50 protein-coding genes (1 of these 50 cut by a window edge) are annotated in these 57671 nt (G+C 61.9%); 18 read left to right on the plus strand and 32 right to left on the minus strand.

Features of this window, described 5'->3' with window-relative positions; all coding sequences use genetic code 11:
- From ACDZ94_RS09060 to phoB, 3 genes are all read right to left on the minus strand, one after another.
- A protein-coding gene (locus ACDZ94_RS09060) for a hemolysin family protein (RefSeq protein ID WP_053258701.1) crosses the window boundary here: on the minus strand, window positions 1–722 show its 5' portion. The gene continues 619 nt to the left of window position 1, outside the view; the window shows 722 of its 1341 coding nt (coding positions 1–722); its start codon is at window positions 720–722; its stop codon lies off the left edge, out of view.
- Window positions 723–990: 268 nt separating this feature from the next.
- Entirely contained in the window at window positions 991–2277 is a 1287-nt protein-coding gene (gene phoR / locus ACDZ94_RS09065) for a phosphate regulon sensor histidine kinase PhoR (protein WP_237140928.1), read from the minus strand.
- 135 nt (window positions 2278–2412) lie between these two features.
- Window positions 2413–3102: a phosphate regulon transcriptional regulator PhoB gene (gene phoB, locus ACDZ94_RS09070; RefSeq protein WP_003195617.1), complete on the minus strand. Its 690-nt coding sequence runs from the start codon at window positions 3100–3102 to the stop codon at window positions 2413–2415.
- A 153-nt stretch (window positions 3103–3255) separates the two neighbouring features.
- Between phoB and ACDZ94_RS09075 the strand changes: the two genes are divergently transcribed.
- Entirely contained in the window at window positions 3256–3636 is a 381-nt protein-coding gene (locus tag ACDZ94_RS09075) for a COG4315 family predicted lipoprotein (protein WP_221295915.1), read from the plus strand.
- Window positions 3637–3668: 32 nt separating this feature from the next.
- On the opposite strand, the gene ubiA is transcribed toward ACDZ94_RS09075, so the two are convergent.
- Window positions 3669–4559, minus strand: coding sequence for a 4-hydroxybenzoate octaprenyltransferase (ubiA, locus tag ACDZ94_RS09080; protein WP_064454757.1), 891 nt, complete (start codon window positions 4557–4559; stop codon window positions 3669–3671).
- Complete coding sequence (locus ACDZ94_RS09085; protein WP_432751362.1) at window positions 4559–5122, minus strand: chorismate--pyruvate lyase family protein; 564 nt, start codon at window positions 5120–5122, stop codon at window positions 4559–4561. The genes ubiA and ACDZ94_RS09085 overlap by 1 nt, the downstream gene beginning before the upstream one ends.
- A gap of 195 nt (window positions 5123–5317) precedes the next feature.
- Between ACDZ94_RS09085 and ACDZ94_RS09090 the strand changes: the two genes are divergently transcribed.
- From ACDZ94_RS09090 to ACDZ94_RS09100, 3 genes are all read left to right on the plus strand, one after another.
- Complete coding sequence (locus ACDZ94_RS09090) at window positions 5318–5485, plus strand: rubredoxin (RefSeq protein WP_003213373.1); 168 nt, start codon at window positions 5318–5320, stop codon at window positions 5483–5485.
- Between the two features lie 36 nt (window positions 5486–5521).
- A complete protein-coding gene (locus ACDZ94_RS09095) occupies window positions 5522–6670 on the plus strand; it encodes an NAD(P)/FAD-dependent oxidoreductase (protein WP_432751363.1) in 1149 nt (382 codons plus the stop codon).
- Window positions 6671–6861: 191 nt separating this feature from the next.
- Window positions 6862–7137, plus strand: a complete 276-nt coding sequence (locus ACDZ94_RS09100; protein WP_003213368.1) for an HU family DNA-binding protein — start codon at window positions 6862–6864, stop codon at window positions 7135–7137.
- An 86-nt stretch (window positions 7138–7223) separates the two neighbouring features.
- Here the strand turns inward: ACDZ94_RS09100 and ACDZ94_RS09105 are convergent, their stop codons facing one another.
- The 12 genes from ACDZ94_RS09105 to tssA form a co-directional block, all read right to left on the minus strand.
- Window positions 7224–7667, minus strand: coding sequence for a hypothetical protein (locus ACDZ94_RS09105; RefSeq protein WP_064454754.1), 444 nt, complete (start codon window positions 7665–7667; stop codon window positions 7224–7226).
- Between the two features lie 10 nt (window positions 7668–7677).
- Window positions 7678–12063, minus strand: coding sequence for an RHS repeat-associated core domain-containing protein (locus ACDZ94_RS09110; RefSeq protein ID WP_432751364.1), 4386 nt, complete (start codon window positions 12061–12063; stop codon window positions 7678–7680).
- A 12-nt stretch (window positions 12064–12075) separates the two neighbouring features.
- The gene (locus tag ACDZ94_RS09115; RefSeq protein ID WP_064454753.1) at window positions 12076–12510 is read right to left on the minus strand and encodes a DcrB-related protein; all 435 of its coding nucleotides are present in this window, start codon (window positions 12508–12510) and stop codon (window positions 12076–12078) included.
- Between the two features lie 14 nt (window positions 12511–12524).
- A complete protein-coding gene (locus ACDZ94_RS09120; protein ID WP_064454752.1) occupies window positions 12525–14465 on the minus strand; it encodes a type VI secretion system Vgr family protein in 1941 nt (646 codons plus the stop codon).
- Between the two features lie 186 nt (window positions 14466–14651).
- Complete coding sequence (tssH, locus tag ACDZ94_RS09125; protein ID WP_221295912.1) at window positions 14652–17315, minus strand: type VI secretion system ATPase TssH; 2664 nt, start codon at window positions 17313–17315, stop codon at window positions 14652–14654.
- Window positions 17308–18351, minus strand: coding sequence for a type VI secretion system baseplate subunit TssG (tssG, locus tag ACDZ94_RS09130; RefSeq protein ID WP_221295911.1), 1044 nt, complete (start codon window positions 18349–18351; stop codon window positions 17308–17310). The genes tssH and tssG overlap by 8 nt, the downstream gene beginning before the upstream one ends.
- Window positions 18315–20174 carry a type VI secretion system baseplate subunit TssF gene (gene tssF / locus ACDZ94_RS09135; protein ID WP_262666579.1) on the minus strand — a complete coding sequence of 620 codons (1860 nt, stop codon included), beginning with the start codon at window positions 20172–20174 and terminating at the stop codon, window positions 18315–18317. The genes tssG and tssF overlap by 37 nt, the downstream gene beginning before the upstream one ends.
- A complete protein-coding gene (tssE, locus tag ACDZ94_RS09140) occupies window positions 20171–20686 on the minus strand; it encodes a type VI secretion system baseplate subunit TssE (RefSeq protein ID WP_005792513.1) in 516 nt (171 codons plus the stop codon). The genes tssF and tssE overlap by 4 nt, the downstream gene beginning before the upstream one ends.
- 93 nt (window positions 20687–20779) lie before the next feature.
- The gene (locus ACDZ94_RS09145) at window positions 20780–21268 is read right to left on the minus strand and encodes an Hcp family type VI secretion system effector (protein ID WP_005792512.1); all 489 of its coding nucleotides are present in this window, start codon (window positions 21266–21268) and stop codon (window positions 20780–20782) included.
- A gap of 171 nt (window positions 21269–21439) precedes the next feature.
- Window positions 21440–22936 carry a type VI secretion system contractile sheath large subunit gene (tssC, locus tag ACDZ94_RS09150; RefSeq protein WP_064454748.1) on the minus strand — a complete coding sequence of 499 codons (1497 nt, stop codon included), beginning with the start codon at window positions 22934–22936 and terminating at the stop codon, window positions 21440–21442.
- Between the two features lie 2 nt (window positions 22937–22938).
- Entirely contained in the window at window positions 22939–23445 is a 507-nt protein-coding gene (gene tssB, locus ACDZ94_RS09155; protein WP_017135823.1) for a type VI secretion system contractile sheath small subunit, read from the minus strand.
- A gap of 54 nt (window positions 23446–23499) precedes the next feature.
- Window positions 23500–24519, minus strand: a complete 1020-nt coding sequence (tssA, locus tag ACDZ94_RS09160; protein WP_064454746.1) for a type VI secretion system protein TssA — start codon at window positions 24517–24519, stop codon at window positions 23500–23502.
- A gap of 406 nt (window positions 24520–24925) precedes the next feature.
- Here tssA and tagH point away from each other — a divergent pair, with 406 nt between their 5' ends.
- The 13 genes from tagH to ACDZ94_RS09225 all read left to right on the plus strand — a co-directional run bounded on the left by tagH (window position 24926) and on the right by ACDZ94_RS09225 (window position 42435).
- Window positions 24926–26245, plus strand: a complete 1320-nt coding sequence (gene tagH, locus ACDZ94_RS09165; RefSeq protein WP_221295909.1) for a type VI secretion system-associated FHA domain protein TagH — start codon at window positions 24926–24928, stop codon at window positions 26243–26245.
- A gap of 56 nt (window positions 26246–26301) precedes the next feature.
- Window positions 26302–26811 carry a type VI secretion system lipoprotein TssJ gene (tssJ, locus tag ACDZ94_RS09170; protein ID WP_064454744.1) on the plus strand — a complete coding sequence of 170 codons (510 nt, stop codon included), beginning with the start codon at window positions 26302–26304 and terminating at the stop codon, window positions 26809–26811.
- A gap of 18 nt (window positions 26812–26829) precedes the next feature.
- Window positions 26830–28164, plus strand: a complete 1335-nt coding sequence (gene tssK / locus ACDZ94_RS09175; protein WP_221295908.1) for a type VI secretion system baseplate subunit TssK — start codon at window positions 26830–26832, stop codon at window positions 28162–28164.
- 6 nt (window positions 28165–28170) lie between these two features.
- On the plus strand, window positions 28171–29460 hold the full coding sequence (locus ACDZ94_RS09180; RefSeq protein WP_432751365.1) for a DotU family type VI secretion system protein: 1290 nt from the start codon (window positions 28171–28173) through the stop codon (window positions 29458–29460).
- Complete coding sequence (tssM, locus tag ACDZ94_RS09185; RefSeq protein ID WP_432751366.1) at window positions 29457–32957, plus strand: type VI secretion system membrane subunit TssM; 3501 nt, start codon at window positions 29457–29459, stop codon at window positions 32955–32957. The genes ACDZ94_RS09180 and tssM overlap by 4 nt, the downstream gene beginning before the upstream one ends.
- On the plus strand, window positions 32954–33607 hold the full coding sequence (gene tagF / locus ACDZ94_RS09190) for a type VI secretion system-associated protein TagF (protein ID WP_064454740.1): 654 nt from the start codon (window positions 32954–32956) through the stop codon (window positions 33605–33607). Before tssM ends, tagF begins: the two co-directional genes overlap by 4 nt.
- Window positions 33608–34327, plus strand: coding sequence for a PP2C family protein-serine/threonine phosphatase (locus ACDZ94_RS09195; protein ID WP_064454739.1), 720 nt, complete (start codon window positions 33608–33610; stop codon window positions 34325–34327). It abuts the gene before it with no gap.
- Entirely contained in the window at window positions 34324–37326 is a 3003-nt protein-coding gene (locus ACDZ94_RS09200) for a serine/threonine-protein kinase (protein ID WP_262666574.1), read from the plus strand. Before ACDZ94_RS09195 ends, ACDZ94_RS09200 begins: the two co-directional genes overlap by 4 nt.
- Entirely contained in the window at window positions 37326–38030 is a 705-nt protein-coding gene (locus tag ACDZ94_RS09205) for an ABC transporter ATP-binding protein (RefSeq protein ID WP_221296160.1), read from the plus strand. The genes ACDZ94_RS09200 and ACDZ94_RS09205 overlap by 1 nt, the downstream gene beginning before the upstream one ends.
- Window positions 38030–39214 (plus strand): ABC transporter permease, encoded by a 1185-nt coding sequence (locus ACDZ94_RS09210; RefSeq protein WP_432751367.1) that lies wholly within the window; start codon window positions 38030–38032, stop codon window positions 39212–39214. Before ACDZ94_RS09205 ends, ACDZ94_RS09210 begins: the two co-directional genes overlap by 1 nt.
- Window positions 39207–40919: a formylglycine-generating enzyme family protein gene (locus ACDZ94_RS09215; RefSeq protein WP_432751368.1), complete on the plus strand. Its 1713-nt coding sequence runs from the start codon at window positions 39207–39209 to the stop codon at window positions 40917–40919. Before ACDZ94_RS09210 ends, ACDZ94_RS09215 begins: the two co-directional genes overlap by 8 nt.
- Before the next feature lie 84 nt (window positions 40920–41003).
- Window positions 41004–41930 (plus strand): type VI secretion system-associated lipoprotein TagQ, encoded by a 927-nt coding sequence (tagQ, locus tag ACDZ94_RS09220; protein ID WP_128589686.1) that lies wholly within the window; start codon window positions 41004–41006, stop codon window positions 41928–41930.
- A gap of 124 nt (window positions 41931–42054) precedes the next feature.
- Window positions 42055–42435 carry a helicase gene (locus tag ACDZ94_RS09225; RefSeq protein ID WP_432751369.1) on the plus strand — a complete coding sequence of 127 codons (381 nt, stop codon included), beginning with the start codon at window positions 42055–42057 and terminating at the stop codon, window positions 42433–42435.
- A 135-nt stretch (window positions 42436–42570) separates the two neighbouring features.
- Here ACDZ94_RS09225 and ACDZ94_RS09230 read toward each other — a convergent pair whose 3' ends face one another.
- The 9 genes from ACDZ94_RS09230 to exbB all read right to left on the minus strand — a co-directional run bounded on the left by ACDZ94_RS09230 (window position 42571) and on the right by exbB (window position 51183).
- Window positions 42571–43971 (minus strand): aminoacyl-tRNA deacylase and HDOD domain-containing protein, encoded by a 1401-nt coding sequence (locus tag ACDZ94_RS09230; protein WP_064454733.1) that lies wholly within the window; start codon window positions 43969–43971, stop codon window positions 42571–42573.
- A 77-nt stretch (window positions 43972–44048) separates the two neighbouring features.
- Complete coding sequence (gene recG / locus ACDZ94_RS09235) at window positions 44049–46124, minus strand: ATP-dependent DNA helicase RecG (RefSeq protein ID WP_221295902.1); 2076 nt, start codon at window positions 46122–46124, stop codon at window positions 44049–44051.
- A gap of 8 nt (window positions 46125–46132) precedes the next feature.
- Window positions 46133–47053, minus strand: coding sequence for a hydrogen peroxide-inducible genes activator (locus ACDZ94_RS09240; protein WP_407016394.1), 921 nt, complete (start codon window positions 47051–47053; stop codon window positions 46133–46135).
- A gap of 113 nt (window positions 47054–47166) precedes the next feature.
- The gene (locus ACDZ94_RS09245) at window positions 47167–47697 is read right to left on the minus strand and encodes an iron transporter (RefSeq protein ID WP_064454732.1); all 531 of its coding nucleotides are present in this window, start codon (window positions 47695–47697) and stop codon (window positions 47167–47169) included.
- Complete coding sequence (locus ACDZ94_RS09250) at window positions 47694–48521, minus strand: FTR1 family iron permease (protein WP_128589680.1); 828 nt, start codon at window positions 48519–48521, stop codon at window positions 47694–47696. Before ACDZ94_RS09250 ends, ACDZ94_RS09245 begins: the two co-directional genes overlap by 4 nt.
- Window positions 48522–48524: 3 nt before the next feature.
- On the minus strand, window positions 48525–48860 hold the full coding sequence (locus ACDZ94_RS09255) for a cupredoxin domain-containing protein (protein WP_064454730.1): 336 nt from the start codon (window positions 48858–48860) through the stop codon (window positions 48525–48527).
- Window positions 48861–49024: 164 nt separating this feature from the next.
- Window positions 49025–49774 carry an energy transducer TonB family protein gene (locus tag ACDZ94_RS09260; RefSeq protein ID WP_064454729.1) on the minus strand — a complete coding sequence of 250 codons (750 nt, stop codon included), beginning with the start codon at window positions 49772–49774 and terminating at the stop codon, window positions 49025–49027.
- Window positions 49771–50196, minus strand: coding sequence for a TonB system transport protein ExbD (gene exbD, locus ACDZ94_RS09265; RefSeq protein ID WP_017526806.1), 426 nt, complete (start codon window positions 50194–50196; stop codon window positions 49771–49773). Before exbD ends, ACDZ94_RS09260 begins: the two co-directional genes overlap by 4 nt.
- A gap of 6 nt (window positions 50197–50202) precedes the next feature.
- On the minus strand, window positions 50203–51183 hold the full coding sequence (gene exbB / locus ACDZ94_RS09270) for a tonB-system energizer ExbB (RefSeq protein ID WP_064454728.1): 981 nt from the start codon (window positions 51181–51183) through the stop codon (window positions 50203–50205).
- Window positions 51184–51372: 189 nt separating this feature from the next.
- Between exbB and ACDZ94_RS09275 the strand changes: the two genes are divergently transcribed.
- Complete coding sequence (locus tag ACDZ94_RS09275) at window positions 51373–52224, plus strand: SDR family oxidoreductase (RefSeq protein WP_064454727.1); 852 nt, start codon at window positions 51373–51375, stop codon at window positions 52222–52224.
- Window positions 52225–52351: 127 nt separating this feature from the next.
- Here the strand turns inward: ACDZ94_RS09275 and ACDZ94_RS09280 are convergent, their stop codons facing one another.
- The 6 genes from ACDZ94_RS09280 to ACDZ94_RS09305 all read right to left on the minus strand — a co-directional run bounded on the left by ACDZ94_RS09280 (window position 52352) and on the right by ACDZ94_RS09305 (window position 57645).
- Entirely contained in the window at window positions 52352–53092 is a 741-nt protein-coding gene (locus tag ACDZ94_RS09280) for a hypothetical protein (protein WP_064454726.1), read from the minus strand.
- 56 nt (window positions 53093–53148) lie between these two features.
- Window positions 53149–53529: a RidA family protein gene (locus ACDZ94_RS09285; RefSeq protein WP_003176922.1), complete on the minus strand. Its 381-nt coding sequence runs from the start codon at window positions 53527–53529 to the stop codon at window positions 53149–53151.
- Between the two features lie 24 nt (window positions 53530–53553).
- Complete coding sequence (gene spoT / locus ACDZ94_RS09290) at window positions 53554–55659, minus strand: bifunctional GTP diphosphokinase/guanosine-3',5'-bis pyrophosphate 3'-pyrophosphohydrolase (protein ID WP_053258667.1); 2106 nt, start codon at window positions 55657–55659, stop codon at window positions 53554–53556.
- A gap of 60 nt (window positions 55660–55719) precedes the next feature.
- Window positions 55720–55983 (minus strand): DNA-directed RNA polymerase subunit omega, encoded by a 264-nt coding sequence (gene rpoZ, locus ACDZ94_RS09295; RefSeq protein WP_003176920.1) that lies wholly within the window; start codon window positions 55981–55983, stop codon window positions 55720–55722.
- Window positions 55984–56150: 167 nt separating this feature from the next.
- Window positions 56151–56771, minus strand: a complete 621-nt coding sequence (gene gmk, locus ACDZ94_RS09300; protein ID WP_065931902.1) for a guanylate kinase — start codon at window positions 56769–56771, stop codon at window positions 56151–56153.
- Between the two features lie 10 nt (window positions 56772–56781).
- Complete coding sequence (locus tag ACDZ94_RS09305; protein WP_064454725.1) at window positions 56782–57645, minus strand: YicC/YloC family endoribonuclease; 864 nt, start codon at window positions 57643–57645, stop codon at window positions 56782–56784.
- Window positions 57646–57671: the final 26 nt, after the last annotated feature.

The following is a 57671-nucleotide window of genomic DNA, read 5'->3' on the forward strand; positions in this document are numbered from 1 at the left end:
ACCAGGTCTTCCCGGGAGTTGGCCCAGTCCACCACTTCCAGCTCGCCCATTTCCACCGCAGAGGCCAGCACGCGCATGCCTTGGTCGCTCGGGTCCTGGCCACGGCTGGAGTGCAGGATCAGCTTGAGTTCTTCGCGGCTGTAATGGTGCTCATGGTGTGGGCCGGGCTCGCCTTGGCCGGCGATACGCAAGATGGCGTTGGCGCTGGCGTTGAGCAGGTAGATCGCCGGGTACATCGCCCAGTAGAACAGGTACAACGGCACTGCCGTCCACAGCGACAGCAGCTCGGGTTTGCGAATCGCCCAGGATTTGGGTGCCAACTCACCGACCACGATGTGCAGATAGGAAATCACGAAGAAGGCGGCAAAGAACGAAACGCCCTTGATCACCTCAGGCGATTGCACGCCCACGGCGCCCAGCAACGGCTCGAGGATGTGCGCAAAGGCCGGCTCACCGACCCAGCCCAGGCCCAGGGAGGCGAGGGTGATACCCAGCTGGCAGGCCGACAGGTAGGCGTCGAGCTGGCTGTGCACGGTGCGCAGGATCTGTCCGCGCCAGCCGTTTTTATGGGCGATGGCCTCGACCCGGGTGGCGCGCAATTTGACCATGGCAAACTCCGCCGCAACGAAAAAACCGTTGAGCAGTACCAGGATCAGTGCAAAAAGAATCATGCCGAAGTCGGCGAAGAGTGTGGCGAGGGTGATACCAGGGGAAGGGTCCATGATGGGGTTTTGCAGGTTCCGTGTGTTCAATAAGGGGTGACAGGAGGGCCTGAAAAGCAGGCGCAAGTCGGCCAATGTAGCGGCTGAAAGGGCGCTTGCCTAGTGCCCGCTGCCGGGCGGGGCCTGGAATACATTCGTCCACACGCTGCATGTCCAATGTGGGAGCGGGCTTGCTCGCGAATGCGGTGGGTCAGCCAACACATTCATAGCTGACCCACCGCCTTCGCGAGCAAGCCCGCTCCCACCTTAGTCCAGCGTCGTTTTCGGGTTATTCATCTGTGCCGATCACCCGCGAGCGGGTCACCTGCACGGGTGGGAAATGACAGGTAAAAGTGCTGCCATGGCCCAGCACGCTGCTGATTTCCAGCCGTGCACGGTGGCGCAGCAGCACGTGTTTGACGATCGCCAGGCCAAGCCCGGTGCCGCCGGTGTTGGAGTTGCGGCTGGAGTCGACGCGGTAGAAGCGCTCGGTCAGGCGGGGCAGATGCTTGGCGTCGATGCCGATGCCGGAATCCTGCACGCTCAGGTGCGCGCCGTGCTCGTCGGCCCACCAGCGGATGCGGATATTGCCCTTGTCCTGGGTGTACTTCACGGCGTTGAACACGAGGTTGGAAAATGCGCTGCGCAACTCACCCTCGCTGCCTTTGAGCAGCACCAACGGGTCGGCTTCCAGGGTGATTTGTTGCTCGCGCTGGCCGGAAAGTGCCTGGGCATCGTTCTTGATAGTCTGCAACAGGCTTTGCACCGCCACGGGGTGGTTATCCGACGGGTAATCCGTGGCTTCCAGTTTGGCCAGTAACAACAGGTCGTTGAGCAGTGTTTGCATGCGTGAACCTTGCTGTTGCATCTGCTGCAGGGCACGGCTCCAGCGCGGGTTGATCTCGTCGACATTGTCCAGCAACGTCTCCAGGTAGCCGCAGATCACCGTCAACGGTGTGCGCAGCTCGTGGGACACATTGGCGACGAAGTCTTTGCGCATCTGTTCCAACTGGTGGATGCGGGTGACATCGCGCACCAGCATCAGGTGTTCGTTGTTGCCGTAGCGTGTCAGGTACAGTTGGATGCGCACGCGGTCGTTGGTGGGCGAAGGGATTTCCAGGGCTTCTTCGTAGTTTTCCTGCTCGAAATACTCTTTGAAGCGCGGGTGGCGCACCAGGTTGGTCACCGGCTGGCCGCTGTCCTGAGGCGTCTTGAGGCCCAGCAGGGTCTCGGCGGCGCGGTTCCACCATTCCAGGTTGCCGTCGCTGTCGAGCATGATCACCGCATCTTTGAGCGCGGCGGTGGACTCCTGCACACGGTCGATCACCGCTTGCAGGCGCCCGCGTACCCGTTGGTCGCGGCGTTGCAGGTGGTAGATGCTGTCGAACACCTCGCCCCACAGGCCGTAGCCATCGGGTGGTGCTTCATCGGGTTTGTGTTGGCGCAGCCATTCATGCAGGCGCAGCAGCTGTTTGAGCGTCCAGCCCAGATACAGGCCGATACCCACGGCCAGGCTCCAGCCGTAATAGCCGCTGACCAGGCCTACCACCAGGCAGCCGGTGATCAACAGCAGCATGTGGCGGATCAGGGTGCCATGCCAGTTTTGGTTCACAATCGGTCCTTCGGACAGTGAAAAGTTTCAAGCTGCAAGCTTCAAGTCAAAGCGGATGGGCTTCAACTTGCCGCTTGTAGCTAACTGCTTTAGCTGCTTTCAACCTTTAGTGGAAAAGCGGTAGCCGGTGCCGCGCACGGTTTGTACCAGATTCTCGTAGGCATCGCCCAAGGCTTTGCGCAGGCGGCGGATATGCACGTCCACGGTGCGCTCTTCCACGTACACATTGCCGCCCCACACTTGGTCGAGCAGTTGGCCACGGGTGTAGGCGCGCTCCTGGTGAGTCATGAAAAATTGCAGCAGGCGATATTCGGTCGGGCCCATCTCGGCCGGCTTGCCGTCGATGGTCACGCGGTGGCTGATCGGGTCCAGAATCAGGCCGTCGACTTCGATCGGCGCTTCGCCATCGGTAGGGCCGGCGCGGCGCAATACAGCTTTCAGACGGGCGACCAGTTCACGTGGGGAAAATGGCTTGGTGATGTAGTCATCAGCGCCGACTTCCAGGCCCTGGATCTTGTTGTCCTCTTCACCCTTGGCGGTGAGCATGATGATCGGGATATCCCCGGTCAGCTCGTCACGCTTGAGACGGCGGGCCAACTCGATACCGGAAGTGCCGGGCAGCATCCAGTCGAGCAGGATCAAGTCCGGCTTGCGGTCGACGATAATGGCATGGGCCTGCTGGGAGTTCTCCGCCTCCAGGCAGTCATAGCCGGCCATTTCCAACGCAACGGCGATCATCTCGCGAATGGGCGCTTCGTCGTCAACGATCAGAATGCTCCTGCCAACCATGCCTAAATCCTCTTGTCATTTAACTGTCTTGCGCCGCATTAGATAACGGAATTATTGCAGTCGTGTGACAGTAATTTAGTCGCTTGGGCAATTCTTGGCACTCTGGACTACCCTTTGGGTCCGAATCCTGACAACCACAAAAGGAAGGTTCCGATGACTCACAGTACTTTTTCCTGGAAAGCCCTGCTGGTAACGGCCGCGTTGACGCTGCCGACACTGGCGTTGGCGGCCGAGCCTGCGATGACCAAAGACGGCATGTTGGTGGACCACAAGGGTATGACGCTCTACACCTTTGCCAAGGACTCTGCTGACAAGTCCATGTGCAACGACAAGTGCGCCACCAACTGGCCGCCGTTGATGGCCGAATCCACCGACAAGCCGATGGGCAAATGGACCGTCATCACCCGTGACGATCAAAAGAGCCAGTGGGCCTACAGTGGCAAACCGCTCTACACCTTCGTCATGGACAAGACGGCCGGTGACATGACCGGTGAAGGCAAAATGGATGGCGCCTGGAAGGTCGCCAAGCCTTAGTTAAACCCGCTGGCGATGAGGGGCCTGGCCCCTCATCGAAACCCGTAATCCGCCACAATCCCGACAAAAATCGCCAACCCGGCCCAGTGGTTGTGCAAAAACGCCTTGAAGCATTTCATGCGGTCTTTGTCGCGGGTGTACCAGAACTCCCAGGCAAAACAGCCCGCCGCCGCCAGCAACCCCAGGTGGAACCAGCCTCCCAGCTCGAACCGCGCGCCCGCCAGCAACAGGCAGGCCAGCGACAGGCCTTGCAGAGTGAGGATGATCACGCGGTCGGCATCGCCAAACAGAATGGCCGTGGATTTCACCCCGATCTTCAAGTCATCGTCCCGATCGGTCATCGCGTAATACGTGTCGTAACCCACCGTCCACAGCAAATTGGCGATGTACAGCAGCCACGCAGTGGCCGGCAGATGGCCAGTCTCGGCGGTGAACGCCATCGGCATGCCCCACGAAAACGCCGCGCCCAACACCACTTGCGGGTAATAGGTGTAGCGCTTCATGAACGGGTAGCTCGCCGCCAGCGCCAAACCGCCGAGGGACAGCAGGATGGTGGTGGCGTTGGTCAGCAGCACCAGCAGGAAACTGATGCCCATCAGCACCGCAAAAAACACCAGCGCCTCTTTGGCGCTGATCTTGCCGCTCACCAGCGGGCGTTGCTCGGTGCGTTTCACATGGCCGTCGACCTTGCGGTCCGCCCAATCATTGATCACGCAGCCACCGGCACGGGTCAGCACCACGCCCAGTACAAAAATCACGATATTGATCAAGGACGGCGAGCCCTTGCCGGCGATCCACAGCGCCCACAGCGTTGGCCATAACAGCAGGTAGATGCCGATGGGCTTGTCCATGCGGGTCAACTGAATGAAATCCCAGGCCCTGGGGTTCAGGCGGTTCAAGGATTTGAGCAGGCGTTGATACATCAGCAGTTCTCCGGATGGTCATGCAACGCGTGCCAGAAGCTCGGCAAGAAAATTTCCGCCACCAGCACACTCAGCGGCCCGCGATCAAAGCGCGAGCGGCGCCCCCACAAGCCGTCGGCCTGGTCCACGGTCGGCAGCCATTGCCGTGGGTAATGGCACACCTCGATGGCCTGGCGGGTGAAGGCGTGATCGCAAAACAGCAACTCGCCCAGCGAACGGCTGCCCAGCTCGTCCATGTGCAACCCGTCGCCCTGCAAGGCACTGCGCGCCGCCACGCTGCGGGCGAACACCCATGGCTGGCCATGCCCGCGCAGATACACCTCGCGCACCCAGCCGACAGTGGCCGAGGCCAGGCCGAGCGCCGTACATTCATCCTCGCGCAACGGCTGCCAGCCTTCGAACAACGGCGTCACGCTGAACCCATCGTTGGACAGCCACGTGAGCCGGCGCGTCAGCGAGCCTTTGTCGAACAGCCAATCAAGGGTCAAGGGCGCGGGCAATGGGCTCAGGAGGCTCTGGGTCAGCCATTGGCAAGCATCGGGAAGGGCGATTGAGTGCGGCACGGTGAGTGAGTATTGGCAGCAAAAGAGGCGGCGAGCTTACCATGGCGTCCTGGGCTTTTGCCGCGCTGAACCGGCCCCATGCGTCGATCGCGCTTGCATCTGCCGGCCCCGATCAGTACAAAACGCCCTGAGCCGCACGGCAACGTAGGTCTATCGACCGTCGGCCAAGATGCCTGGACCCTGAGGAAGCAAGTAATGAAGAAGTGGCAATGTGTAGTCTGCGGCCTGATCTATGACGAAAAGGACGGCTGGCCGGATGACGGTATCGCACCGGGTACCCTGTGGCAGGACGTCCCTGAAGATTGGCTGTGCCCGGACTGTGGCGTGGGCAAAATGGATTTCGAAATGATCGAAATCGGTTAATCATCGATTTAAGAAACGTACTACAAGGAGAAAGGAATGAACGCACCTGTCGTGATCATCGGCACAGGATTGGCCGGTTACAACGTGGCCCGGGAGTTTCGCAAGCTCGACAGCGAGACCCCATTGCTGCTGATCACTGCGGATGATGGGCGCTCCTACTCCAAGCCCATGCTCTCCACCGGTTTTGGCAAGAACAAGGAAGCCGATGGCCTGAGCATGGCTGAACCGGGTGCCATGGCCGAGCAACTCAAGGCCGAAGTGCGCACCCACACCCGCATCAGCGGCATCGACCCTGGCCACAAGCGCCTGTGGATCGGCGAGGAAGCAGTGGCCTACCGTGACCTGATCCTGGCCTGGGGCGCAGAAACTGTGCGCGTTCCGGTTGAGGGTGATGCGGCTGAGCTGATTTTCCCGATCAACGACCTCGAAGACTACGCACGCTTTCGCGCCGCTGCCGCCTGCAAACGCCGCGTGCTGGTGCTGGGCGCGGGCCTGATCGGCTGCGAGTTCGCCAACGACCTGATCCTCGGTGGTTACGAAATCGACCTGGTGGCGCCGTGCGAGCAGGTCATGCCGACCCTGCTGCACCCAGCCGCTGCTGCAGCGGTACAAGCCGGGCTGGAAGGCCTTGGCGCGCGTTTCCACCTGGGTCCGGTGCTCAACCGCCTGCAGCGCACCGCTGACGGCCTGGAAGCGCACCTGTCGGACGGTCAAGTCATCCACTGCGACCTGGTGGTCTCGGCCATCGGCCTGCGCCCGCGCGTCGACCTCGCGGCTGCCGCCGGCCTGCAAATCAACCGTGGGATCATGGTGGACCGCCACCTCAAGACCTCCCACGCCAACATCTACGCCCTGGGCGACTGCGCCGAGGTTGATGGCCTGAACCTGCTCTACGTCATGCCACTGATGAGTTGCGCCCGCGCCCTGGCCCAGACCCTGGCCGGCAACGCTACGGCCGTCAGCTATGGGCCGATGCCGATCACCGTGAAAACCCCGATCTGCCCGCTGGTGGTCTCGCCCCCGCCACGCGGCACCGAAGGCGTGTGGAGCGTCGAAGGGCAGGGCGCCAACATCAAGGCCTTGTGCCGCGACGCCAGCGGCCGCCTGCTGGGTTACGCGCTGACCGGCAGTGCGGTTATGGAAAAACTGGCCCTGAACAAAGAACTTCCGCCGTTGCTGGCGTAAATACCGGTCGTTCTGTCGGAATAACCCTGTTTTTCGCTCTAGAAAGGTCGCCGCGAGACTGGCGGAGCGTGCGAGGGCATGCCATCCTCACTCCCGTCTGCCGCAGAGTAGAGCCTGCGGCGCCTTGGGCGTTGCTCCATAAGAGAGCAGCACGGACATAACAACAAAAAACCGTCAAAGAGGCTTCACTTATGCGTAAACCAGAACTCGCAGCCGCCATCGCTGAAAAAGCGGATCTCACCAAAGAACAGGCCAACCGCGTCCTCAACGCCGTTCTCGAAGAAATCACCGGCGCCCTGCACCGCAAGGACAGCGTCACACTGGTTGGCTTCGGCACCTTCCTGCAACGCCACCGCGGCGCCCGCACCGGCAAAAACCCGCAAACCGGTGAGCCTGTGAAGATCAAGGCGAGCAACACCGTTGCGTTCAAGCCGGGCAAGTCGCTCAAAGACAGCGTCAACCCGTAAGAGCGGTACCGTCTGAAGGGAGGCGGGTTAGAAAAAAATGGGCACGCCGACTGGGTCGGGTGCCCATTTTTTGTGGGGACGAGCAATCAATGCTTCTTTTTCTTTTCATCCAGATAGAAATTCAAATATTTCTTTGGTCTTTCTTGAAAGGCGCGTGCCTTACCGAATTTATAAGCTTCATCAAAGTATTTATACGCCTCGGCACTTCTTCCCAGTTCGAGAGATACCATCCCCACATTAATTAATGGACCAGTATCTATATCCGACTCTCGGCCCTCAAGAGTCTTTTGAGCCCATGGCTCGGCTGCGTTGAACTCGCCATTTTCGAAGTGAAGGTTGAAGAGGGAGCCAGTGACCCAAGACGATAAGGGGGTCCACTCAAGCTTTGGTTCCGGCAGTAAACTCCATGCCTTTTGGTATAGGGCGTGCGCTTCAGTTTTACGGTTTTGTTCATCGAGATCGTTGCCTGCCGCCATAGTGGCCATGATCTCATCTGCCAGTGTTGGATTCTCGTCCGCCAAATCTTTCATACAATAATCCTTAATAATATTTAGGCTTTTCTGCGGGGCCGATAAAGTCACCGGGGTCTTTGTACCTGTCAGTCAGCAGCGCGCCTTTGGATCGGTTGTGGGAATAATATTCCAGCTCGTAGTTATCAGGGTCACGCATCCAACCCCGTACTTCTTTTGTTTTAGCTCCGTGATAACCGCCTTTGCTGTTCCAATACTTAACGGCGTCGGTTTTATGAGCCATATCCGCGTCTTTGATCGAATACCATTTTTTATCAGTACTCTGGAACCGCATGTTTTTTCCGGAGCCAATTATTTTGCCTTCAGCTCTCATCCTAGCAATTACGGCTTTTCCTGTGCGGCTGCCTTTACCTGGTGTTCTACCCACTGAGTTCAGGCGGCAGGACAACCCTAGTGGGTCGTTCCAACCGAACGGGTTGAGCGCGTATGCGTAGAAATTCAATCCTCCGTTTAACCCAATCGGATCCGGCGTCGTAAACCGCCCCACATCCGGATCATAAAACCTGAACGTATTGAAATGCAGCCCCGTCTCCCGGTCCAGATACTGCCCCTGAAACCGTAGATTTTGTTCCTCGATGTAATAAGGCTCGCGCGCCTCTTCCAGCGTGCTGCCCCACACCCGATAAGTCGCCTGCCAGACGCTGTGTCCGTCAGCTTCGGTCAGTTGCTCCGGCAACCCGTTCAGGTCGTTGTGGTAATAACGAATCTTCTGCAACGGCCCGGCACCGTCGACGCGAGCCAAAGGTTGGTAGCCTTCGTCTTCATAGACGTAAAGGCTCGTCTGACTGTGCTTGTGCTCCTGCAACAACCGCAGCCCATCCCACATGAACCGGGTTTCCCCCAACGGATACCCATCGCTGCCATGCTCGGTTTTTTCAACCCGCCGCCCCAGCGGGTCGTAGACCATTCTGACCACGCTGCCGCTTTCATTACGCACCTCAACCAACCGGCTTTCTGCGTCATACATAAACCGCTGCACACCGCGCTTGGCGCTGCGTTTTTCGATCATCCGTCCAAACGCATCGTAGCGATAACGCTTGTCCTGATAGGTCAGCAGCTTGTTATGCACCACTAACCCGGCGCCCGTCTGCGGGCCGTCGAGCAGGTTGGCGGCGGCGTCGTAGGCGAAGGTTTCGCGCTGGCCGTGCAGGCTGTCCTGGCTGGCGATGATGCGGCCGGTGGCGTCGTAGTGCAGCAGTTGGCGGTGTTGTGCCGCGGGTTGCTGGTCGAGTTTGCCGATCAGGTTGTCGGCGGGGTCGTATTCGAACTGCTTTTGCGTCGCCGCAGGCATCAGCGACGGCTGGCTGTTAAGGCGGCGTTGGCGTGAGCGCAGGCGGCCGCTGCGGTCGTATTCGCTGCGGGTGCTGAGCTGGCCTTGGGTGCGCAGCACTTCGCGGTGCAGGCGGTCGCGTTCGAAGTCGCTGATGACCTGGCCGTCGAGGTTGATCTGGTGCAGGTGGCCGCTGCCGTAGTACAGGCGATTGAGCCAGCGCCCGTCCGGCAGTTGGGTCTGGATCAGGTTGCCGAGTTCGTCGTAGTGATGTTGCAGCTTGCCGCCGGCACTTTGTTCGGCAAGCAACTGGCCGACAGCGTCGTAGGCGAAACCCAACGCCTGGGCATTGCCTTGCAGATCAGTGAAGGTGACCGCCGTGAGCTGATCCACCGCATCGTAGCTGTACTCAGTGCGGCCATCGTCGGTGGTCTTGGCGACCAGTCGGCCCACCGCATCACGCTCCAGCTGATGAACGATGGGCGCTGGCGGCGTTTCGGGGACCACCGCCAAGCCATTGCCATATGGCGCCGGAACGGCAGTCACCGCTGTGATGTTGTCCAGCCGGTCGTAGTCGTAGCGCTTGGCGCTGCCGTCGAGGTCTTGCTGTTCAGCCAGCCGATCGCCGGCATCCCACGCAAACCGATAGCTTTCACCGTTTTCATTGACCAACGCTTGCAGCCGCCCGTAGCTGTCGTAGCCGAACTGCACCTGGCGACCATGGGCGTCGGTGCGCTGGCGCACCTGGCCACGCCGGTTATGTTGATAGAGCGTGGTGTGCCCGGCGGGATCGGTATAGCCCACCAACTGCCCGCTGGCATCGCGCTGGAAATGTTCGGTGCGGCCGTCCGGCAGTTGGCTGCTGAGCAATCGGCCCTGGGCGTCGTAGCTGAATTGGGTACGTTCACCGAGGGCATCGGTGATGAGCTGCAAATAACCGCGCTCGTCGTAGCTGAAGCGCGTTGGGTAGCCCGAGCAATCAATATGCTCGACCAGTTGCCCGAACGGGTTCCAGCGCAGTTGTTTGCTTTTGCCGGTGGCGTCGATGATTTCCACGACCTGGCCTTGGGCGTCATAACGATAGCGGGTGATGTAACCCAGCGGATCGGTCTCGGCGATGCAATTGCCGCGCGGGTCATAGCGATACTGCCAACTGTTGTCGGCGGCGTCGGTCTCCACCTGCGGTAACGCCCAGTGCTCCAGCCATAAGGTGGAGTCGCTGCGCCCGAGCGGGTCGGTTTCGCCGATCAGGTTGCCGCTCTCATCGTAGCTGTACTCATAGCGGCCGCCTTGCGGGTCGGTGGCGCTGAGTAACTGGCGTTCGTCGTTCCATTCGAACAGCCAGGTCTGGCCGAGATTGTCGCTGTATTGAATGATCTGGTACTGAGTGTTCCAGTGCCGAGTGCTGACGCGTTGCAAACCGTCGGTGATGCGGGTCAGGCCCGCCTGCAAGTCGTAGTCGAACTGGTAGGCGTCGCCCTCATCGGTCCAGTGCCGGACCACACGCCATTCCAGGCCTTCAATCAACGCCCACTCATAGAAGCAGCGCAACCCGGTGGGCAATTGATGCTCAACCATGCGCCGCCCGGCATCGTAGGCGAAGCGTCGCTGCACCTGGCCGGTTGCGTCGCGCACCTGTGCCAGATTGCCCTCGGCGTCATAGCCATAACTGACCAGCAATTCACGATGTTGATCCGGATAGAGGCGTTCGATGTGGGTCACATGGCCCTGATCACGGATCAGCTCAACCTGCACCAGATCGAACGTATCGCGCAGACGCACCAGGCGCCCGGCGTCGTCATAGTCGAGATAAATGCGGTTGTCGTTACGGTCACCCAACTGGCTCAGGCGCAGTCGCGAAGGGTTTGCCGGTGTCGGCTCGAACAAGCGGTACACGCCGTCGTCACTTTCGATCAGCAACTGCCCATTCAGGTGTCGCCGTACCGCGAGCCCTTCACCGGCACTGAATACTGCGCCGCCCAACGGAATCGAACCCATGTCGATGGGCCGGCCCTGTTCATCGGTGTAGACCAGCGTTTCGCCGCCCTCGGGATGCGGCTGAATGTCGACGCACACCTCGTAGGCCACGCTCCAACCGGCACCGAACAGGCTGCCTTGGCGTTCGTCGCGGCTGTTGTAAAAGCGCTGCCAGCCGATCGGCAAAATGCCCGGCAGCACGAAATCCAGTTCCTCGACATCGCCGAGTATCTTCGCGCCCGTCGCAGCATGCACCGGGTTCGACGAGCCCATCGCGGCGTTGGCCGCAGCCCCCATCGCGCTGCTGATGGCCATCGAGGTCGCGCCGCTGACCAACATGCACGGCAACTTGCTGAAGAACTTGCCCTTGCTGCCCTTGAGCATCAACAACGCCGTGACCGCCAGGCCGACACCCGGGGTCTTGCCGCTGCGAATTTCACGCACCACCACCGAGCCGCCGCCGATGGCCACGTTGGATGAGATCAAGCCGGACGACACCACCGTCGCATCGCAGGTACTGCGATCACCGCTGCGCACGGCAGGTTGACCATTGACCGTAACCTTTTCCGAACCTTCGGCAAGAAACTGCGGCGGCATTGGCGGGTGCTTCATGCACACGACCAGGTCCAGCGGCTTCGGCACGGCGCCCGGCGCGGGCGTCGCGACGGTGGGGCGCCACATCTGCGAGAAGAAACCTTCGGCCATGTCCAGGTAGCTGGGTTCTGGTTCAGGCTTGGACGCTTCCAGCTCGGTGCCGGCCGGTGTGACATGGGAGCTGATCGCCCCGGCCGCGCGGGCGGCAGGCAGGTTATTGGTGAGGGTATCGGTGGAACCGGTGAGAATGTTCGCCTGCACCGAGGGCGGAAACAGAGCGTTGCTAAAGGCATCGCATATCTTGGTCAGGCCTTTGTCCGCGCCACTCTTGCTCATGGCGAGGCCGACAATCGTGCCCACTACCGCGCCCAGCAGGAAGCAGCCGAGGCCGCCGGTGGCCACGGTAATGCCGGTGGCAGCCACCACGGCAGCGGTCGCCACCGCAGTGATCGCGATATTGGCCGCCACTTCCAGCACACCGCCGAGGATGTCCGCCATCATCGAGGTGTGGGACAGCGCATCGCCCATTCGGGCCGCCCATAACGCGTCAGACATGCAGGCTGCTCATCAAGAAATAGCGTCGAACGACAGCGAATTTTTAATCGTCGCCCAATGCGCCGCTTCCGCATCACCAAGCGTGTCAGCCTTCACATAACTCAAGGCGAGCATCTTGCGCGTGCCCGGCAGCACCAGCGCCAGCTGGTACTGGAACACCTTGTCATTGCCCTTGTTGAACTGGCTGCGCAGCTCAATGCCTTCCACCTCTTGGGCGGCGCCCAAACGCACGGTCACGCTCGGTTGGCAGCGCAAGTCCTGCACCTGTTTTTCCAGGCGCTTGAGCTGGTCGTCGAAGTTGCTGTGCAGGGTTTCGCCGTCGGTGAGGAAGCTGCGGCTGATGATCAAGGAGGTGCCCAGCTCAGGGAACTTGAGGATATTGATCGACGCGTCTTGCAGCTCGCCCGCAGGCAGTTGGAACTGGAATTCGTTGATTCGGTACGTCATGGCAAACGGTCTCGTCAGGAGCTTTTAGGCGCGGGGAAGACGGCTTTAATATTGGCGTCGATGCTTTTTTTGATGCCCTGGCCATCGGGCGTGGCGCCGGGGCCGTGGTCGTTGTTCAGATGCAGTACGCCGCCGGTGTTGAACTCGGCATCGCCGCTGGCATAGAAGCTGATATTCACGCCGGTGAGGTTGATCTGCCCACTGGCGTTCAGCTCCAGGATGCTTTTGCCGCAGACCAGGCGTAGGTTTTCACCCACTTCGATGATGTAGCTCTGGCTGATGCTGTCGGTCTTCCTCTGGCCGACCAAGAGAACGTCCTGCTGCTTGACGATGCGCGTACGGTTATTCCCGATGGTCACCGTCTCGTTATGCCCGATGCTCTTGTTGCGGTCATGCCCGACGGAGTGGCTTTCATCCACTTCCACCACGATGTCCTGATTGCGCTCGGCATGGATATACAACTGCTCCAGACCCTTCTTGTCCTCCATGCGGATTTCATTGAAGTTGGCTGGGGTGCCGCCCTTGCTGGAGCGACTTTTCATGCCGCTCTGGGTGGCATTCTCCGGCAGGTCGTAAGGCACCGTCTGCTCGGCGTTGTATACCCGGCCGGTAATGATCGGCCGGTCCGGGTCTCCTTCCAGAAAGCTCACGATCACTTCCTGGCCGATCCGCGGGATCTGCATCGAGCCCCAGTTCTTACCGGCCCAGGATTGCGATACACGAATCCAGCACGAGCTGTTTTCGTTGGATTGGTCATGGCGGTCCCAGTAGAAGTGCACCTTTACGCGGCCATACTGGTCGGTCCAGATTTCTTCACCTTTGGGGCCGACCACGAGTGCAGTCTGCGGGCCTTTGACAATGGGCCGGTGCGTGCTGGCTAAAGGTCGAAAGCTTTGTTGGGCATCGATACAGGTAAGGCTACTTTCGAATTGCGCCGAGCCCGAGCCGCCGCCGCTTTCCAGGCTTTCCTGGACGATGTAGTAACGGCAACCGACGATCAGGTATTCGCGGTTCTGGTCCTGGCGGCTGAAGCCGGTGAGGCTGAACAAGTGGCCCGCACCGAGGCCGCGCGCGTTGCCGCTGAACTCGATCTGCTCATGCAGGGTTTGCAGGGCTTCGATGCGGGTGCGCGCGTAGTGTTCGCCGTCTTCACTTTGCACATAAGTGCCGGGGTAGTCGTACAGCGGGTAGTCGCCGGCAGTGTGCGGGCGCGGCATCGCCGAGCGCACGTCGATGCTGGCGCTGGGGCGCTGGAAGTCGTAGTCGTTCAGCTCCAGCGACCCCGGTTGCACCTCGTGGGCCAGGTGCCAGTTGTGCATATGGTCGCGTTCGCGCTGCTGCTCATCCTTGGGGTAGTACGGAATCGACGCGTAGCCCGGCACCGTGGTATGGGCGCCGTAGGCGTCAGCCAGCACCAGCACATGGCGGTCCTGTTCATGGCGGAAGAAGTAGTAAATGCCTTCCTGTTCCATCAAGCGGCTGACGAAATCAAAGCTGGTTTCGCGGTACTGCACGCAGTATTCCCACTCGCGGTACGGGCGGCTCAGGGCGTCTTCGAAGTCGGAAAAACCCAGGTCGCGAAACACCTGCTTGATGATCTGCGGGATGCTCAGGTTCTGGAAAATCCGGCAGTCCGAGGTGCGGCTCAGCAGCCAGAACCATGGGCGCAGCGTCACCTGGTAACTGGCGAACTGGCCCTGGTCGATGTTCTGGCTGCACCGCGCGACGATGCCGTGGAAATGCCGCTCGCCACCGTCCGCCAGTTGCACCCCCACGCTCATCGGCTTGCCCAGCAGCTGGTTGAGGTCGATGTTGGCGTCGAGCGACGTCAGTTGCAGCTCATAGTTGAACAACCTGCCCAGCTCTTCGCCGCCCCCCATTTCATTGAGCAACAGCACATCCGGCCCGAGGGGGCTGGTGATCTTGGCCAGGCGTGAGGCTTGGTTGAATAGCATCGGTTAACCCGTAAATGACTTAATAGCTGAAGAAACCGAATCCACTGTGGGCGCTGCCTTGTGTGGGAGCTGGCTTGCCTGCGATAGCATCACCGAGGTGTGCCAGACACACCTCGGTGATGCTATCGCGGGCAAGCCCGGCTCCCACACAGCCCCCTCCCACAATTGTGATCGCATTTCGCCAGGTCAATCGGCGTCGTTGAAGTCGTAGTGCAATTCATTGTCCCGGCTGCTGATGCGCACACCCGCCAGTGCCTTGCCTTCAAGCATGCGCGTGAGGAATTCACGGCTCATGTCCGGCAACAGGCTGTTGGTGAGGATGGTGTCGATCATGCGCCCGCCGCTTTCGGTTTCGGTGCAGCGCGAGACGATCAAGTCGACCACCGCGTCGTCGTAGTCGAAGGCAACTTTGTGCGTATTCTCCACGCGCTTTTTGATGCGGTTGAGTTGCAGGCGGGTGATTGCCTTGAGCATCTCGTCGCTCAGCGGGTAGTAAGGGATCGTCACCAAACGGCCCAGCAGTGCCGGCGGGAAAATCTCCAGCAACGGCTGGCGCAACGCCTTGGCGATCTCTTCCGGCTCGGGCATGTTCGCCGGGTCTTTGCAGACGCGGGAGATCAGTTCGGTGCCGGCGTTGGTGGTCAGCAGGATCAGCGTGTTCTTGAAGTCGATCACGCGGCCTTCACCGTCTTCCATCACGCCCTTGTCGAACACCTGGAAGAAGATTTCATGCACGTCCGGGTGGGCTTTTTCCACCTCGTCCAGCAGCACCACACTGTAGGGTTTGCGCCGTACCGCTTCGGTCAGCACGCCGCCTTCGCCGTAGCCGATATAGCCCGGTGGCGCGCCCTTGAGGGTCGACACGGTGTGGGCTTCCTGGAACTCGCTCATGTTGATGGTGATCACGTTCTGCTCACCGCCGTACATGGCTTCGGCCAGGGCCAGGGCGGTTTCGGTCTTGCCCACGCCGGACGTGCCGGCGAGCATGAACACGCCAATCGGCTTGCTCGGGTTGTCGAGACCGGCGCGAGAGGTCTGGATGCGCTTGGCGATCATCTGCAGGGCGTGGTCCTGGCCGATGATGCGTTTTTTCAGGTGCTGGTCGAGGTTAAGCACCGTCTCCAGTTCGTTGCGCGCCATGCGGCCCACTGGAATGCCGGTCCAGTCGGCGACCACCGAGGCCACAGCCTGGTAATCCACGGTCGGCAGGATCAGCGGGGTTTCGCCTTGCAGGGCGGTGAGGCGTTGTTGCAGGTCCACCAGCTGTGCGCGCAATGCATCGTTACCGCTGTCGACTTCACCGACTTTCTCACGCAGCGTTGCGCGAGTGGCGAGCAGCTCATCCACCAGCGCTTTCTCTTCGGCCCAGCGGCTTTCCAACGTCGCGAGGCGTTCACGTTCAGCGCTCAGCAAGGCTTCGCTGTTGCTTTGGCGCGCGCCAATCACGATGCCGATGGCATGCTCGCGGGCGATGATTTGCAGCTCGGTTTCCAGCGCTTCGATACGGCGGCGGCTGTCGTCCACTTCGGCGGGCACCGCGTGCAGGCTGATGGCAACACGGGCGCAGGCGGTGTCCAGCAGGCTCACGGATTTATCCGGTAACTGGCGGGCGGGAATGTAGCGGTGCGACAGCTTCACCGAGGCTTCCAGGGCCTCATCGAGGATCTGCACCTGATGGTGTTTTTCCATGGTCGAGGCCACGCCGCGCATCATCAGCAGCGCCTTGTCTTCCGACGGCTCGGCGACTTGCACCACTTGGAAGCGGCGGGTCAGCGCCGGGTCTTTTTCGATGTGTTTTTTGTACTCGGCCCAGGTCGTGGCGGCTACGGTGCGCAAGGTGCCACGGGCGAGGGCGGGCTTGAGCAGGTTTGCTGCGTCACCGGTCCCGGCAGCGCCACCGGCACCCACCAGGGTGTGGGCTTCGTCGATAAACAGGATGATCGGTTTGGGCGAGGCCTGCACGTCTTCGATGACTTGGCGCAGGCGCTGTTCGAACTCGCCTTTCATGCTGGCGCCGGCTTGCAACAGGCCCACGTCGAGGCTGCGCAGCTCCACGTCTTTGAGTGCGGGCGGCACGTCACCGGCGACGATGCGCAGGGCGAAACCTTCGACCACGGCAGTTTTGCCCACACCGGCTTCACCGGTGAGGATCGGGTTGTTCTGGCGCCGACGCATCAGGATGTCCACCAGTTGGCGGATCTCTTCATCACGCCCAACGATCGGGTCGAGCTTGCCGCTGCGGGCCTGTTCGGTCAGGTCGACGGTAAAGCGCTTGAGCGCTTCCTGCTTGCCCATCGCGCTCGGCGCCATGGCCCCACTGGCCTCGCCCGGGACTGCACCGGCGTTAAAACCGTCGCTGGCACTGAGGGCGTTTTCCGGCGAGTCGCCGACGTATTCGTCAAAGCGTTCGCTCAGGGTGTCGGCCTTGATCTTGTTGAACTCGGAAGACAAGCCCAGCAGCGCATTGCGCAGGCTCGGCGTCTTGAGAATACCGAGCACCAGGTAACCGGTGCGCACCTGGCTCTCGCCGAACATCAGGCTGCCGTAAACCCAGCCGCGTTCCACGGCTTCTTCCACGTGGGACGACAGGTCAGTGATTGACGTCGAGCCGCGCGGCAGGCGGTCCAGGGCTTCGGTCAGGTCGCGGGCCAGGCGCGCCGGCTCCACGTTGAACTGGCGAACAATGCGGTGCAGATCCGAGTCCTGCAACTGCAGCAGTTGGTGAAACCAGTGAGCCAGTTCCACGTACGGGTTGCCCCGCAGTTTGCAGAACACGGTGGCGGCTTCGATGGCCTTGTAGGCCACGCTGTTGAGTTTGCCGAACAGTGCGGCGCGACTGATTTCACCCATGCTCTGGATTCCTTGAGGTGGTGGCGTGATCGGCGTAATGCCGGGCCAGGATTAGGTCGTTGGCGTCGTGCGCGGGGCAGCCGAGCCATGTGTTGAAGCCCAGGCGGAACTGGCCGTTAAGCTGCAGCTTCGGGACTTCAGGTTGTTGCAAAACCAGGTTCAAGTCCCAGTCCAATTCATGGCCCAGGTACTCGGCCACCCACGCCACCAGCTCGTTGAATGGCTGGCTGCCAGGCAGCATGCCCATGTAGTCATCCAGCTTGAGCGGGCCCAGGCGGATGCGGAACTTATGCTGGCGGTCCCACACGTGGCTGCCCAGGCAAAAGTCCACGCCCAGTTGGTTGGCGCTGACACTGACGCGGCTGCGCTCGGGCAGTTCCAGCCACTGGCCGACGTATTCTTCAATCTCAACCGGCAAGCCGAAGTATTCGCTGAGGATCGCCTTCAAACCGTCCGGGTAGCGGGTCTGTGCCGACAAGTGGCCGCTATAATGCAGCTTCGCCGTATCGGGAATCAGCCCCTGATTCAGCAGGCTCGGCATTCCTCGGCCGCTCAGTGCTGCCAGGCGTGCCGACCAGTAATCATCGTCCGGTCGGTCGTGGCTGACCGTCGGCCGCGCTTCGGCCCAGGCCCGGTAAAACAGGCTGAGCAGGCGATGGTGGAACACATCCAAAAACTGTTTGCTGGTGCTGTCGGCGTTGTTGCGCTGACGCTCGCGCACGTACTCGGTGATGTGCAGCGGCAACGGGCCGTTGGGGCCGCCGAGGCCGAAGAAGAACTGTTCCAGTCGCGCAGGCTTACCGTCGCCGCCGGGATCGACCGAGGCCAAGGTGGCCGGGGCGAAGGTGCAATCGGCTTGCTGCCCCAGACGCAACGGGTCATCCGCCAGGCGCAGGGAATGGCCCAGGCGCGGCAGCTCTGGCGACTCGCACTCGATACGCCGCAGCGCCTGGAAGAAATCGTATTCCCAGGGCTCCTGATGCATCGCATCCAGTGTGTTCACAGGGTCGGACGACGCCCGGGCTTGGCTTTCCATCGCATGATCTCGCCGCGTTCGGTGGTACGGATCACCGTCTCGGTAAAACTGTTGATCGACACGTAACGTGCCAGAAAGCGTTCCAGCACCGCACCGAGCAGGAACACGCCGGTGCCGCGAAACGCGTTTTCATCAAATTCCAGGGTGATTTCCAAGCCGCGGCCAAACACGATCGGGCCAGGCATCGGCAAGCGCCGGGTCACGGCTTTGCTGCTGACTTCGCGCAGGCCTTCGATCTGCAATTGCAGGGCAGCGTCATTGCTATCGCCGTACAGACGCAGCAGTTCGCGCAAGGCGCCGGCGCCCTGGCCTTGCTCGCTCAGCGACAAGTAATTGAGCGACAACTGGCTGATCAGGCGCCAGGCCTTGGCGTCGTGGGCATGGCTGGCGCGCGGGCGGCTCGGGCCGGCCACACAGCGCACAGACAACACAGGCGCGCTGTCGGCCAAGGTGAAGTCGGTCTTGCCGTTACCCGTACTCATGAACAGCGGCAAATCGCGGTTGGTGCACAGTGCGGTCACGCCGAGTTGGCGCAGGTCGTGGCGGTACGGCGCTTGCTGGCTGTCAACCAGGCTGACGAAGGTTTCGCTGCCCACATAGGTGGAGCGCGGGCCGTTGCGGCGTTGGTCGCTGGACAGTACGCGTGGTTCACGGCGTACGGTGTAATACGCTTTGTCGCGACCATAGCGCGATGGGTCGCGCACCGCGTAGAACGGCAGAAACGGTTGCTCCGGCCCCGTGCCGTGCCCAGTGATGCCGCTCAGCGAGTGAATCTCGAAATCCATCGGCCGGGTGCGGTCAGCGATTACATGGTGTTCGTTGACGCGGTCAGACAGGTGGATACGGTCCACGCGTTTCGGGAACAGGTTGATCGCCGGCGTGCAGAACGGCATGAACTGCGCCGCGCCGACACTGCCTTCCAGGCTCGGTTCGTAGCGGTCGAACAACACGATCAGTTCCAGCTCCTGGCCGTCGCAGCGTTTGACTGCGCGGCCCAGTTCGGCGAACTCGACGAACAGGAAGCGATGGGGCAGGGCGAAATATTCCTGCAACAACCGGTAGCCCTGAAACGCGCGCGCCACCACCGGCATGGCCGCGTCGGCATCGTCAAAACCCCGTGAACGCAGCGCGTCTTGCGGCAGGCGTTCAACCCAGTCACCGCCGGGCTTGCGTGCAAACACCGCGCAGGCGTTGCCGAGCAATTGTTCGTAGAGGCGAAACGGTTGCTCATCGGCGCCGCTGAGGTACAGCGGCAGGCTGTCGAGGTCGAGGCTGTTGAACGCCAACTCGGCGCCGGTGCGCAGGGTCAGGCGCAAGCCAGCCTTGGCTTTCGGCTCGCTGGCAGCCAGGCGCCCGAGTACGGCGGCGGGGTTGCCGAAGTACTCGGCGCCGCTGACCTGCAACGGCCACAACGTCACCGGGTGTGCGGTGCGGTACTCGCAGCAGGTCTGGGTTTCGCGGCCCAGTGCGGCCCGCAAAACCGTGTCGCGGGGCAGCGGGAAGCCGCTGGCCAGCGAGCCTTCGTCGGGGTCGGTCTGCAATTGCACCACGGTCATCGACGGCGTCGGCGCCAGGTAGTGCGGGTAGGCGATTTCCAGCAGGTTATGGGTGAAGGTCGGGTACTCGGCGTCGAGCTTGAGCTGTACGCGCGCCGTGAGGTAGGCAAAACCCTCGAGCAAGCGTTCGACGTAAGGGTCGGCGCAGTCCATACCGGACAGGGTCAGCCGACTGGCGATCTTCGGGTATTCCTTGGCGAACTCGGCGGCGCTTTCGCGCACGTGGTGCAGTTCCTGGTTGTACAGCTCCAGCAGGCGCGGGTTCATGGGCGCCTCCGCTGGTCGGCATTCACCACGCGCACATGGCCGGACTCCAGGTCGAGGTCGGTTTGCAGCAACAGGCGCAACGGCACCGGCTGTGCCCACAGGTCGCCTTCGATCTCGAAACTCAGGGCGTTGTGGTTCATCTCGCCATGGCCGACGCGGGCTTTGACGCGCAGGGTGTGGCGCAGAATACGTGGCTCAAAGGTGGCGATTGCCTGGTAGATCAGGGCTTCCAGGGCTTTAATGTCGACGCTGGAAACGCTGTTGCCCGCCAGTGCCGGCAGGCCGTAATTGACCACCGACGTACCGGCCGGGGTGTGCAGCGTGGCATCGGCATCCAGCAACGACGTGGTGTTGAGCAGCCACGCCAGGTCGCGCAGAACCGAGGCTTTCAATTGGGTCAGGGACAGCACGCGTTTGTCGGCGCTTTCCTTGGGGTTGGTTGGGTCGTCGTCGGTCAGCCGGTCCAGCAAGGACGGTTGCAGACGGTCGCGGGAAGCGATTTCAGTTACCACCAAAGCAGCTCCACGGACGGGTTGTGAGGGGGACGGTTTTGCAGCGGGGCAGGTGCCAGGGGCCGTAGCGCAGGGCCACGGCCTCCAGGGCTATCAGCGTTTGGTGTTGGAACGGATGTTCCAGCCAAACTTGATCGCGCCGCCGTCTTTGGTGCCGTCGGCTTTCTGCGGCTGGTAGTCGACCATCACCTGGGCGAAGTTGAGGGTGACGTTTTCGGTCAGGCGATCATCAGTGCCCGAGCCGCCGGTGCTCAGGGAAGTGACCAGCACTTCTTCCAGGTTGATCACCATGTACTCGACCTGGCTTTCACCACCGGCCTTGCGCACGGTCAGCTTGACCTTGTCGATGTGCTTGCCGCTGGCGCAGTGCATCATCAGGTTCGGCGACGCCTTGTCGACGTACTTGGTCAGCGACAGGTCCTGGATATTCACCTTGCCTGCGCCGCCGCCACCGCCAACATGCATGTTGCCGGACTGGGCCATGCCCCAGCTCCAGTTCAGCACGTCGATTTCGTCCTTGTGGGCTTTGTCCATGGACTCGCCCTTGATGTCGCCGATCTTGATGAAAATATCAACAGCCATGTTTTCTCCCTGTGTGGCGTGCGCCACTCGATTTGGTTACCGCCAATGGGGCAGTGCTTTTCTGTGGGAGCAGGCTTGCCTGCGATCGCATCAACGCGGTCTGACTGACAGACCGCGTCGCCTGAATCGCGGGCAAGCCCGGCTCCCACAGTAGAGCGAGTTCGCTTTTACTTATGCGCTTTTCGCCGAAGGCAGTTTCGATACCAGGCGCAGCGACACGGTCAGCCCTTCAAGCTGATAGTGCGGGCGCAGGTAGAACTTCGAGTTGTAGTAACCCGGGTTGCCTTCGACGTCTTCCACGATCACTTCGGCAGCTGCCAACGGGTGCTGGGCCTTGGTGGTTTCGGTGGAGTGCGCCGGGTCGCCGTCGACGTAGTTGAGGATCCAGTCCTGCAACCAGCGCTGCATCTCGTCCTTCTCTTTGAAGGAACCGATCTTGTCGCGCACGATGCACTTCAAGTAGTGAGCGAAACGGCAGGTGGCGAACAGGTACGGCAGGCGCGCGGCCAGGTTGGCGTTGGCGGTGGCGTCCGGGTCATCGTATTCGGCCGGTTTCTGCAACGACTGGGCGCCGATGAAGGCAGCGAAGTCGGTGTTTTTCTTGTGCAGCAGCGGCATGAAGCCGTTCTTCGCCAGTTCCGCTTCGCGGCGGTCGCTGATGGCGATTTCGGTCGGGCACTTCATGTCCACGCCGCCGTCATCGGTCGGGAACGTGTGAGCAGGCAGGTTTTCCACTTCACCGCCGGACTCCACGCCACGGATGCGCGAGCACCAGCCGTAGTGTTTGAACGAACGGTTGATGTTCACCGCCATCGCGTACGCGGCGTTGGCCCAGGTGTACTTGGAGCTGTCCGCACCGTCGGTGTTTTCTTCGAAGGCGAAGGCTTCCACCGGGTCGGTCTTGGCGCCATACGGCAGGCGTGCCAGGAAGCGCGGCATGGTCAGGCCGATGTAGCGCGAGTCTTCCGATTCACGCAGCGAGCGCCAGCCGGCGTATTCCGGGGTGGTGAAGATTTTGGTCAGGTCGCGCGGGTTCGACAGTTCCTGCCAGGAGCCCATGCCCATCACGGTCGGCGAAGCCGCAGCGATGAATGGGGCGTGCATGGCGGCGCAGACTTTCGACAGCTCGCCCAGCAGCTCCACGTCGGGTGGCGACTGGTCGAAGTAGTAGTCGCCCACCAGGCAACCGTAGGGTTCGCCGCCGAACTGGCCGTATTCTTCTTCGTACATCTTCTTGAAGATCGGGCTCTGGTCCCACGCAGTGCCCTTGAATTTCTTCAGGGTCTTGTGCAGGTCCGGCTTGGAGATGTTGAGCACGCGGATCTTCAGCTGCTCATCGCTCTCGGTGTTGTTGACCAGGTAGTGCAGGCCACGCCAGGCGCTTTCCAGTTGCTGGAAATCCTGGTGATGGATGATCTGGTTAACCTGGGCGGTCAGCTTGGCGTCGATGGCGGCGATGATCGATTCAATCGACTTGATCGCGTCATTGGACACCAGGTCCGTCTGCGCCAGAGCCTGTTCGGCCAGGGTGCGCACGGCGGTTTCCACGGCTTCGCGGGCACGTTCGGTCTTGGGTTTGAATTCTTGCAGCAGCAGGTTCGCGAACTCGCTGGCTTCTTCGGTAGCGCCCAGGATCTGGGAGCCTTCGCGGACGGTATTCTCGGTCATGATTACTGGTCCCCTGCCGGCTTAGGCGCGCTTGCAAGGGCCTGCAGCAATGCCGGGTCCTTGATCGCTTTCATGATGATTTCTTCAGCGCCGGTCTTGCCGTCCATGTAGGTCAGCAGGTTGGCGAGCTGGGTGCGGGCTTCGAGCAGCTGTTTGAGCGAGTCGACCTTGCGCGCCACGGCGGCCGGGCTGAAGTCGTCCATGCTTTCGAAGGTGATGTCCAGGCTCAGGTTGCCTTCGCCGGTCAACTCGTTCGGTACATGGAACGCCACGCGCGGCTGCATGGCCTTGAGGCGCGAGTCGAAGTTATCGACGTCCACTTCAAGGAACTTGCGGTCGGCCACAGGTGCGAGCGGTTCGGCAGGCTTGCCGGCGAGGTCGGCCATCACGCCCATCACGAAGGGCAGCTGGACCTTTTTCTCGGCGCCGTAAAGCTCGACGTCGTACTCGATCTGCACTCGAGGCGCACGGTTGCGCGCGATGAATTTCTGAGAACTTTGCTTCGCCACGTTGCTGCTCCTGGTCGCTTGAGCGACGGTGTTGTTACTGCACAGTCGAGCGGCTTACTCGCCGTCCGGGCCGCGCAGGTTTTCAAATTGGGACATGCCGTCGGGAATCAGATTGCGCACGATGGCCGCAAAATCGGCGTGCACCAGATTTTTCGCTCGGTTCAACAGCACCGGCAGCGGGCTCGAAGGCTCGTGCCGGGTGTAGTACGCAAGGATCTTGTCGAGGCTGCGCAGCACGTCATCGCGGCTGGCGATGTCACCCGTTGGGCGCGGTGCGGCGGGGGCAGCGGCGTATTCAACCGAGGGGGCATTGTCGTCACTGACGGCCTCGGGCTCGCTGCTGGTATCGCTATTCGGTACGAATTGGTTGAGGACTTGCAGCGCCTGCTTGAGCGGTTGCTTCAACAGGCTGAGGTCCACGCCCTGGGCCGAACCGACCTGGTCGCTGACCTGTTGTTCGATGGCTTCGCAGGCGGCACGCGCAGCGCTCAGGGCGTCGTGGGTGGCCTGCAGTTGTTCCGGGTCGCTGTCGAGGAACGCGGCGTTCAGTTGCTGGGCGCCGAGTTGTTCATCGGGGAAACTCATCAGGCCGCTGGCGTTCAGCGCGGCGCGCAGGCTCACCGGCCCGAACGTGCGTGAGCGCGTGAGGATGCTTTCGCGCAGCAGACGAATGGTCGCGTCGCTGGTCAAGCCCGAGAGGGCGTTGATGCGCACGGTGGGGTCGTTATCGTCGTCGGCATCCAGGCGCGGGTGCAGGTCGGCCCAGTATTCGCGCAGCAGCGCGTTGATCAGCGTGAGGACTTCGGCCAGCCCGGCCGGACCCTGCAGGGCGAGGGAGCTTTGCAGCAGAAAATGGGTGATACGCAGGTCTTTGCTGCGCTGCAACAAGTCGAGGCTTTGCTGCTGGATGCTGCGCCAGTCCGGCGGTTCAGCGGGCAGGATGGAGTCGCCCATGCTGCGCTCGGGTTGGCCCTTGGCGGCACGCTCCAGGTGGAGAAAGTCCGCGTCATATTCCATGTCTTCGCCACACGGCGAAGTCGCGGAAACGGCGGCGAGCAGCAACGGCACATCCACTTGATTCGATCTCCCTATCGGCCCGTTAGATATCGGGCAATTCATGCAATAGTTGCGTAATGAACTTTGCATGGGTTCTTGGTCATATATGCAGCGGTGCCACTAATGTGCCACTACCGATGTTCAAGAAGTTGTGCATTTTTGGTGTAGTAGTTACGCCTTGTCAAGGTAAGCTATTCGCCCTCTGTGACAGATGTGCGGTGTTTAACACCCTGCGCGACTGACGGGTCTAACGGCGCCCCAAGGCAGGATTTTTGTCATAGAGGCCGAGTAAGATCAGCGATCATGCTGACAAAAGCAGGTTTTCAAGGTCGTTTGCACGACCTGGCGGTGATCTCTCGGGAAGACGGGTCCCTTTGGGTAGCCCCTGGATAGACCGCGCGCGATGTATCAGCAAGGAGGCAAGATGTCGCTGTGTTTGACTATCACTAGTTATCACAAAATTACCCCTGGGCAATGCCCTGAAAAGTCCATGAATCAGGGCGTGATGGCTATTGGCCGCAGTTCCGATAATGACTGGGTATTGCCCGACCCAGAGCGCCTTGTCTCTTCGCAGCACTGCGTTATTCAATACAAAGATGGCCGTTACTATTTAACCGATAACAGTACAAACGGCGTGGAGCTGGTTAACGCCGGTATTCGTATGCGCCGGGGTAACAGCGAGCCGTTGCAAGATGGTGAGCTGATCCGCATCGGCGATTACGAAATCCAGGCGCGTATCGACTTCAACGTGCAAGCGGTTGATAGCCAGTTGTTTGCTGGCGATTCGCCGAACAGCTTTGAGGCGCTGATGGGGGCGGTGGTGAACTCGCCTGCGCCGACGCCGGCAATTGCGCCGCAGTTCCAGGGCGCCTCGTCGATGGACACGCTGCCGGATCTGTTCGACTTCCTCACCCCGACCAGCGTACCGCCGCCGACTGTGGCGGACCACGTACCCTCCGAGCAACACGACTTCCGTCCACCGACGCCGGTGGCCGTGCCGGTGGTCGAGAAGCCGGTCGTATCCGGTTCAGTCATTCCCGAAGACTGGGACCTGTTTGGCGACACGCCAGCGCCTGTCGTCACAGCCCCCCAGCCTGTTGCGCCGCCCGAACCGCCACCTGCGCCGATCCTCCCGCCAGCCGCCCCGGACACCCAGCAGCCCGACCTGCTGCAAGCCTTCCTGCGCGGCGCCGGCCTTGACCAACTGCGCCTCGACAAAGCCGACGCCTGCGCGCAAATGGAAAGCATCGGCCGCAGCTACCGGCTGATGGTCGAAGGCCTGATCGACGTCTTGCGTGCCCGTGCCAGCCTCAAGGGCGAGTTCCGCATGCAGCAGACGATGATCCGGCCAGCCGAAAACAATCCGTTGAAATTCGCGCCGAATGCCGACGAAGCCTTACTGCTGCTGCTTCGCCACGGTAACCAAGCGTTTATGGCGCCGGACATCGCCGTGCGCGACAGTTTCGACGACTTGCGCGCCCACCAACTGGCAGTAATGGCCGGTGTGGAAGCGGCGATCAAACACCTGCTCACGCGTTTTGAGCCGGCACAGCTGGAAGAGCGCATGGGTAAGCCCGGCGGGCTGTCGAGCCTTTTTAACGGCTCGCGCCAGGCCCAGTACTGGCAGCAGTTCACCGAGCTTTACAGCAATATTTCCCGCGAGGCCCAGGAAGATTTCCAGGACCTGTTCGGCCGCGAATTCAGCCGGGCCTACGAAGAACACAGCGCACGACAGCGACGCTAAATCGCGCCGCAGTAATGGATAAAACGGATAGCTAAGTACGTCATTGAGGACGCAGGATGATTCCCAGGTTTTTACTCGCAGCAGCCACCGCGTTGCTGCTGACGGCGTGTGCCAAGGATGCCGCCAAACCCCAGGCGGTTGCCGAGGCCGAGGCGGACACCGCCGCCGTCGAGTTGCACTTTCACGCGATTACCGGGCTCAACCCCGGCGCCAACGGCCTGGCAGCGCCGGTGCGGGTGCGCATCTTCGAACTGAAAAACGCCGCCACCTTCAGCCGCTCCGACTACTTCGCGCTGGCTGACCGCGCGCAATCCACCCTCGGCCTGGACCTGTTGGACCAGGACGAAGTGATGGTCCAACCCGGCCAGCAATTGAGCATTCAACGCGACCTCGACCCCTCCACACGCCAAATCGGTTTGCTGGTGGGCTATCGCGAGTTGGACCGCGCGCAATGGCGCACGGTGCTCAACGTGCCGGCTCGCCAGTACACCGAATACCAGATCAGCCTCGATGTGCGCGCCGTGCGCGCCGACGTCGTGGTTCCCCCATCCAGCCCTGCCCAATAAGAAGCAATCGGAGCCCCCATGTCCTGGAACAATCGCGTGGTCTGGTCGGAAGGCATGTTCATTGGAACGCAGCACTTCCAGCAACATGACCGTTATCTGGAAAACCTGATCGACGCCCGCAGTCGTCCGTTATCCGCTGGCGCGTGGGGCTTTTCCGAATTGCTGATCGACCAAGGCCTGCTGGCGCAGGGCAAGCTGGCGATCGTTTCGGCGCGCGGCCTGTTGCCTGATGGCACGCCGTTCAATATCCCCCAGGACGACCTGGCGCCGAGCCCGCTGAACATCGACGATAACCTGCGCGATGGCCTGGTGTACCTGGCCTTGCCGCTCAAGCGCGCGGGTGCCCGTGACACCGTCGACGAGGGCGAAGACCTTGGCGCCGCACGTTATGTGAGCCAGGTGCGTGAAGTTCGTGACGACAACGCGCCGTTCGAAAACCGCGCGCCGGTGGCCGTGGGTTCCCGTGCCCTGCGCTTGCTGACCGCGCAAGATGGCATCAGCGATTACGCTGCCATCGGCGTGGTACGCATCAAGGAAAAACGCGCTGACCGCGCGCTGGTCCTCGATGACACCTACATTCCGCCGGTTCTGGACGTGGCCGCGAGCAAACCGCTGAGCGCCTTTCGCAGCGAATTGCTGGGCCTGCTGCACCAGCGCGGCGAAGCCCTGGCTGGCCGTGTCGTCGCCTCGGGCGCCGGTGGCGCGTCGGAGATTGCCGATTTCATGCTGCTGCAATTGGTCAACCGCGCACAGCCGCTGCTCCAGCATTTCAGCCAGTTGAGCCCGCTGCACCCGGAACGCTTTTTCAGCGAGCTGGTGAGCCTGGCCGGGGAGTTTTCCACCTTCTCCACCTCGGGCCGTCGCCCCCAGGAATACCCGCAATACCAGCACGACGACCTGGCCCTGAGTTTCGTCCCGGTGATGGCGGCCCTGCGTGAAGCGCTGTCGATGCTGATCGACAGCAAGGCCACGCCGATTCCGATTGTGGAGAAAGCCTACGGCATCCACGTGGCGATGCTCGCTGATAAAACCCTGCTCGACAGCGCCAGTTTCATCCTCGTGGTGCGCGCTGACGTGCCTGGCGAAACCCTGCGCGCGCGCTTCGGCCAGCAGAGCAAGGTTGGTTCGGTGGAACACATCCGCGACATGGTCAACCTGCAACTGCCGGGCATTGGCCTGCTGCCATTGCCGGTGGCGCCACGGCAGATCCCGTACCACGCAGGCAGCACCTATTACGAGTTGGACCGGGGCAGCGAGCACTGGCAGCAACTGAACAACTCCGGCGGTTTTGCCTTCCATATCGCCGGGCAGTTCCCGGGTTTGAACCTGGCCTTCTGGGCGATCCGAGGATAATCCGCGATGCATCCCAATGATGATGACCGCACCCAGTTCATGCCGCGTCCGGGTGGTCGCGCGCCGGAACCTGCGCGTGCAGAGCCGGCACCGCTGTCGATGCCGGCCGCGCCGATCCTGACCGGTAAAAGCCAAGGCCTCAACCCGCTGGAAAGCGCTGCTGGCCCGTTGCTTGCGCTGCTGACACGCCTGCGCAACACCATCGCGCACCCGGCGCCGGCCAGCTTGCGTGCGCAGTTACTGGCCTACTTGCGCCAGTTCGAAGAGCGCGCCGAAGCCGCCGGTGTGGCGCGCAACGAAGTGCTGTTGGCGCGTTACGCGCTGTGCACCGCGCTGGATGAGGCCGTGCTGAGTACGCCGTGGGGCAGCACCAGTGACTGGGGCAAACAGAGCTTGTTGATCACGGTGCACAACGAAGCCTGGGGCGGCGAAAAAGTCTTTCAGTTGCTCGACCACTGCCTGCAAAGCCCGCGCGAGCGCCTGTATTTGCTGGAGCTGTTGTACCTGTGCATGTGCCTGGGTTTCGAGGGCCGCTACCGCGTGATGAACGACGGTCGCAGCCAGTTGGAAGCCTTGCGTGAACGCACTGCCGCGGCCATTCGCAGCGCCCGTGGTGAGCACGAGCGTGAGCTGTCGCCGCATTGGCGCGGCGTGACCGTGGCGCGTGATCGCCTGGCGCAATTCATGCCGCCATGGGTCGCCGTGGCCATCGGCCTGGCGCTGCTGTTGGCGTTGCTGTTCGGTTTGCGCATGAAGCTGGCGTCGGACGCCGAGCCGGTGTTCAAGAATATCCATGCCCTGGGCGAGATCCCGGTGCAGGCCATCGACCGTCCCGTGGCGCAACCGAAAGTGATTGAACGGCCACGCCTGGCAGGCTTCCTGGTGGAAGACATCAAGGCGGGCCGCGTGGCCGTGGAAGACAAGGTCGACCGTTCCGTGGTGACGATCAGGGGTGATGAGCTGTTCGCGTCAGCCAGTTCCAGCATTGTCGATGACTACCAGCCGCTGATGCTGCGCATCGCCGATGCCATCCGCAAGGTCAAGGGTCAGGTGCGCGTCACCGGGCACAGCGATAACCGCCCGATTGCCACACTGCGGTTCCCGTCCAACTGGGCGCTGTCCGAAGCGCGCGCCAAGTCGGTGCTGGAGATTCTGGCGGCCAAGACCGGCCAGGCGGATCGCTTCAGCGCCGAAGGCAGAAGCGATACCACGCCGGTGGCCACCAATGCCACTGCCGAAGGCCGTGCCCGCAATCGTCGGGTTGAAATCACCGTATTGGCGGAGGGCGTCGAGTGAAGGCGTTTTTCAGTTTCATGATTCGCTGGGTGATCCCATTGCTGGGCCTGATCGCCCTCAGCCTGATCATCTGGTTTGTCGGGCCGTTGCTCGACGTCCTGGTGCCGGAAGGGCGCCGTTGGGCGCTGATCATCCTGGTGTTTGCCGTGTGGATCGCTTACCGCGTGTTCCGCATTATCCAGGCCCGGCGTCAGGCCGCCGAAGTGATGCGCAGCCTGGCGGCCGAAACGCCGGCCGACCCCAACAGCGTCGCCACTGCCGAAGAGCTATCGACCCTGCGTCAGCGCATGGACGAAGCCCTCACGCTGCTGAAAAAGGCCAAGCTCGGCGGTGACGAACGCCGCAACCTCTACGAGCTGCCGTGGTACGTGATCATCGGCCCGCCGGGCTCGGGCAAGACCACCGCGCTGGTCAATTCCGGCCTGCATTTTCCGCTGGCCGCGCAATTGGGCGCCGGTGCGGTGCGAGGCGTTGGCGGTACGCGCAATTGCGACTGGTGGTTTACCGATCAAGCGGTTTTGCTCGACACCGCTGGTCGTTACACCACGCAGGACAGCAACTCCACGGTGGATAAAGCCGCGTGGCTGGGCTTTCTTGACCTGCTGAAGAAGCAGCGCTCGCGCCGCCCGATCGATGGCGCCTTTATCGCGATCAGCCTGTCCGATTTGCTACTGGGCAGCGACGCCGAGCGCGCCGCGCATGCCGCTGCAATTCGCCTGCGTATCCAGGAGCTGTACACCCAGTTGGGCGTGCGTTTCCCGATCTACCTGATGCTGACCAAGCTCGACCTGGTGCCGGGCTTCATGGAGTTTTTTGACAACCTGAGCAAGGAAGACCGCGCCCAGGTGTGGGGCATGACCTTTGCCCTGGATGACGGCAAGAACAGCGACAGCCCGTTGGCCCATCTGCAAAGCGAATTTGCCGGCCTGGAGCAGCGTCTCAACGAACGCTTGGTGGAACGCTTGCAACAGGAGCGCGACCCGGCGCGGCGCGACCTGATCTACGGCTTCCCGCAGCAGTTCGGCGCGTTGAAGGATTGCCTGCAAAGCTTCCTTGAAGGCGTGTTCAAGCCCAATGCCTTTGAAGAGCGCGTATTGCTGCGCGGCGTGTACTTCACCAGCGGCACCCAGGAAGGCAGCCCGATTGATCGCTTGATCGGCGCCATGGCCCAGAGCATGAACCTGGACCGCCAGCACCTGGCGCGCCAGAGCGGTACCGGGCGCAGTTACTTCATCGAAAAACTGTTCACCGCCGTGGCGTTCGCCGAGCGTGGGCTGGTGGGGGTGAACCCGAAGGTCGAGCGGCGGCGCAAGTGGATCGCACGCGGTGTATTAGCCGCTACCGTGGCCTTGGTGGTGGTGGTGAGCAGTTTGTGGTGGGTGAGTTATCGCGCCAATCAGGCCTACATCGCCCAAGTCGACCAGAAGGTCGCGCCGCTGGGCCAGACGGTACAAAACCTCAGCCCGGCGCAGCGCGAAGTCCTCGCCGTGCTGCCGTTGCTCAATGCGGTGAAGAACCTCGCGGGTGATTCGCCGAGTTGGTCCGAAGGGCTGGGCCTGTATCAAGGCGACATGCTCGAAGCCGAGTCCGCCAGTGTCTACCGCAAGCTGTTGATCGCCGTATTCGCCCCCCGCCTGGTGACGCGCATCGAAGAACAACTGCACGGCGGTGGCAATTCCGACTTCCTCTATGAAGGCCTGAAGGCTTACCTGATGCTCGCCGACAACGAGCATTACGACCCGGACTTCATCAAGGCCTGGATCGCCCTCGACTGGGACCGTAGCCTGCCGCGTGACCTGCCGGCCGATCAGCGCCAGGCGTTGACCGGGCATTTGCAGGCGCTGTTCGAGCGCCATCCGCCGAGCGCGCGACTCGACCCACGGCTGATCGACGACCTGCGTCGCCAACTGCAACAACTGCCGGTGGCTCAGCGCGTCTATGACCGCGTTAAACGTCAGAAACTGCCCGACGGCATTCCTGACTTCCGTATCAACGAAGCCGCAGGCCGTGATGCCGCGCTGGTGTTCAGCCGTAAAAGTGGCAAGCCGCTGGGCGAGCCGTTGAGTGGGTTTTTCACCGCCAAGGGCTATCGTCAGGCGTTCCTGCTGAGCAGCTTGAATCAGACGGGCACCCTGGCTGAAGAGCAGTGGGTGCTGGGCCGCGAACAGGCAGACCAGCAAAACGTGGCGAGCCTCGCCGCCGATGTGCGCCGCCTGTATTTCCAGGATTACCAGCGCCAGTGGGATGCCTTGCTTGCGGATATCGACTTTGTGCCGATCACCAGCGTGGCCCAGGCGGCCGATGTGCTGCGAGTGATTTCCGGCCCGACGTCGCCGCTGAAAAAACTGCTGGTGGCGGTGGCCAAGGAAACTGACCTGCAAGCCGAAGAGCGCCAATTGGCCGCCAAAGGCGTGCCGGTGGAAGGGGGTGTCGACAAGCTCAAGGAGCGCCTCGGCAGCCTGCTCGGCCAGGAGCAACAGACCACCAACACTGCGCAAGCGGCGGATGATCCGGTGACCGCGCATTTCGCTGAACTCAACAGCATCGTCAGCAAGAATGAAGGCGAACCGGCCGCCATCGACGGCCTGCTCGCGGATATGAACGCGCTGTATGTGCAGGTCAGCGCCATGGTCGGTGCCAGTGGCGATGCCTTGCTCGGCGAGGCGAAGAACCAGGCGGCGGCGGCAGCCACGCGGGTCAGCCTGAATGCCGAGCGCCAGCCGCCGTTGGTGCAGGGCATGGTCAAGTCGGTGGTCAATTCCACCACCAACAGCATGATGGGCGGCGTGCGCAACCAATTGAACGCAGCGTGGGTCAGCGAAGTGGTCAACGTGTACCGCCAGTCCCTGGCCGGTCGTTATCCGATGTCGCCGGGCAGCGCGCGCGACGCCACGCTGGATGACTTTGGCCAGTTTTTTGGTGTGGGCGGGGTGATGGATAACTACTTCCGCAAATACCTGCAGCCTTATGTGGACACGTCTGCGCCGACCTGGCGCTGGCAGCCGGGGGCGGCGCAGAAGCTCGGGATTGCGCCGGGCGTGCTGCAAACCTTCCAGCGTGCGGCGGCCATTCGTGATGCGTTCTTCCGCGCTGGCGGCACCCAACCGATTGTGCGTTTCGAACTCAAGCCGGTGTCGATGGACCCGACGATCACTCAGTTCCTGCTGGATCTGGACGGCCAGCAATTGAGCTACGACCACGGCCCAAGCCGCCCGGTGGCCATGCAATGGCCGAACCCGGGCAGCATTGGCTTGGTGCGTATTTCTATCATGCCGCCGTCGGCCAGCGGCCGTTCGGGCGTGACCCTGGACGGGCCGTGGGCCTGGTTCCGCCTGCTGGAGCAATCGGACCTCACCGCCGGTAACTCGCCGGACCGCTTCAACCTGCGCCTGCGGGTGGACGGGGCGAGTATCGCCTACGAGTTGCGCGCCAACAGCGCCTTCAACCCGTTCAAGAGCCGTGTACTCAGCGGCTTCAGCCTGCCGGAGCGGTTATGACGACGCTGGGTTTCTACGGCAAGTTGGCCAGCCGCGGTGACTTTGTCAGTCGCGCCTTGCCCCAGAGTTTTATCGGCCCGTGGGACAGCTGGCTGGCGGCCGGTTTGCTCGCCAGCCAGAACCGCCTGGGCGGCGACTGGCTCAACGTGTACCTGGTCAGCCCGTTGTGGCGCTTTGTGCTGGCACCGGGTGTGTGCGGGCCGGACGCTGCGGCGGGCGTGGTGATGCCGAGCATTGACCGGGTCGGGCGGTATTTTCCGTTGGCGGTGGTCGCTTTGCTGGATCACGACACCAATCCGGCGTCGCTGGTCGGCGGCCCGGACACCTGGTTCGAACAGGCTGAAGAGCTGTTGCTCAGCACTCTGGATACTGGCGCGACCTTTGAAGGCTTCAACGACGACCTCGACAAACTCGGCATTCCGGCAAGTGAGCCGCGCGCTGTGGACAGCCGCTTTGCAGGCCTGCAACGGGTTGCCGCCACCGTGCCCCACAGCCGAATGACCGCGCTCGCCGAACAGGCCTGCGAAGGCGCCAGCCTGTGGTGGGGCCGTGGCTCCCAACGTATTTCCCCTGGTTTATTGCGGTGTCAGGGTTTGCCTGCCGCCGGCGATTTTGCGCAGTTTTTGCTCGGACAAGAAGGTGTGGTGTAGATGGGGTCGACGTTCAAATCCGCGAGCAAAAGCCATGTGGGCATGGTGCGCCAGGTCAATGAAGACGCGTGCCTGGACCTGTCGGAAAACCGCCTGTGGGTGGTGGCCGATGGCATGGGCGGGCATGCGGCCGGGGACTACGTCAGCAGCCTGATCGTCGACAGCCTGCGCAGTGTGCCGGTGGGTCGCTCTTTGGATGAGTATTCGGCGGCCTTGCGCAATGACCTGATCCGCATCAACGCTACCGTACGTGAAGAAACCGCCAACCGTGGCGTGACCATGATGGGCAGCACCGTCGTTGTGTTGGCGGCGCGCGGCCTGCGTGGCGTGTGTTTGTGGGCCGGTGACAGTCGCCTGTACCGTCTGCGCGATGGCGTGCTCGAAGGCATCTCCCGCGACCACAGCTACGTGCAAGACCTGCAAGACAGCGGCCTGCTCAGCGAGGCTGATGCCCGCGTTCACCCGCGCGCCAATATCGTCACCCGCGCGGTTGGTGTGGAGGCGCAGCTGGAGTTGGCAGTGGTCGACTTGCTGATCGCCCCCGGTGACAGCTACCTGCTGTGCAGCGATGGCCTGAACAAGACCGTCGAAGACCATGAAATCCGCGAGGTGCTCAGCCATGACGCACCGGATGAAATCGTACGCAGCCTGGTGCACCTGGGACTTAACCGCGGCGCGCCGGACAACATCACCGCTATCGTCGTGAAGGTCTCGCCATGAACATTGTGATTGCGGGTTACGACATCGAAGGCGAGATTGGCGAAGGTGCCATGGCCAGTGTGTACCTGGCGACCCAGCGCTCGCTGGAGCGCAAGGTGGCGTTGAAGGTGATGGCGGCGGCGCTGGCGGCTGACCCAAGTTTTTGCGAGCGTTTCCTGCGCGAGGGCAAGACCCTGGCGCGCCTGTCCCACCCGCACACGGTGACCATCCATGACATCGGCAATGTCGGTGAGCTGTATTACATGGCCATGGAGTACCTGCCCAACGGCACGCTCAAGGAGCGCATCGCCGCCGGGTTGACGCCGGAGCAGGGCGTGACCCTGATCCGCCAGATCGCCTCCGCACTGGGCTATGCGCATGCCCAGGGCCTGGTGCACCGCGACGTCAAGCCGGCGAACATTCTGTTCCGCGCCGACGGCACCGCCGTGTTGTCGGACTTCGGTATCGCCAAGTCGCTGGACGACCGCACCCAGTTCACCCAGGCTGGATTTGCCGTGGGCACGCCGAGCTACATGAGTCCGGAACAGGCGCGGGGCCAGGAGATTGATGGCCGCGCTGACCTGTACGCGCTGGGCGTGGTGCTCTATGAAATTCTTGTCGGCAAGTTGCCCTACACCGGCACCGATGCGCTCTCCACCGCGCTGGCTCACCTGACCGAGCCGCTGCCGGAGTTGCCGGTGCACCACGGCCGTTATCAGGATGTGCTGCGTAAGCTGTTGGCCAAGGACCCGGCCGAGCGGTTCCCGGATGCGGCGGCGTTGTTGCGGGCCTTGGATCAACTGCCGGCGGACTCGCCTGAAGCAACGCTGGTGCGGCCGCTGCCGATACCGCTGAGTTTTGATCTGGCGGGCATGACGCCGGTGTCCATCGAAATTCCGACTGAAAGGCCTCAGCCGCAACCGATTCGCCAGCCGGTGGTGACGCCGACGCAGCACAACGCCGTGTCCGAACAGCGTCGTGGGCCGGTGCTGGCGTTGGCGGCAGTCGCGGTGGCCGTTGCACTGGCGATAGGCGGTGCCAGTTACTGGTGGCTGAGCAGCGGCGATACGCCTGCTGCACCGCCCGCCGCCGTAGTCCCGAAAACACCGGCGACGCCGACGCCGCCACCTGCGCCAGTAAAACCGGCCGTGGCGGATGTGGATGGCGGTCAGCGGCCTTTGCTGATGGCCGGCAAAAAGACCTTGTTTCAGCGTGTGCTCAGCAAGCCGGGCGCCAAGCTGTCCCATGACGCCGGTGGTGCAGCCGGCGAAGCGCTGCCGGCGTTTTCCGTGCTCTACGTTTACCAGCGCAAAGACGTCGATGGCAGCCCATGGGTGCGTGTCGGTGCCGCCACTGATGGGCGCAGCGATGGTTGGTTGCCGGCTTCCCAGGTCAGCGACTGGAAGCAAAGCCTGGTGCTCAAGTTCACCGAGCGCTCGGGCCGGGCGCCGGTGATGTTCCTGCGCCAATCCTCGGAGGTGGAAAAGCTCCTGGCTGATCCCGCTGCCGCCAAGACCGTATTGGCCAAGGCGCAGAAAAACAGCGAAGACAATCAACAAGTGCTGGCGCTTGAGCCGACGGCCAGCGCGGTCCCGCAAAACCAGTTTTACCTGTTGCCGATCTTCGACGCCAAAGAGAGCTTCGATGAAAACGGCCAGCCGGTGCAGTTGCTTAACGTGGCGTCCATCGACCCCGGGAGCGCTGCCGCGGCCAAACCGGCCGCCCGTGTGATCAGCACCAACGCCGATGCGTTCCGCACCGCCGTGGTGTTGGTGGTCGACACCACCGTGTCGATGCAGCCGTATATCGACCAAGTCCGCGACGTCGTACACGAGCTGCAAACGCGCATTGCCGAGCGCGGCGAGTTGGACAGCGTCAGCTTCGGCCTGGTGGGTTTCCGCAACAGCATCAAGAAAACCCCGGGCCTGGAATACGTGGCCAAGACCCTGATCACCCTCGACCAGGGGCGCGATCCGCAACGCTTCCTCGACATGGCGCGCCAGGTCAAGGCGTCCACCGTTTCCAGCCACTCCTTCAACGAGGATGCGTTTGCCGGGGTCATGCAGGCGGTGGATGACATGGATTGGTCCGGCTACGGCGGGCGCATTATCCTGCTGGTCACCGACGCCGGCGCGCTGCGCAAAAACGACCCGTTTGCCGCCACCCAAATGAACGAAGCCGAAGTGCGCCAGGCGGCACTGGGCAAGCAGATCAAGATCTACGCCCTGCACCTGCGCACCGACGCCGGCAAGAAAACCCATGCCGGTGCGGAAAGCCAATATCGCGTGCTCACAGCCGATGCCAACCCGCAGATCGGCGACCTCTATACGCCGGTGCCGGGCGGTGATGTACGCAAGCTGGGTGAGCGTGTCGATGAGATCGGCAGCGTGTTTGCCAACCTCGTTCATCAAGTGCGCAGCAATACGCCGCAACCGGTGCCACTGCTGAGTTCCGCGCCGAGCCTGGCCGATAAGTCCGCCGCTGTCGGCTACGCCATGCACATGGATTTTCTCGGCCGCAAAACCGCGAGCCAGGCCCCGCAATTGGTCAGCGCCTGGACCGCCGACCGTGACCTGACGAACCCGGCGCTGCCGGCGTTCCAGGTGTGCGTGATGCTGACCAAGTTGCAGCTCAATGACCTGCAGCAGTCGTTGAAGCTGATCGTCGATGCCGCGCGCAAAACCCAAACTTCGCCCAAAGACTTCTTCCAGGAAATCGCCAGCGCCTCGGCCTATATGAGCCGCGACCCGCAAGCCCTGCGCAAGGGCGGCAACCTGGCCGACGGCGGCCTTCTCGGTGAATACCTGGAAGGCCTGCCGTACCGCAGCAAGTCGCTGAACATGACGCAGGACTTGTGGTTGTCGTTGAGCGTCGCCGAGCAGGAAGACTTTATTGACGAGCTGGATTCGAAAATCCGTCTCTACGAAACCTTCCACAATGACGTGGCCAATTGGGTCCGTTTCGGCGATGCCGAACCGGGCGATGCGTTGTACCGCGTGCCGTTGTCGACGCTGCCGTGATGTTGAATGTGAGCGCGGTGCACAAGACCCGGGGCCTCGGTAGCCAGCGCTATAGCCTGGTGATTCCGGCGCTGACGCTGGGTGCCGGTGAGCAACTGGCAATTGTCGGGCCGAGTGGCTGTGGCAAAAGCACGTTGCTGGATCTGTTGGCGCTGGTGTTGGCGCCGGATCAGGTTGGCCGGTTTGCCTTCAACCAGGTCGACATTGGCGGCCTGTGGCGTGCCGATCAGCAATCCGCGTTGGCCGAGTTACGCAGCCGGCACCTGGGCTATGTGCTGCAAACCGGTGGACTGCTGGGGTTTCTCGATGTGCGCGGCAATATCGCCCTGTCCCGGCAACTGTTGGGGTTGAAGGACGACGGCAGCGTGGCGCGACTGGCCGAGCAACTGGAAATCAGCGATCAGTTGGCCAAAAAACCGGCCGCGCTGTCGGTGGGCCAACGCCAGCGCGTCAGCTGCGCCCGAGCCCTGGCCCATGCGCCGCAACTGGTGCTGGCGGATGAGCCGACGGCGTCCCTGGACCCGCTTAACGCTGAGCGTGTCATGCAGGCGCTGCTGGCACAGGCCCTCGAACACCGTGCGGCCTGCGTGATCGCCACGCATGACGAACCCCTGGCCCGTGCCAGCGGCTTGCAGGTGCGGCGCATCACTTGCCGTCGTGACACCGACGGCGGCGTCACCGCTACCCTCGGGGAGGCGTGCTGATGCGCAGTGGTCTGGTTGCCTCACTGGCCTGGCAGGATTACCGCAACGATGCCTGGCTGTCCGCCTGTTCGGTGTTGGCGCTGGTGGCAGTCATGGTGCCGTTGCTGGTGTTATTCGGCCTGAAATTTGGACTGGTTAGCAGTTTGACCGAACGTTTGGAGACCGATCCCGCCACCCGTGAAATCATTCCGTTGGGCGGTGGTCGATTCAGCAGCGGGTTTATCGAGCAGCTCGGCCTGCGCAGCGATGTCGGGTTTGCCGTGCCGCGTACCCGGCAGATTGCGGCGACCGCGCAGGTGGGCACGCTCACCTTGGAAATGCTGCCGACGGCGCCGGGCGATCCCTTGCTGGCGGGTTTGCCGATGCCTCGGGGCCTGGACCAGATTGTGCTGAGCCACACCGCCGCTGAAAAGCTCGCGGCGCGGCCTGGCGATTGGCTGGAGACCAGTTTTGCGCGGCAAGTGGCGGGGCGCGTCGAAGCCCAGCGCACACGGTTGCAGGTGCAGGCGGTATTGCCGCTGGAAGCCTTTGCCCGCGATGGCTTGTTCGCTGATTTGGGCCTGCTGGAAGCGGCCGAAGATTACCGCGACGGTCGAGCGGTGCCCGCATTGGGTTGGGAAGGTGACGCGGTCGGTGTGAGTGAGCAGCGTGTGTACCCGGCGTTTCGCCTGTACGCACGCACCCTCACCGATGTAGAGCCGTTGCGAGTGTATTTCGCCGGGCAGAATCTGTTGGTCTCGACCCAGGCGCAAACCATCGCCCAGGTGCAGTCGTTGAGCCGCAACCTGTCGATCGTGTTCTGGATTATCGCCGGGCTGGCCTTGGCTGGCGCGTTTGCGGCGATCTTTGCCGGGGCGTTGGCCGCCGTGGCGCGCAAGCGTCGGGAGTTATCCGTGTTGCGCTTGTTGGGGTTTTCTACCGGCGCACTGTTGCTGTTTGTGGTGATGCAGGCGCTCTACAGCGCAGGTTTCGCTGCCGGGCTGAGTGCCGGGCTCTATGGCTTGGCCGAGATGGGTTTGAATCAATTATTTGTGCAGGTGCCGGGCGAATACGCCAGTCACCTGCTGGCGCGTCACTACGGCCTGGCCCTGGTTGCAGTCCTTGGCGTCAGCGCCGTGGCGGCGGCCTGTGGTGGTTGGCGAGTGGCGCGTATCCAGGCTTCTGAAGGAATCAGAGATGTATAAGTTACTGGGCGCCTGTGTGGCGCTGAGCTTGGCGTCGATGGCGTGGGCCGATGAGGCCAGCGACAAACTCGACAACCCCAAACCGCTGCCGGACGACGTCAGCCTGCCGCTGCCCTGCGAAGGCAACATGGTGTTCCGCTATGCCTACGTGCTGGCCCAGGGCACCTTGGATGACCGTGAGATCAGCCTCGGCTACCCCTTCGCCGAAGGTGAGGCGGGCTATCAGCAGTCGTTTATTTCCGGCTACCGCCGCGACTTCATCAACGGCCAGTTCACCCTCAAGGATTTGCCCAAAGACTGGAACAAAGTCATCGCGCCCTTGATGCCGAAGACCGACGCGAAAACCCCGCTCAAGCCGATGCTGTACTTCATCGGCAAGTACGAAGTGACCGCACGCCAGTACGCCCAAGTGATGTCCCAGGCGCAGTCGTTGGCCAGCGGCGAGCCGGCCCCGGCCTGCGATTTGCCCACCGGCATGGCCGCGCGTTTGCCCAAGGTGAAACTGTCGCGCTTTGAAGCCGAGCGCTTCTCGGCGGTGTACAGCGCCTGGCTGATGAAATACCACCGTGACTTGCTGCCGGTAAGCGGCCGTGGTTCCTCGGCGGAAGACGGTGGCTTGGGCTTTGTGCGCCTGCCCACCGAAGTGGAATGGGAATACGCCGCGCGCGGTGGCCAGGCAGTGAGCCGTCAGGACCTGGAAGGGCGCCTGTTCCCACGGCGCGTCGAAGGCAGCGAAAGCGACGGCCCGCTGGCGGATTACGCGGTATTCAACCAGGTTGCCGGCGGCACTGGCCAGGCCGCGCGCCTGATGCCCATCGGCACCAAACTGCCCAACCCGATCGGCATGTTCGACGTGATCGGCAATGCGGCGGAAATGGTCCAGGAATCCTTCCAGCTGGTGCATGCCGGGCGTCGCCAGGGCACCTACGGCGGCTTTGTGGTCAAGGGCGGCAATTACCTGGAAGGCGAGGGCACGCTGTTCACCGGCATGCGCCGCGAGTATCCGCTGTTCGCCGCTGACGGCACCGAGCAAAGCAACGAGACCACCGGTTTTCGCGTGGCGGTGGGGGCGTTGTCGGCGCCGCGCTCGCGTTACAAGGAGCTGTTCGCTCAGTGGCAAAAAGAGGGCCGCCTGGCCTCGTTGACCGACGCGATTGACGACGCCCAGGACCCGACCAAGCGCCTGGACAGCATTATCTCGGCCAGCGTCGATCCCAAGCTGCAAGCCGAACTGGGGCTGGTCAACGAAGAGCTCAAGCGCAACGTCTCGCTGATCGCCCAGCAACGCGAAGAGGCGGCGGGCAACCTGATCCAGTCGGCCGCGTTGGTGGCCGAGACCATCAGCAACTACAACATTCGCCTGACCAACCTGCAGAAGAGTCGCCAGCAGGCTTTGGACAACAAGGACACGGCCAGCGCCCAGCTGTTTGCCACGGCCATCGACAATGGGCGCAGCGCGCTTGATGGCGCGGTGGCGATCTACATCGACAACCTGGCCACCGGCACGCGCTACACCGATGCGGTTATCCAGGCGCAGTTTCAACGTATCAAGGAAGAGTTGGATCGCAAGCCAGTGCTCGGTAAAAGCCTGGTGACGCGCGCGACACTGTTCGTTCGCCATGTCGGCGACTACCGCAAGCAACAGCGGGCCGACCCGGCAACGATATTGAAGGAATTGCTCGCAGCGAGCGGTCAGCGGTCTTGACCGCTGGTTGTATGGCGAGCTTGGAAGGGACTCAGGCGGCGGTGGGCCGTGCTGGGCAAGTCAAACTTAAAAGAGAACACACCTATGCTTTTTTCCCGTAAGGCGGTTTCCAAGCGTCACCTGCTGCTGATCGCAGCCGGTTTTAGCACCGTGTTGACTGGTTGCGCCACGTCGCCGGCCTCCAAGGTCGCGTCAAGCACCAAGGTCGAGTACTACCCGAACTGCTACGAGCCGGTGCAGCACTTGCGCGCGACCGATTCGAACATGACCAAGTCGGTTGTGACCGGTGCGGCCCTCGGCGCGGCCGGCGGTGCTCTGTTGGGTGCCCTGACCGGCGACTCCGAAAAGCGCGGCCGTAACGCCGCTATCGGTGCAGCGGGCGGCGCCCTGGCCGGCGGCGCAGCGGGTTACTACACCGAGCGTCAGAAGCAGATCACGGATGACAACCAGCGCATCGCGTCCTACTCCACTGACTTCAACAAAAGCGCTTCCGACATCGACCGGAGCACCGCCTACGCCAAGGCGTCCCAGCAGTGCTATCAGAGCGCGTTCACCAAGCTGGTGACCGATCGTAAAGCCAAGACCGTCAACGACACCGAAGGCCGCAAGCGCCTGGCGGAAATCGTTGCAGGCTTGAAGGAGTCCAATGACCTGATCGTTGCGGTCAACGGTAAAGCCAGCGAAGACCTGAACAACTACACCCAGGCCTACGAGAAAGACCTGCAGCAAGTCGGTGTGCAGCGCAACGACGTGGTAACCGTTGCCCAGGCAGATGTAACGCCGCCAGTGGTGCCGGCCAAGAAGGGCAAGACGCCGGCAAAAGTTGCGAAGAAGCCGGTATTGCCAACCGTGCCGAAAGAAGCGGTGACCACCGAGAAGAGCATCCAGACCGTCCAGGCCAAGCAAGCTGAAAGCAAGCAGGTCGCCAGCGCCGGTAAAGCACAGATCGAAGGCACTTGCCGCGATCCAAACCTCGCCGACTGGGCGCCGGTACCTTGCCCTAACGTTTAAGTAACATGTTGCTATAAGCGTTAAACGCCAACCGATCTCCTGCTAAAGCACGAGATCGGTGGCGTTCCTTCTGCAAATCGTTACACTGCTGCGGCCACTTAATAAATACACCGAGGCCGTGTGCATGAAATTTCGTCTTCTGCTGTGGGTGCTTGGCCTGATGATGGGCAAAGCCAGCCGCACCAACCCCGCTTTCCAGCAACAACTGGGTGACAAAGACCTGGCGTTCCAGTTGCAGACCCTCGACGGCAAGGTTGCCCGTCACTTCATCGTCAAAGACCAGCGCATCACCAGCCGTTCAGGGGTTCACCCTGCACCGGCATTTGCCATTGCTTTCAAAGATGCGGCCTACGGCTTCGCCACGATGCAGGCGAAGAACAAGCAACTGGCGTTCATGACGGGGATTCAGGACAAGTCTATCCAGATCAAGGGCAACCCGGCGCTGGTGATCTGGTTCCAGGGGCTGACCAAGTATTTGAAGCCGAAGAAAAAGAAGAAGGTCTGAAGGGTTTCTTCAGGGGTACCGAGATGAATTCATCGCAGGCAAGCCAGCTCTCACAGTTGACTGCATTCCAGGGTTGGAACTCGGTCAACTGTGGGAGCTGGCTTGCCTGCGATAGCGGTTTATCAGGCGACAATGTCAGCCCTGGCTGAACTGCGATGCCAGCTCACGCAACAGCACCTCGGCATCCAACACCTTGCCGACCACTTCCTCAGCCTTGTCACGGCTCAAGCCCAGACGCTCAAGCAGCGCATCCGGAATCGCCTCATCCGGCCCGGAGCCAATGCCACGGCTGCGCAACAAGCGCACAGCCAAACACACCAGATTCGGATATTCAGCATATTGCCCGTCATAGGTCGGGTCGTGCTGGAAGCGCAGGGCGGTGGACAGCTCGTCCGGCATGTCCCAATAGCGCATCAACCAGGCGCCGATCTGCTCGCGGCTGATGCCCAGCAAGTGTTGCTCGACATAGCTGTGGCACAGGTGCGGGTTGACCTCGAGGTGGCGGCAGATCAGCGAAAAGTGCGGTGGAAACACATGGGCCAGCAGCAGATAACCGAAGTTGTGCAGCAAGCCGGCCAGGTAAGTCAGGCCGGCTTCCGGGCGCTGGGCGCGGGGCATGGCGCGGGTCAGGCCTTCGATTACGGCGGCGGTGTAGATCGACTGGTGCCAGTACGGCGTGGCCTGGTGCGGGTGGTCTTTCGGCAGGCTCAGGGTTTTGCCCAAGGCCAGGCCCAGTGCCAGGTTGATTACCAGATCAAAGCCGAGCACGCGCACAATGGCGTCTTCCACTGAACGAATCTTGCCTGGCGACGCGTAGTACGGCGACGCCGCCCAGCTCACCACTTGGGCGGCCAAGGCCGGGTCGGTCTCGACTACGCCGGTGATGTCATCGATGGTGGCGTTGGGGTCGACACGTAGCTTGATAATCTTCTGCGCCGTGTCGGCCAGGGGTGGAATCTCGATAGTTGCTTCCAGGCGCTGCTGGATTCGGCGAGCGGTGAAAGCCTGCATCGCCTGGGTGATTTCCTCGCGGTCATCATTGGGGCGGTCGAGGTTGGGGCGGATGTTACTCAACGGTTCGCCGAAGTGCCCGGCGCTGGCCTTGGTGAGCATGGTCTTGAAGTCGCCGCTGGCGATCTCCAGCAGCAGCCCGGCTTCGCCTGAGTGCACCAGCAGGCTTGGCTCGCTGAGCAGGCTGCCTTCGTACAGGCAAGGCGAGCTGGTCAGTGCCGGCAGGCCGGGCAGCAGGTTCAGATCATGCTTGGCCAACATGCGCTCGATGCGGTCCGGCGACACGGCTATGAGGCGGCGGCCGGTCAGTTCGGCGAGACGGTTGAGGTCAAGCAACTGGCTTTGCGGGAACAACACCATGAGCGCGCCGACGGCGTCTTCCAGCAACACTGCCTGGACTTTTTGCGCGGGATTCAGGCCAGGCTGTTCGACAACCTCCGTGTAAGGGATGGCGAGCTTTGCGAGCAGAGCCCGAATGACCGGCGGGGCGGTCAGTGGGGCTGTGGCGAGGGCGACTTCTGACATGGCCTGATCCAATTTCTTACAGTCATCGAAGTATAACCAGCTTGATACAACTGTTGGTTGGATAAGTGAGTCAGGCGTCACACTTGGCCGTATTGCTGCCCATGCCTGAGCCAACGATCGAGCAACGGGCTGACGTGATCCGGCCAGCGCTCAAGCAGCGCTTGCGCCGCGTCACGCACGGCGGGCAAGAGGTCGGCGTCGCGCATCAGGTCGGCGACCTTGAATTGCAGCAGGCCGGTCTGGCGGGTGCCGAGCATTTCGCCGGGGCCGCGCAGTTCAAGGTCTTTTTCGGCGATGATAAAACCGTCGTTGGTTTCGCGCATGATGCCCAGGCGCTGACGGCCGATCTGTGACAGCGGCGGGTGGTAGAGCAGCACGCAGTGGCTGGCGGCACTGCCCCGGCCAACGCGGCCGCGTAACTGGTGCAGTTGGGCGAGGCCCAGGCGCTCGGGGTTTTCGATAATCATCAGGCTGGCGTTGGGCACGTCCACACCGACCTCGATCACGGTGGTGGCCACCAGCAGTTGCAGGTTGCCGGCCTTGAATTCGGCCATCACGGCGGCTTTTTCCGCAGGCTTCATGCGGCCGTGGATCAGCCCGACCTTGAGCTCGCCCAAGGCACTGGTGAGGTCTTCATAGGTGGTTTCGGCGGCCTGGCAGGTCAGTTCTTCGGACTCTTCAATCAGCGTGCACACCCAGTAGGCCTGACGCCCTTCGGCGCAGGCGCCGCGCACGCGCTCAATCACTTCCACACGCCGCGTGTCGGTGACCAGCACGGTGTTGACTGGTGTGCGGCCCGGCGGCAGCTCATCCAGAATTGATGTGTCGAGATCGGCGTAGGCACTCATGGCCAGCGTGCGCGGGATCGGCGTGGCGGTCATGATCAGTTGGTGCGGGTTCATGCGCCCACCCACACCTTTCTGGCGCAATGCCAGGCGCTGCTGCACGCCGAAACGATGCTGTTCGTCGATAATCACCAGTGCGAGGTTCTTGAACTGCACTTCGTCCTGGAACAACGCGTGGGTGCCCACCACCATCGGTGCACCACCGGCGATCTGTTCCAGTGCCGCCGCGCGGACCTTGCCCTTGAGCTTGCCCGCCAGCCACGCCACTTCCAGGCCCAGCGGTTCGAGCCAGCGCTTGAAGGTGATGAAATGTTGTTCGGCGAGGATCTCGGTGGGCGCCATCAGCGCCACTTGGTAACCGGCTTCCAATGCTTGCAAGGCGGCGAGGGCGGCGACCACGGTCTTGCCCGCGCCCACATCGCCCTGGATCAGCCGCAGCATCGGTTCGTGCTGGCTGAGGTCATAGGCAATTTCATTGCCCACACGTTGCTGGGCGCCCGTTGGCGCAAAGCCGAGGTTGGCCAGGTATTGCGCCGGCAGGCGCGTGGCCTTGGGCATCGCGGGGGCGCGCAGCGAACGCATGCTCTCGCGCAGGCGTTGCTGAGACAGCTGGTGGGTCAGCAGTTCTTCGAAGGCCAGGCGGTGTTGTGCCCAATGATGACCGAGCGCGAGTTCGTCGACATCGGCATCGGCTGGCGGGTTGTGCAGGTAGCGAATCGCATCGTCCAGCGGCGCCAGTTGATAGTCGCGGGCCAGTTCCAGGGGCAGCCAGTCGGGCAGGCTTTTCGGGCCGAGCAGGGTCAGGGTCTGCATGCACAGTTGGCGCAGGCGTTGCTGTGTCAGGCCTTCGGTCAGAGGGTAGATCGGCGTGAGCGTGGTATCGACTGGAGGCGGCTCGTCGCCGGTGATAGCGCGGTACTCCGGGTGATAGATTTCCAGGCCCGAGGCGCCAGGCCGGGCTTCACCGTAACAGCGCACGCGGGTGCCACGCTTGAGGCCTTCCTTTTGTGCATTGCTGAAGTGATAGAAGCGCAGGCTCAGCCCGCCGGTACCGTCCTGCAGCCGTACGACCAGACTGCGGCGCTTGCCCATCACCACATCGGCACCGCTGACGGTGCCTTCAACCACCGCGTCCTGCCCCGGGCGCAACTGGCCGATGGGCACCACACGTGTGCGGTCCTGATAACGCAGGGGCAGGTGAAACAGCACGTCCTGGAGGTTCTCCAGGCCGACCTTGGCCAACTTCTCGGCCATGGCTTCACCGACACCTTTGAGTGCCGTCACCGACACTCGCGACAGCTCAGTCATACGCTTGCTTAGCTCGCAGCAGGCGGCTTGGCCACCGAGCACAGGCGGATCGAGTCGGCGAGGATCTCAATGGCCTTGGGCCGCGGGAAGCTGGCACGCCAGGCAATGGCCACGGTACGGAACGGCACGGGCGGCGTGAGTGGGCGCACAGCGATCACGCCAGGGGCGTAGTGATGGCTGTCCACTGCCGACAGCGGCAGGATCGAGATGCCCAGGCCGGAAGCCACCATGTGCCGAATGGTTTCCAGGGAGCTGGATTCCACGGTGGTGTGCTTGGCGCCGTCGTTGCCCTTGGCCAGGGTCGGGCAGGCTTCCAGTACCTGGTCGCGGAAGCAGTGGCCTTCACCGAGCAGCAGCAAGCTCTTGTCGTTGAGCAGGCCGGCGTCGATGGTGTCTTTCTGTGTCCACGGGTGTGAGGCCGGCATCAATACATAGAACGGCTCGTCGTAGAGCGGCAGGGTCAACACGTCTGCCTCGTTGAACGGCAGGGCGATGATGATCGCGTCCAGCTCGCCGTTGCGCAGTTTGTCGCGCAGTACGTGAGTGAAGTTTTCTTCGATATACAGCGGCATCTGCGGCGCAACGCGGTGCAGTTGCGGGATCAGGTGCGGGAACAGGTACGGGCCGACGGTATAGATGGCGCCGACTTTCAGCGGTGCGGTCAGCTGGTTCTTGCCGGCCTGGGCCAGCTCGCGAATGCTTTGGGCTTGTTCCAGTACCTTCTGGGCCTGGGCAACAATGCCTTCGCCCACTGGCGTGAGGCGCACGGCGCTCTTGCTGCGCTCAAAAATCAGCACACCGAGTTCGTCTTCAAGCTTTTTCACGCCCACCGACAGCGTCGGCTGGCTGACATGGCAACGCTCGGCCGCATGGCCGAAGTGCTGTTCTTGGGCGAGGGTCACGATGTAGCGTAATTCTGTAAGAGTCATAGCGGGCGTCCATGAGGTTGCGGGCCAAGCATACCGGCTGCAATCGATAGACGCACGTTATCAGACACGGTGGTGTTTACGACACCCAGTAATCGAGTGTCGTAAGTACGCGTTTAGCTCTGTGGGTACTTGAATGTAAAGGTTTCGGTGAAGGGAGACCACCACTCGGGCACACCGGTTTCTTTGTCGACATGGTGGAAGAAACCCTTGATTTGCGGGCTTTCGTAGCGCAGTACGACGGTGTAGGTGCCAGGGCCGTCCATCTTCACGTTGTTGGCGTAGTGTGCGCCGTCTTTGGCGACCATTGGCAGCAGGGTGCCAATCTCCTTGTAGTCCGGCGCGCCTTGCTTGACCAGGGAGTACGTGATGGTCAGGTACGGTACCCATTCTCCGTTGGCCAGGCCGTACTTGTTGTCGGCGGTGGCGTGGACGTCGGTTTCCAGGTGCACTGAATCCTTGCTCATGACCATGCCTGGCGGCATAGGCGCCATCTCAATGCCCACCAGATAGGACGATGCGATTTCCATGTCGTTGGCTTGTACCGGCCCGCCAATCGGGTATTCGCGGGCCTGGGCCAGGGCGGATACGGACGCAGCGCCGACGAGCACCAGCGCGGTGGCCAATGGTTTACTCAGGTATTTCATGTGGCAGCTCCTTTGGAGGGGGAACGTGAATGAATCAATCGATTACCCGTCACCAGGAGTAGCAGCGTGACCACCCAGGCAACCAGCTGAACACCGAGCGGTCGATCGGTGTAGCCCACCAGCGCTTGCAGCGCTCTGCCGGTGAGGCTGGCATCGGAAACCAGCCAGGAGGTGTCCCAGAGCTGATAGCCCCAGGCAGGAATCAGGTCGATACCGGCCAGTATCGCGGCCGCGCGCCCGGCCATACCGGCGGCGAGCAGGGCGATCATCCAGGCGGTAATCGAGAACAGGCGCTTGAGGCTGACGGCGATCAGGCCGCGATACAGCAGCCAGGAAAGCGCTGCACCGGCGATGATGCCGAGCACGCCGCCGGTCAGCATTGTGAGCGGGTCGGTCTGGGTCGAGGCGGCAATGCCATAAAGGAACAGCACGATTTCCGAGCCTTCGCGCAACACCGCCACGGTGATCACGACGGCCAATGCCCAGAGTGATTTTTCGCCACGCAGTACGGCACTGCCAGCGCTGCGCAGTTGAGTCGCCAATTCGCGACCATGGGTGGCCATCCACAGGTTGTGCCAGCCGAGCATGATGACCGCGACAATCAGAATCGCCGCGTTGAAGATTTCCTGACCGAACCCTTCCAGCGCCTGGGTGATTGCTCCGGTGAACAGGGCGAGGAGGCCTGCACCCAGCACGCCGGCGGCGATCCCGCCGCCGATAAACAGGCCGCGTCGTGCCAGGCCCTGGGTGGCGGCCATGATAATCCCGACCACAATCCCGGCTTCCAGCACTTCACGAAACACAATCAATAAACAAGCGAGCATGGCCTACTCCTTCGGCGCGACGGCGGTGACCGTGCCTTTGGCCTGGTCCGGGTGGTAGTCATCGAAAAAGGTGTAGGTGCCGGGGTGCAGCGGGCCGGCGAAAACGGTGACGGTGTTGCCGGGAACGATGATCTTCTCGAACTTCATGTCATAGCTTTCGAACTCATCGACGCTCTCGTCATGACTGGTGAGCTGGATGCGAAAACGTTCGCCTGCCGGCACCTCGATGCTCGAGGGTGTGAAGGTGTGGTTTTGAATGCCCACTGTGACCAGTCGATCCGCATGGGCGGCGACAGGTAGCGCGAGCAGGGCGAGAGTCAATCGGGCAAGGTCGGGCATGCCGAATATCCACTAATGAGAACCATTCGCGAATAATTGGCTTCGTATTGAAATGTTACAAGTGAAGATCGAGCGCACGCTTAACCTGTTCAATCTCTGTTCAGGTTTGAAGCGATGGGAGGGGGAAAAGCAACCGTGGGCACCTGGAGTGCCCACGGAGAGGGTTATCGGCGACGCTTTTCGATGTTGTAAACAAACGGCGCGACGATTTCGACGCTGCCACCTTTCAACATATCGGCCGGTGGCTTGGGCAGTGGCTGGGCACGACGGATCATGTCCAGGGTCGCTCGGTCCAGGTCAGCGTTGCCGGAGCGGCCGACCAACTCGTAAGACAGCACGTTGCCTTCGGCATCGACTACAAAGCGCAGGCGGTTCAAACCTTCCTTGCCACGCTGTTGAGCACCTGGCGGGTACTTCTTGTACTTCTGCAAGTGCGCCAGCAGGGTGCCTTCCCAGGAAGCTTTGGCCGCTACCTGTTGTGGCGATGGGCCAGGAGCTGGCTGCGCCGATTTTTCAGCCGGTGTGTTGGTTGGTGGGGTTTCGCTCGGCGGCTCCTCGGAAGGTTTTTCCTTGGGCGGCTCGGGCTTCTTCTCCACTGGCTTGGGTGGCTGAGGCTTCGGTTTGGGCTTGACCGGCTTGGGTACCTGGATTGTTGGCTTGGGCGCCTCGGCCATTTTCGGTAGGGGCAGCTCTTCCACCGGTGCCGGCGGCTGCGGCGGCGTAATCACCTTGGGCGGTGCCGGCGGCGGCGGTGCGGGCATTGGCGCCAAGTCGATGACCATGGCCGCCGGTGGCAGTTGCACCGGATGTGGCGCGGACCATTGGAGCGCGATGATGATCGCGACGGCATGCACGCCCAGCACGACGGCGAGGCTGGTGCCATAACGCGTCAGTTTGTGGCGCGTCGTGATCATTTCTTGGCTGCCGTCTCAAGTCCGACCAGGCCTACCTTGAGGTAGCCGGCTGCCCGCAGGGCATCCATCACGCTCATCAGGTCGCCGTAGTCCACGCCCTTGTCGGCCTGGAAGAATATCGTCGTGTCTTTCTTGCCCTGGGTCTTGGCGTCGAGTACCGGGCCCAGGGTTTCAGTTTTGACTTCTTCTTCGCCCAGGAACAGGCGCTGGTCCGCTTTGACGCTGAGGAAAATCGGTTTTTCCGGCCGCGGCGCAGGTTTTGCGCTGGACGCGGGCAGGTCGACCTTGATGTCCACGGTGGCCAGCGGTGCCGCCACCATGAAGATGATCAGCAGCACCAGCATCACGTCGATAAACGGCGTGACGTTGATTTCGTGATTCTCGACGAGTTCGTCGTCGCCTTGATTCAAATGCAGGCCCATGGCCGATTACCCCACTTTCACCATGTGCGGTTGCGAGCTGCGCTCGGTAGGCAGGTGATCGAGGTCGCGGCTGACCAGCAGCAGGACTTCTGCCGATGCGTCCGATACCTGGGCCTTGTAGCCGGCAATCGAACGGGCAAAGACGTTGTAGATCACCACCGCAGGAATCGCGGCAACCAGGCCCAGGGCCGTTGCCAGCAGGGCTTCGGCGATGCCGGGGGCAACGACGGCGAGGTTGGTGGTCTGGGTTTTGGCGATGCCGATGAAGCTGTTCATGATGCCCCACACGGTACCGAACAGGCCGACGAAAGGCGCGGTGGAGCCAATGGTGGCCAGTACGCCGGTGCCGCTGCTCATGTTACGGCCACAGGCTGCAACCAGCCGCTCCAGGCGGAAGCTGACGCGTTCCTTGATGCCTTCTTTTTCGCGGGTGTTGGCCGACAGGCGCATTTCTTCCAGCGCGTCCTGTACCAGCAGGTTGGCCAGGGTGCCCTTTTTGGTCGCGGTTTCGCTGGCTTGCTTGAGGGTGGTGGCCTTTTTCAGGTGGACGATTTCAGTGCGCAGGCGGCGCTTGGCGCCCAGCAGCTCGAAGCCCTTGGCGATCCAGATGGTCCAGGTAATGATCGAAGCGATGGCCAGGCCGATCATCACGGCTTTCACCACGATGTCGGCGTTTTGGTACATGCCCCATGGCGATAGGTCATGGGCCATGCCCAAGGTGTTGTCTTCTTCGAGTACCACACCGGAGTCGTCGGCAGGCGCTGGGTTTGCAGCCTGGGCAGGATCGGTGGCGACCGGCGCTGCGACAGGCGCAGTTGGGGTTGCAGGCGTGTGCTCGGCAGCAGCCGGAGTGGCTGGGGCGGTGGCATCAGCGAATGCGGCGGTCGGTGCCAGCAGTACGCTGAACAGCAGCGCAGCAATCGCACGCCAGGCGCGGGATGGGCTGTGAAGCTTGGTTGGCGAAGCGGGGTTTGTATTACGTGTCATGCTGGCCGGACCTGAGAGAGAAATGAGTGATCGTCCTGCCAGACCCTTGGAGGCCGAGGACAAATGGGGGGGGTTATTATTGCAAGTAATTCTTGTTAACAAAAGTAATACAGTTACTTAATTTGTCCTTTTGCTGGCCGCTGGTCATCTCTGGCGGCTAATCTGCGCCTTTAAGAATGGAGTTTTGTGATGTCTGCGCCTTCTGTTGTAATTGCCGGTTGCGGCGATGTGGGTAGTCGGCTGGCTAGCCAATTGCTGGCCTCGGGATGGGAGGTTCATGGTCTGCGACGCGATATCTCGCGGCTTCCCGACGGTGTAATCGGCATTGCCGGCGACCTGTTCAAAAAGGATTGTCCTGACACCTGGCCGATCGGCGGGGTGGATTACCTGGTGTACTGCGCTGCTGCCACGGACCACGATGAAGCCGGCTATCGCGCGGCGTATGTGCAAGGGTTGCAGCATGTATTGGAGTGGCTGGGCGACTACGGCCAGGAACCCAAGCACCTGCTGTTTGTGTCCAGCAGCAGTGTGTACGGCCAGCAGAATGGGGAGTGGGTCGACGAAACCTCCGACACCCTGGCGAAGGGATATTCGGGCCAGGTGATGCTGGAGGCCGAGCAAGTGGCCCTCAACAGCGGTATTGCGGCGAGTATCGTGCGGTTGACCGGGATCTATGGTCCCGGCCGCGAATGGCTGTTGACCCAGGTGCGCCAAGGCTATCGCGTGGCGGTTGATCCACCTTTATATGGCAACCGGATTCATGCGGATGACGCCGCTGGCTTGCTCGCCTTTTTGTTGCGGCATGTGGAGCAGGGCGGTTCGCTGGATAAGATCTACATCGGCGTGGACGATGCGCCTGCGCCATTGGCGGAAGTCGTGGGCTGGTTGCGCGAGTACCTGGGCGTGACCGAGTGGGCGGATGACGCGAGTGTACGGCGGGCTGGTAGCAAGCAATGCAGCAATGCCCGAGCCAAGGCGCTGGGCTGGGCGCCGACGTATCCGACCTATCGCGAGGGGTATGCAGCGATCTTGAAAGGCTAAAGCGCGGTCAAAAATGTGGGAGCTGGCTTGCCTGCGATTGCGGTGTATCAGTCACATCGGCGTTGGATGTGACACCGTCATCGCAGGCAAGCCAGCTCCCACACTCAGATCTACGTGATGCTATTTATTACTTTTCAAGCAACCACTGTCGCGGGCCGGGCGTAAACGAAGGTACTTCGTCCGTATGCGCGGTGTTCACCGCCTGGAAAATTTCCAGCTGCTTGCCTTTGCGCACGAAGATCCACGGGTTGCCTTGGCCGTTCAGTTGCAGCCAGATACTGTCATAGCCACCGCTCATCGAGGCGCAGTCTCCCGCCAGGCACAGCGAATACCGGTCGACGCCTGGCAGGCCAGCGACCTTGCCGTCGGCCTGGAACTGTACCGTGGCACCGTCGCCGTTGCCGTCGGTAATCTTCCAGTCGCCGCCCATATAGGCCGCATACAGCGCCCGCTCGAAGTTGGCGCCCAATGGCGCGCCCTCCGGGGCTGGGTCTTTGGCGCGGGCGAACACTTGTTCTGGCTCGTTATCGTTGGCCACTTGCAGCAGTTGTTTGCCCTTGCGCTTGAGTTCGGTGGCCGAGCTGCCGTAGAACTCGACGCTCCAGGCGCCGGATTTCTCACCCAGCAACTTGCCTTCCGCTACTTCAAAACCGTTGTAGTAGCGTGCCTGCGAAGCCTTGGTGTTGACCTCCCACTCGAGGTTCGGGCCAAAGGATTGCAGGGCTTCACGCAAAGGGCCGCCCTTGGCTGCCGCGTTGATGGCGGCCTGGTTGATCCAGGTGCCGCTCACATCCAGGTCGGCGGGGTTGCTGGCGCAGCCGCCGAGCAACAGGGCGAGCAACGAAGAGGCTACAAGCGCTTTGCGCATTACGAAATCCTTCTGAAACGAAGTCGGCGCAGCCCTTGGGGGCTGCGCCGGGTGTTTTACTCGATGACCAGAATCGCGTCCATCTCAACCTGTGCGCCTTTAGGCAAGGCAGCAACGCCGATGGCGGCACGGGCTGGGTACGGTTGTTCGAAGTACTTGCCCATGATCTCGTTGACCTTGGCGAAATGGCTCAGGTCGGTGAGGAAGATGTTCAGCTTGACGATGTCCTTGAACGAACCGCCAGCGGCTTCGGCCACGGACTTGAGGTTTTCGAAGACTTGTACGGTTTGTGCTTCGAAGCCTTCAACCAGTTCCATGGTCTTTGGGTCCAGCGGGATCTGGCCGGACATGTAGACGGTGTTGCCCGCCTTGATCGCCTGGGAGTAAGTACCGATGGCGGCCGGGGCCTTGTCGCTGGTGATAACAGTCTTGGTCATGAGTGACTCCTTGTAAGAGAACGGCTATGCACGCATGCGGGTGATGCGGATCACTCCCGTCAGGGCGCGCAGTTTCTTGATCACGCGGGCCAGGTGCACGCGGTCGTGCACGCTGACCACCAGCTGGACCACGCTGATGCGGCCATCGCGCTCATCCATGCTGATTTTCTCGATATTGCCGTCGGCCGCGTTGACGCTGCTGGCCAGCAGGGCGATCAGGCCGCGCTGGTGCTCCAGCTCCACCCGCAGCTCGACGTTGAATTCGCCGGTGACATCCTTGGCCCACGAGAGCTGGATGCATTTTTCGGGGTTGTGACGGATTTCGCTGATATTGCGGCAGTTGTCCAGGTGCACCACCATGCCTTTGCCGGCAGACAAGTGGCCGACAATCGGGTCGCCCGGGATCGGCGTGCAGCACTTGGCGTAGCTGAGCACCAGGCCTTCGGTGCCGCGAATCGCCAGCGGGCCTTCGGGGCTTGGCAACTGCTCGCCTTCGCCGAGCAGCCGGCGGGCGACCACGTAGGCCATGCGGTTGCCCAGGCCGATATCTTCCAGCAGGTCTTCGATGGTTTCCTGGCGGTACTCGTGGAGCATCGCTTGCACGCGTTCGGCCGGGATTTTTTCGAGGGCGCTGTCGAAACCGTTGAGCACCTTGTTCAGCAGGCGTTCGCCCAGGCTGATGGATTCGGAGCGGCGTTGCAGTTTGAGCGCGTGGCGGATGTGTGTCCGCGCTTTACCCGTGACCACGAAGTTCAGCCAGGCCGGGTTCGGGCGCGCGCCGGGTGCACTGACGATCTCGACCGTGGAGCCGCTTTGCAGCGGTTCGGACAGCGGCGCGAGACGACGGTTGATCCGACAGGCAATGCAGCTGTTGCCGACATCGGTGTGCACCGCGTAGGCAAAGTCGACCGCCGTGGAGCCTTTGGGCAGCTCCATGATCCGGCCTTTGGGCGTGAATACGTAGACCTCGTCCGGGAACAGGTCGATCTTCACGCTTTCGATAAACTCCAGGGAGTTGCCGGCACGTTGCTGCATTTCCAGCACGCCTTTGACCCACTGGCGGGCGCGGGCATGAGTGCCTTTGGGTTGCTCGTCGCCGCTGGATTTGTACAGCCAGTGGGCGGCGATCCCGTTGTTGGCCATTTCTTCCATTTCCCGCGTGCGGATCTGGATCTCGATCGGCACCCCGTGCATACCGAACAGCGTGGTATGCAGCGACTGATAGCCGTTGGCCTTGGGAATGGCGATGTAGTCCTTGAAGCGGCCTGGCAGGGGTTTGTACAAATTATGTACAGCGCCCAGCACGCGGTAGCAGGTATCGACCTTGTCGACGATGATCCGGAACGCATACACGTCCATGATCTCGTTAAAGGCCCGGCGCTTGCCGCGCATCTTCTTGTAGATGCCGTAGATGTGTTTCTGCCGGCCGCTGACCTCGCCTTCAATCTCGTCGATCGCCAGGCAATGGCTCAGCGACTCTTCGATCTTGTTGACGATTTCCTTGCGGTTGCCACGGGCGCGCTTGACCGCCTGGTAGATGCGCGCCGAACGCATGGGGTGCATGGCCTTGAAGCCGAGGTCTTCGAATTCGATACGGATGGCATGCATGCCCAGCCGGTTGGCGATGGGCGCGTAGATTTCCAGGGTTTCCTTGGCGATGCGCCGGCGTTTTTCGCCGGACAGCACTTCCAGCGTGCGCATGTTGTGCAGCCGGTCCGCCAACTTGACCAGAATGACCCGAATGTCGCGGGCCATGGCCATGGCCATCTTCTGGAAGTTTTCTGCCTGGGCTTCGGCCTTGGTCTCGAAGTTCATCTGGGTCAGTTTGCTGACCCCGTCGACCAGTTCGGCCACGGTTTCGCCAAATTGCGCGCTGAGCGCTTCCTTGGCGATGCCGGTGTCTTCAATCACGTCATGCAGCATCGCAGCCATCAGGCTCTGATGGTCCATGTGCATGTCGGCCAGAATATTTGCCACCGCAAGAGGATGCGTGACATACGCCTCACCGCTACGGCGGCGTTGGCCGTCGTGGGCTTGTTCGGCGTAGAAATACGCTCGGCGGACCAGGTTGACCTGGTCTGGGCCGAGGTAGGCCGATAAGCGATCGGCGAGGGCGTCTATGCTCGGCAAAGTGTTAACTCCTGCCGTTGGCTGTGACCCCGCGCCGTGCTACGTCGACCAGGCATAGGCTTAGACGGCCTCGTTGGACTCGTCCTCGAACGCTGCAAACAGCGGTTCGTCTTCAACGATTTCGGCGTTGGCGATGAACTCGTAGCTCATCAGGCCTTCAGCGATTTCACGCAGGGCTACAACGGTAGGCTTGTCGTTTTCCCACTGGACCAGGGGCTCTTTGCCGCCAGTGGCCAATTGACGGGCACGCTTGGTAGAGAGCATGACCAGCTCAAAGCGGTTATCCACGTGTTCTAGGCAGTCTTCAACGGTTACGCGGGCCATGGTATTCCTCGGAGCGAATGCAAGATGCGCGCTGCCCGGTTGGGCGAGCGGACTAAACAGTTTAAAAAATCACCAGCGTTTAGGGAAGCGCTGATTTTTCGCAGACCCTCGCAAAACCGCTACAAGTGCCAATGTAAAGCCCTTGCAGCGGTTTTGGGAAGAGCCAATCAACCGAGCAGTTCGGCCAATAATTTACCGAAACGCTGTTGTTGGCGCTTTTGCTGGAGCTGATTGGTGCGGAAAATCGCCTTCAAATCGTCCAGGGCGTGCGCAAAATCGTCGTTGATGATCAGGTAGTCGTAGTCGACGTAGTGGCTCATTTCGCTGACGGCTTCACGCATGCGGCCTTCGATGATCTCGTCGCTGTCCTGGCCACGGTTGGTCAGACGCTGGTGCAACGCTTCCAGCGACGGCGGCAGGATGAAGATCGAGCGCGCCTTGGGCATCAACTGACGCACTTGCTCGGCGCCTTGCCAGTCGATTTCCAGGATCAGGTCGTGGCCTTCGTCCAGGGTCTGCTGCAAATGGCTTTGCGAAGTGCCGTAGAGGTTGCCGAAGACTTCGGCACGCTCAAGGAAGTCGCCGTGTTCGATCATCTTCACGAACTCGGTGCGCTCGACGAAGTGATAGTGCACGCCGTTTACTTCACCCGGGCGCATGGCGCGGGTGGTGTGCGAGACCGAGATGCGGATGTGCTCGTCAGCGTCGGTCAGGGCCTTGACCAGGCTGCTCTTGCCCGCGCCCGAAGGGGCGGAAATGATGTAAAGGGTGCCGGTGCTGTGGGTCATGGAGGTTGCCTTACTCAATATTCTGTACTTGTTCGCGCATCTGCTCGATCAACACCTTGAGGTTGACCGCAGCCGTGGTGCTGCGCGGATCAAACGCCTTGGAGCCCAGTGTATTGGCTTCGCGGTTGAGTTCCTGCATCAGGAAGTCCAGGCGCCGACCGGCGGCACCGGCGGACTTGAGCACGCGGCGCACTTCGAGGATGTGGGTGCTCAGGCGGTCGAGCTCTTCGGCCACGTCACTCTTCTGTGCCAGCAGGACCATTTCCTGCTCCAGGCGCACCGGGTCGAGGTCGGCCTTCATGTCGGTGAAGCGGTCGAGGACCTTCTGGCGTTGGGTGGCGAGCATCTGCGGCACCAGCTCGCGCAGGGTGACTACGTCGGCTTCGATCGAAGTCAGGCGCTCATTGATCAGGCGGGCCAGTTCGGCGCCTTCACGCTCGCGACCGGCCTTGAGCTCCTTCAAACCCTGCGTGAACAGGGCGAGGGCTTCGGCGTTGAGGGCTTGCGGGTCGGCGGCGTCGGCCACGAGTACACCGGGCCAGGCCAGCACTTCCAGAGGGTTGAGTGCGGCGGGCTGCTTGATCAGGCCGGCGATGGTTTCGGCGGCGGCAACCAGTTGCGCGGCGCGGTCGCGGTCAACTTGCAGTGGCTTGCCGGTGGTTTCCTCGGTAAAGCGCAGGGTGCATTCCAGCTTGCCACGGGAGATGCCCTGGCGCAGCGCTTCACGCACGGCTCCTTCGAGGTCGCGGAAGGACTCCGGCAGGCGCAGGTGCGGCTCCAGGTAACGGCTGTTGACCGAGCGCAGTTCCCAGCTCAGGGTGCCTTGGACGCCGGCTTTTTCGACGCGGGCGAAGGCGGTCATGCTGTGCACCATGGAGGTACCTCGCGATGCAGTCCCAC

Source organism: Pseudomonas sp. UBT, from assembly GCF_050915955.1.
GTDB classification, from domain to species: domain Bacteria; phylum Pseudomonadota; class Gammaproteobacteria; order Pseudomonadales; family Pseudomonadaceae; genus Aquipseudomonas; species Aquipseudomonas antarctica_A.

Coding starts and splice junctions, on each gene's coding strand:
- ACDZ94_RS09105 (WP_064454754.1), bottom strand. CDS start 7,667: ATGAAAGATTTGGCGGACGAGAATCCAACACTGGCAGATGAGATCATG.
- ACDZ94_RS09215 (WP_432751368.1), top strand. CDS start 39,207: ATGTATAAGTTACTGGGCGCCTGTGTGGCGCTGAGCTTGGCGTCGATG.
- exbD (WP_017526806.1), bottom strand. CDS start 50,196: ATGGGCCTGCATTTGAATCAAGGCGACGACGAACTCGTCGAGAATCAC.
- ACDZ94_RS09285 (WP_003176922.1), bottom strand. CDS start 53,529: ATGACCAAGACTGTTATCACCAGCGACAAGGCCCCGGCCGCCATCGGT.
- tssH (WP_221295912.1), bottom strand. CDS start 17,315: ATGGGTGAAATCAGTCGCGCCGCACTGTTCGGCAAACTCAACAGCGTG.
- ACDZ94_RS09250 (WP_128589680.1), bottom strand. CDS start 48,521: ATGCTCGCTTGTTTATTGATTGTGTTTCGTGAAGTGCTGGAAGCCGGG.
- phoB (WP_003195617.1), bottom strand. CDS start 3,102: ATGGTTGGCAGGAGCATTCTGATCGTTGACGACGAAGCGCCCATTCGC.
- rpoZ (WP_003176920.1), bottom strand. CDS start 55,983: ATGGCCCGCGTAACCGTTGAAGACTGCCTAGAACACGTGGATAACCGC.
- ACDZ94_RS09275 (WP_064454727.1), top strand. CDS start 51,373: ATGTCTGCGCCTTCTGTTGTAATTGCCGGTTGCGGCGATGTGGGTAGT.
- ACDZ94_RS09095 (WP_432751363.1), top strand. CDS start 5,522: ATGAACGCACCTGTCGTGATCATCGGCACAGGATTGGCCGGTTACAAC.
- ACDZ94_RS09075 (WP_221295915.1), top strand. CDS start 3,256: ATGACTCACAGTACTTTTTCCTGGAAAGCCCTGCTGGTAACGGCCGCG.
- ACDZ94_RS09110 (WP_432751364.1), bottom strand. CDS start 12,063: ATGTCTGACGCGTTATGGGCGGCCCGAATGGGCGATGCGCTGTCCCAC.
- recG (WP_221295902.1), bottom strand. CDS start 46,124: ATGACTGAGCTGTCGCGAGTGTCGGTGACGGCACTCAAAGGTGTCGGT.
- ACDZ94_RS09305 (WP_064454725.1), bottom strand. CDS start 57,645: ATGGTGCACAGCATGACCGCCTTCGCCCGCGTCGAAAAAGCCGGCGTC.
- ACDZ94_RS09115 (WP_064454753.1), bottom strand. CDS start 12,510: ATGACGTACCGAATCAACGAATTCCAGTTCCAACTGCCTGCGGGCGAG.
- ACDZ94_RS09245 (WP_064454732.1), bottom strand. CDS start 47,697: ATGAAATACCTGAGTAAACCATTGGCCACCGCGCTGGTGCTCGTCGGC.
- ACDZ94_RS09210 (WP_432751367.1), top strand. CDS start 38,030: ATGCGCAGTGGTCTGGTTGCCTCACTGGCCTGGCAGGATTACCGCAAC.
- ACDZ94_RS09225 (WP_432751369.1), top strand. CDS start 42,055: ATGAAATTTCGTCTTCTGCTGTGGGTGCTTGGCCTGATGATGGGCAAA.
- tssC (WP_064454748.1), bottom strand. CDS start 22,936: ATGACCGAGAATACCGTCCGCGAAGGCTCCCAGATCCTGGGCGCTACC.
- tssG (WP_221295911.1), bottom strand. CDS start 18,351: ATGGAAAGCCAAGCCCGGGCGTCGTCCGACCCTGTGAACACACTGGAT.
- ACDZ94_RS09255 (WP_064454730.1), bottom strand. CDS start 48,860: ATGCCCGACCTTGCCCGATTGACTCTCGCCCTGCTCGCGCTACCTGTC.
- ACDZ94_RS09280 (WP_064454726.1), bottom strand. CDS start 53,092: ATGCGCAAAGCGCTTGTAGCCTCTTCGTTGCTCGCCCTGTTGCTCGGC.
- ubiA (WP_064454757.1), bottom strand. CDS start 4,559: ATGTATCAACGCCTGCTCAAATCCTTGAACCGCCTGAACCCCAGGGCC.
- ACDZ94_RS09195 (WP_064454739.1), top strand. CDS start 33,608: ATGGGGTCGACGTTCAAATCCGCGAGCAAAAGCCATGTGGGCATGGTG.
- tagQ (WP_128589686.1), top strand. CDS start 41,004: ATGCTTTTTTCCCGTAAGGCGGTTTCCAAGCGTCACCTGCTGCTGATC.
- tagH (WP_221295909.1), top strand. CDS start 24,926: ATGTCGCTGTGTTTGACTATCACTAGTTATCACAAAATTACCCCTGGG.
- tssF (WP_262666579.1), bottom strand. CDS start 20,174: ATGAACCCGCGCCTGCTGGAGCTGTACAACCAGGAACTGCACCACGTG.
- gmk (WP_065931902.1), bottom strand. CDS start 56,771: ATGACCCACAGCACCGGCACCCTTTACATCATTTCCGCCCCTTCGGGC.
- phoR (WP_237140928.1), bottom strand. CDS start 2,277: ATGCTGCTGTTGATCACCGGCTGCCTGGTGGTAGGCCTGGTCAGCGGC.
- ACDZ94_RS09200 (WP_262666574.1), top strand. CDS start 34,324: ATGAACATTGTGATTGCGGGTTACGACATCGAAGGCGAGATTGGCGAA.
- tssK (WP_221295908.1), top strand. CDS start 26,830: ATGTCCTGGAACAATCGCGTGGTCTGGTCGGAAGGCATGTTCATTGGA.
- ACDZ94_RS09090 (WP_003213373.1), top strand. CDS start 5,318: ATGAAGAAGTGGCAATGTGTAGTCTGCGGCCTGATCTATGACGAAAAG.
- ACDZ94_RS09205 (WP_221296160.1), top strand. CDS start 37,326: ATGTTGAATGTGAGCGCGGTGCACAAGACCCGGGGCCTCGGTAGCCAG.
- tagF (WP_064454740.1), top strand. CDS start 32,954: ATGACGACGCTGGGTTTCTACGGCAAGTTGGCCAGCCGCGGTGACTTT.
- tssJ (WP_064454744.1), top strand. CDS start 26,302: ATGATTCCCAGGTTTTTACTCGCAGCAGCCACCGCGTTGCTGCTGACG.
- exbB (WP_064454728.1), bottom strand. CDS start 51,183: ATGACACGTAATACAAACCCCGCTTCGCCAACCAAGCTTCACAGCCCA.
- ACDZ94_RS09240 (WP_407016394.1), bottom strand. CDS start 47,053: ATGACTCTTACAGAATTACGCTACATCGTGACCCTCGCCCAAGAACAG.
- ACDZ94_RS09260 (WP_064454729.1), bottom strand. CDS start 49,774: ATGATCACGACGCGCCACAAACTGACGCGTTATGGCACCAGCCTCGCC.
- ACDZ94_RS09100 (WP_003213368.1), top strand. CDS start 6,862: ATGCGTAAACCAGAACTCGCAGCCGCCATCGCTGAAAAAGCGGATCTC.
- ACDZ94_RS09120 (WP_064454752.1), bottom strand. CDS start 14,465: ATGCTATTCAACCAAGCCTCACGCCTGGCCAAGATCACCAGCCCCCTC.
- ACDZ94_RS09145 (WP_005792512.1), bottom strand. CDS start 21,268: ATGGCTGTTGATATTTTCATCAAGATCGGCGACATCAAGGGCGAGTCC.
- ACDZ94_RS09230 (WP_064454733.1), bottom strand. CDS start 43,971: ATGTCAGAAGTCGCCCTCGCCACAGCCCCACTGACCGCCCCGCCGGTC.
- ACDZ94_RS09180 (WP_432751365.1), top strand. CDS start 28,171: ATGCATCCCAATGATGATGACCGCACCCAGTTCATGCCGCGTCCGGGT.